Below are 56608 nucleotides of genomic sequence, written 5' to 3'. Positions count from 1 at the left end.
TGGCGGCGGCGCAAAGCTTCATCTCGGGTGCGATCTCGAAAACCATCAACATGCCCAACGATGCCACCATCGAGGATTGCCAGAAGGCTTATGAGCTGTCTTGGTCCCTCGGTGTGAAGGCCAATGCGCTTTACCGTGATGGCTCGAAACTCAGCCAGCCCCTGGCATCCGCGCTTGTCGAAGATGACGAGGAGGCCCAAGAGGTTCTGGAAACCGGATCGGCGCAGGAAAAAGCCGCCGTTCTGGCCGAGAAGATCGTCGAGAAGGTCGTCGTCAAGGAAGTGGTGAAATCGCACCGCGAGAAAATGCCGGAACGCCGCAAGGGCTATACCCAGAAGGCCATCGTGGGCGGGCACAAGGTGTACCTGCGGACGGGCGAGTACGAAGATGGCAACCTCGGCGAGATCTTCATCGACATGCACAAGGAAGGCGCGGGCTTCCGGGCGATGATGAACAACTTCGCCATCGCGGTGTCGGTTGGCCTGCAATACGGGGTGCCGCTTGAGGAGTTCGTCGATGCCTTCACCTTCACCAAGTTCGAACCGGCAGGCATGGTGCAGGGCAACGACTCGATCAAGAATGCCACGTCGATCCTTGATTATATCTTCCGTGAACTGGCGGTGAGCTACCTGGACCGGACCGATCTGGCCCATGTGAAGCCAGAAGGCGCGTCTTTCGACGATCTGGGCCGCGGCGAGGAAGAAGGCGTGAGCAACATCAAGGAGATGTCGGGCGAAGCGGCCTCGAAATCTCTCGAAGTGCTCAAGCAGATCAGCTCAACCGGCTACCTGCGCAAGCGTCTGCCGAATGAACTGGTGGTCTTGCAGGGCGGTCAATCGGAAGTGGCCCTGACCGGCACCGCCGATCCGGTGGGCGCGCTGCAAACCTTGGTGCCTGAAACGTCGGAGAGTGTGACCGCGGCTGTGGCGACTTCGACCACGACGACCACAACCAGTGGTGCGATGTCGATGGACGCCCGCACCAAGGCCAAGATGCAGGGCTATGAGGGCGAAGCCTGTGGCGATTGTGGCAACTACACGCTGGTGCGCAACGGCACCTGCATGAAGTGCAACACCTGCGGCGCGACAAGCGGGTGTAGCTGAGAACAGCGCCCTTTGGGGGGCTTAGGGGCAACGGGCCATATGGCCCGGCCCCGACGAGACAGGGTGGGGCGGAATATCAGTCCTTTCCCATCCTTACACGGGGCGGGTGCGCTCGCCCCTGACGACACTCAGGCCGCAGGCAGAAACCGGGCGGTATAAATAAGTGAGCTTGAGTGGCGAAACTTGACCGGGGGGCCCAGTGCCCCCCGTTTTTCTGTTGCGTATGAGGAGGGTTCTTGCCAGATACATGGCCATGACTCGGACACCGGCCATTAGCATTTGCATTCCAGCCTATGACATGGGCGGGGATGGCGCGCGGTTCTTGTCCGAGAGTTTTCAGCACCTCAAGGCACAAAGTTTCAAGGATTTCGAAGTGGTTGTTTCGGATCAATCCGAGACCCAGGCGGTGCAGGACGCATGTCATCAGTTTGCAGAAGATATGGACATCCGTTGGATCGATAACCGTTCGGGACGCCGTCAATCGTCCGCCAATGCTAATAATGCCATCCGTCAGGCGCGTGGCCGGGTGGTTAAGATCCTCTTTCAGGATGATTTTCTATGCCATGCTGATGCCTTGCAGGAGTTGGCGACAGCATTCGAAGCGCCAACATGCAAATGGGCATTGATGGGGTCGGGCGTGACGTATGACGGTGTCACGATCGAGGCGCCTATGGTACCCCGGTGGCACGATCAAATCCGATTTGGGCGCAATACCGTCTCAAGTCCTTCGGTTCTGGCGTTTGAAGCAGGTCACGATCTGTTCTTCGATGAAAATCTTATCTGGTTGATGGATGTGGACTTCTACCACGGTTGTTTCAAAACCCTTGGCAGCCCGGTGATCTTGCCGGGCACATTGGTCGCTAACCGTCTGCACCCCGGTCAAGTGAGTCAACGGGTCGGGCGGAGTCTGCGGCGTCGTGAACTGCGCAGGGTTATGGGAAAATATGGTACGCCCAATGGTTTGGCGGACGTACGAACATTTGCCTACCAGTATCTCAAGGCATTGGGTTAACCCTTGGATAACAGACGATGCAGAAGTGATCGTTTTTGTTTTGGAAGGGGGCGCATTGTAGGCTGCGATTTTCGCACATCTTCGCATTTGTATCCGAAGCGACGGAAGTCTTCGGCGTAGACTTTGGCAATGGTGTTGAGGACATCCGGTGTTAGCGGTGCTTGCGTGCGCTCGTAATCCGCCCCCCCCCTACTTTTATTTTCGTGGGGAATATCGCGTGGTCCACAGATAGTATCGGAGAGATTATCAAGATATTCCACGATAGGTTGCAGACCGTCCTCCATTCGGAATACCGAAGCATCTTGGGGTACAAGTTCACTCGCAGGCCTAGGGTGGTTGTCATATCGGTAGGGTGCCTTCTCACGGGTCGCTACCCAGTCGAGGAACCATGCGTTTATATCGGTGCCGTCGGGTACAGTAGCCTCACCCAAAAGCTGATAGTCGAAGGCGCTTCTCAGCCTTGAAACGGGATGTCGCACCACACTGAAGCTGGAGGCGATCCACTCAGACGGAATCAAGAGTTTGAGCGCTTCGAGATCGACGTGCTGCGGTGACGATTTTGTCCAGCGGTGCTCTGGTGGCGGTTTAAAATAGCGTGAATTTGCAAATGCGATTGGGCCGAAACGTCGCATAAGATAGGCCTCCACGGAAGCACCCGCACACTTGGGTACGTGCGCAAAGTAGTGGAGGGCGTCGTTAATTCTAAAAAAAGGCATAAACCATGAATAGACTGCTGATAAGGCGTGGTAAAGTCATCTAGCGCCTTCAAAAAAGCGCCGTTACCGGGGTGCCGGGTTCGAGCCCCATGTCGCGGCGGAGTTGGGCGCGGGCGCGGGCCAGCCGGGACATAACCGTGCCGAGTGGCAAGCCCGTTCGTGCGGCAAGTGCTGCGGGGCTGGTCTCGCCTGTAAGGACGAGCCGCATCAGGTGGGCTTGGTGCGGCGGTAGGTTTTCGATCATGGAGCAGGCTTCGGACAGCGCGAGGCTGGCGAAAGCATCCGGCGCCGTTGCCGTGCCTTCCATATCCACGTCATCAATGTCGTGCCGGTCACGCAGGCTTTGGCGCATTTGGTTGCGCAACGCCGCATGGGCGTAGCCTCGCAAGTTGTTGATATCGTCTCCGCGATTCAGGCGTAGCCAAAGCTTGAGGAGGACTTCTTGGGCAAGGTCTTGAGCCTCCTCCGGGGTATCGGCAATGCGGGCAGCCGCACGGTTCAGGACAGGTATCAGCGCGGTCAGGTCGTCCGGGGGGGTCGTCAGGTTGGAGTTTTGCATGGCGGGCCTCCTGCCCCCTGATAAAGGGCAGGGCCGTGGGGCAATTCAAATGGGCAGATTCCGCCGATCCTCTGGGGAAGGCATTTTTGGGCAGCCCCTCGCCGGTTGTGGGGATGCGCCTCGGCAAACCATCGCCCGTTGCGGTTCGCACCGGGACGCAAAGCGCCAAATCCCCGTCTTGGTTGGTAGGGTCCGGGGCAAGCCCGACCTTGAGCACCTCAATGTCCAAGGAGACAAACCATGTTGAAATTCGTAGCAATCCTTTTGGGGATGGGCGTGATCGCCAATTCCGCCATCGCCATGAGCGAGGGTACCGCCCAGATCGACACCAACGGCGACGGTGTCATGACCATCGACGAAGTGCAGGCCGTCTTCCCCGATGTCACAGCCGAGGCCTTTGCCGAGGCAGATGCCGATGATGACGGTGCCCTCACTGATGAGGAAATGGTCGCCGCGCAGGAGCAGGGCCTCATCCCAACCAGCACTGACGGCTGATTGCCGTTGGTCTCCCGGGCCGGGTTACTCCCCCAGATCGCCCCGGCCCGGGGGCTTTCATGCGCTGCCTGAACGTTGCAGCATCCCGAACAGGTCGCGCGGGTCGTCGGGGTCGGCCAGAAGGTCAAGGTCGATATACAGATCGGTGCCGCCGATATGGTCGCGGATATAGCGCAGGGCGCTGAAATCCTCGATCGCGAAGCCCACGGAATCAAACAGGGTGATTTGTCCGGCGCTTGTGCGGCCGGGTTTGGTGCCGTTGATCACCTCCCACATTTGGGTGACGGGGTGATCGTCGCTGAGCTGTTGGATTTCGCCTTCGATGCGGGTTTGCTCGGGGTATTCCACGAAGATCTCGGAGCGGTGCAGGACACCGGGGGCCAGTTCGGTCTTGCCCGGGCAGTCGCCGCCGATTGCGTTGATGTGCACGCCTGAACCGATCATGTTGTCGCTGAGGATGGTGGCGTATTGTTTGTCGGCGGTGCAGGTGGTGATGATTTGCGCGCCTTCCATGCTTTCTTCGGCACTGGTGCAGACATGAACATCCAGCCCTAAGCCTTTGAGATTATTTGCGGCTTTGCGCGTCGCCGCCGGGTCGATATCCCACAGGCGGACGGATTTGAGGCCGCAGATCGCTTTCATGGCGAGGCTTTGGAATTCCGACTGTGCGCCGTTGCCGATCATCGCCATGGTATCGGCCCCCTTGGGGGCGAGGTGTTTGGCGACCATGGCCGAGGTGGCGGCGGTGCGCAGGGCGGTGAGGACCGTCATCTCAGATAGAAGGACGGGGTAGCCATTGCCGACATCGGCCAGCAGGCCGAAGGCGGTGACGGTTTGCAGGCCTTCGCGGGTGTTCTTGGGGTGGCCGTTGACGTATTTGAAGCCGTAGACCTCGCCATCTGAGGTGGGCATCAGTTCGATCACCCCTTCAGCGGAGTGTGAGGCGATGCGCGGGGTTTTGTCGAACAACTCCCAGCGGCGGAAATCCGCTTCGATATAGTCCGACAGGCCGCGCAGCATCGGCTCGATCCCGATGTGATGCACGAGGTTCATCATGTTCTCGACCGAGACGAAAGGCACGAGGGCCTTATCGGAGGGGGGTGTTGCTGGCATCGTTTTGTCCTTTTTAACCAAAGGCTTGCGTGGGGCGGTCAAAGACGCGGCGACCAAGGGCAGAGGCGGCCAGATCGACCATGACCTGCGCGGTGCGGCCGCGTTCATCAAGGAATGGGTTGAGTTCGACGAGGTCGAGCGAAGTCATCAAACCGCTATCGCAGATCATCTCCATCACCAAGTGCGCCTCGCGCATGGTGGCCCCGCCGGGGACGGTCGTGCCGACGGCGGGGGCGAAGGAGGGGTCGAGGAAATCGACGTCCAAAGAGACATGCAGCATGCCGCCCGCGTCGGCGACGCGGTCGAGGAAGGCCGACAGGGGTTTGGCGATGCCGGATTCGTCGATCTGGCGCATGTCGTGGCTGCGGATGCGCGAATTTTGCAGGATTTCGCGTTCGGCGGGGTCGACGGAGCGCAGGCCGAGGATGCAGATATGATCCTCGGGGACCGGGTTTTGCACCTCGGGGAAGCCGGAAAAGCCTTTTTGGCCAGTGACATAGGCCAAGGGTGTGCCATGCAGGTTGCCCGAGGTGGTGCTGTGCGGTGTGTGGAAATCGCTATGGGCGTCCAGCCAGAGGACGAATTGCGGGCGGGATTGGCTGGCGGCGTGGTTGGCGACACCTGCGACCGAACCCAAGGAGAGGCTATGGTCGCCGCCGAGAAAGATGGGCAACCCCTTGGTCATTGAGTTTTCTGCTGAATTTATAAGGGCTTGCGTCCAACCGATGGTGGTGTCGGGGGCATGCAGGTGAGCCGGCAGGTCCATGGGAGTGGCGACAGAGGCCGGGGTGAGGTTGCCAAGGTCTTCGACCTCGTGACCGAGGGAGGTTAACGCATCGTCAAGGCCGGCGACGCGGTAGGCGTCGGGGCCCATGAGGCAGCCTTGGCGGGTTTTGCCGCTGTCCACGGGGGCACCGATCAGAAGGCAGGTTTGTGGGGTCATTTCGCGCTCGTTCAGATAAGGTTTGCCTAAGGATATTCCGAAACGGGGGCGCTTGAAGGGATCATATTGAACGAATCGGGATAGCATTGATCAAAATGCCATGCTAATCGTGCGAAATGGATGATATTGACAGACAGTTAATCTCCGCGCTGCGACATGACGCGCGGGCCTCGCTTTCGGATTTGGCGATCACCTTGGGGGTGTCACGGACCACGGTACGCGGACGAATCGAACGGTTGCAGCAGTCCGGTGAGATCGTGGGCTTCAGCGTCGTTTTGAAAGGCGATGCGGCGCGTGATCCGGTGCGGGGCCTTATGCTGATCGGGATCGAGGGGCGCGGGACGGATAGAATTATCCGCCAACTCAATGGGTTAAGCGCCGTGCGCAAGGTCCACACGACGAATGGCCGATGGGATGTCATCGTGGAGATCGGGGCGGAATCGCTTGAGGAATTCGACGAGGTTCTGGCGCGTATTCGGCGATTTGACGGCGTGGCGACCAGTGAAACCAACCTGCTTTTGAGTACGCGCAAGGCGGCGAACGGATAGTTTCGTACGAATCGTACGCTTACCCCGCTATTTTCGTACGAAAATCGGGGGGCTTTGCTTGGCAGTCGTACGAGTCGTACGAAAATAGCCGTCAGGCGCGGCGGGCGGCCATGATCCAGACCGCGGCGAGAGCCAGCGAGGCGAGCATGTTCCAGCTGGCCATCGAGAGGCCGAACATCTGCCAGGGGATCTCGTCGCAGCGGACGAGCGGGGCGGCCATGATCTGATCGAAGAGTTCGTCCGTGCTGAGGCCCGAGATGTCGCCCGAGGAGCAGGAGGAGGGGCCTTGCCACCAGCCTTGCTCAACCCCGGAGTGATAAGCGGCGATACCTGCGGTGGTGAGGGCGGCCAGAGCGCCGAGCCAAGGCAAGAGGGCGCCGCCCAACAGAAGGGCCAAGGCACCGATGCCGATGGCGGCATAATGCGGGTAACGTTGCCAATAGCACAATTTGCAGGGGGGCATTTCGCCAATGTACTGGAACCCCCAAGCGCCCAGCATCAGGGCGAGGGAGCCGCCAGCGGCGAGCAGGACAAGCGTACGGTAGGGTAACGTCATGGTCATAGGTGGCGAACAAGATAGAAGCCACCGAAGAGCAGCGCAACAAAGAGAATCGCCATCAACCCGAGGCGGCGTTCGATGAAATCGCGGATCGGCGCGCCGAATTTCCACAGGAGGGCGGCGACAATGAAAAAGCGCAAACCGCGCGCCAGAATGGAGGTGGCGATGAAGGTGCCAAGCGGCATGGCCGTCCAACCCGACATGATGGTGATGACCTTGTAGGGGAAGGGCGTGACCCCTGCCGTAAGGACGGCCCAGAACCCGAAGTCGTTGAACCGGGTGGAAAACTCGGCCATGGCATCGCCTTTGCCAAGGGCCTCAAGGATAGGTTGGCCGATCTGTTCGTAGGCCAGCGCGCCAATGGCATAGCCCAAAAGCCCACCTAGGACCGACGAGACGAGAGCGACCAGCGCAATCAGCCAGGCCCGGGACGGGCGGGCAAGGATCATCGGGATCATCAGCACATCGGGCGGGATCGGGAACACCGAGCTTTCGACGAAAGACACCGCGGCCAGAACCCAAAGCGCGCGCGGGTGGTCGGACATCGCGATTGTCCAATCGTAGAGGCGTCTTAGCATGAGGGCTGTCCCTGAAACACGGTTTTGGTCTCTGACCACGCGGGGGTGGGCGGGTCAAGTATTTTGCGGCTTAATATGGTGCTTCCCCTCTGGACGCGGGCGCGCGGCTTCGCTAGAGGTGTTGCCCGTGCCCAAGTGGCGGAACGGTAGACGCAGGGGATTCAAAATCCCCCGATGGCAACATCGTGTGAGTTCGAATCTCACCTTGGGCACCACTTACTCCTAGAATTAGATGATTTCCGCAGTCGCGCGCCGGCGTGGCCCAAGCGTTTTGGGCGCTACAGAGAATCGTAGAGCCAGCGTTGCCCGATTCGCCGGGGAATGGCATTGGCTTTGTTTCTTGATCTGGGCCTTTCGGAGAAAATGCCGAAAATTGAACACGAATTGTGCAGGGTGCGTTAACTAAGACCAAGATCAGCCTGCCATGTTTTGGCCTTTTTCGATTGTTTCACAATTGGATACAACCGACCGCTCGACCGTCGCATGAATCGGCGGTCGGTCAGGGAAAGTGATGCGGCGATAACGAATAAAAAAAGGAGGTGGCCGATCTCGTGCGGGATTTCCGATATGGAAACAATCACCAGAAATCCTGCCACAAATTGCGGTGCAAGTAAGGCAAGTTGACTGTGTCGCGCCCGGTTTTGAGCTTTTTTCTGCCAAAATTCCCCTTCGTGATCTTGCCGCGTCCGGTTACAAGAGTCCTGCCCAACTGGGGGGTATCGAAAAGGTCACGGGGGCGACCGACATGACGATCCTGCCTATCCTCGCCGGATAGCGCGGAGTGTTGTGGACCGGGTCGCGTAGGCTTTGGTGGGCCCGGTTACACATGAGGTAACCGCGGGTCGCCCCGTATCCTCAACACTTCGTAGACTTCCGGTTCAGGCAGATGGTTGTGGAATTTTTTCGCCGTTGAGTGGTCAGCGGCATCTCACGCTGCCGGTTCAGGATCGGCGCTAACAGGTCGAAGGGGTATTGTGATGCCTGATCTTATTCTGGACTGGGGGCTTTTTGGCTCCAACGGAACCGATTTGAATGATGGTGGCACCGTCGACACCGGGGGTGTCGAGGTCACGTTGGGATTCGTTGCTGAAGATGAAGACGCTTTCGCGCGGTACCTGGAGTTCGATCAGTATGTCGACACCGCCGGTGGTGAAACTTTCGATCCGATGTCGGCGCTCAAGCTGTTTGGCGCGGGTGGCGAAGGCGGTGTGGACAGCACGTCGACCACGACGATTGATTTCAGTGCCAGCGATGACGCGTACAGCGATGATGTGCAGGACGTTTCGTTCCGGATCAACGACCTGGACCTGGGACAAGGCGGCGCTGATTACACCGATATCGTGACTGTTCGTGCCTTTGATGCGGCGGGCAATCCGGTCGAGGTGACCCTGACGCCGGGTGGTGACATCCTGACAAGTGGCGATACGGCCACCGGCAATGATGTGGACAGCGCTTCTGTGACTGCGCCGACCGACCCCGATACCTCGCTTCTGGTGAATATTGCCGGGCCGGTGTCGCGGATCGAGATCGACTATGACAATGGCGGGACCGACTCGCAGACCGTCTGGGTGACCGATGTGCATTTCAGCACCATTGATGTAGGCGACGAGTTGGATGGGATCGTCTCGAATGGCGATGATGACGCCTTGATCGCCACCAACCCCGACAGCGACCCCGGGTACGTTTACAACGGTGACCCCGAGGGGGACCTGGTGGATTCGGGCGATGCGATCCTGCCCGGTGAGGCTCCGGACGATGACATCATCGAGGCCGGTGGCGGCAATGATACCATCGAGGCCGGTCTGGGCGACGATGAGGTCGACGCGGGCACCGGCGACGATATTGCTTTCGGTGAAGAGGGCGAGGACGAGATCGACGGTGGTGAGGGCGACGACACCCTTGATGGCGGTGCCGACAACGACACCCTGACCGGTGGCGACGGCAATGACAGCGCCGAGGGTGGCGATGGTGACGATGTGATCGACACCGGCAATGCCGATCCGCTGAATGATTACGAGACCTTCTCGAACGATCCGGTTCCGGGGGAGCCTTTTGCCTTTGAGACCGGGGCCGATCAGCTCAATGATCTGGACACGGTCTTTGGCGGCGCGGGTGACGATACCATCAGCACCGGTGACGATGCTGACTTTATCTCGGGCGATTCGGGCAATGACAGCATCGACGGCGGGATCGACGATGATACCATTCTGGGTGGCACCGGCGACGATTATATCGACGGCAGCCTGGGGTCCGACTCGATCGAGGGGGGCGATGGCAATGACACCATCGACGCGGGCATTGACGCCTTTTCGGATTACGAAGGCGATGACCCGAACCTGCCCGACCCGTTGTTGGTTGATCCGGCCACAGGCCTTCCTGCGCTGAGTGATCCGAACCCCGATGATGGCCGTGATTTCGTTGACGGTGGTGCGGGCGATGACCTGATTGCCACGGGCGACGATGCTGACACCATCCTGGGTGGGAGCGGTGACGACACCGTGAATGCGGGTATCGACGATGATGTCATCGAAGGCAACGGCGGTGATGACAGCCTGACGGGCAGCCATGGCTCGGATACCGTTGACGGTGGTGCGGGCAACGACACCATCTGGGGCGGCTTTGGCAACGATCCGATCGCGGGCATCGACGGCGAGGTTCCGGATGCCAGCGACCCGGTTCCGGAAAACGGCCGTGACCTGCTGCTTGGCGGTGGCGGCAATGATGTCATCTATGGGGAAGACGACGATGACACCATTGAGGGTGGCAGCGGCGACGATACGCTTGATGGCGGCGTCGACGACGACTTGCTGCTTGGCCAGGGCGGTGCGGACTCGATCCTTGGCGACGAAGGCAATGACACCATTGTCGGCGGCGCGGATGACGACACCATCGACGGCGGTACCGGCGAGGACTCGATCACCGGCGACCGTGGCGATGACGTGATCGACGCGGGCGATGGCGATGATTTCGTCAACGGCGGTATGGAAAATGACACGGTGATCGGTGGTCTGGGGAACGACTTCCTTCAGGGGGGGCTGGGCGATGACACGATCATTTCGGGGATCGACGGCGATACCGGCATTCCCGATGCCACTGACCCCGACCCCATGGATGACATGGACACCGTCGAAGGCGGTGCCGGCAATGACTCCATCTTCACTGGCGACGATGATGACGAGATTATCGCAGGTGGCGGCGATGACACGGTCGATGCGGGCATCGACGATGACTCGGTCCGTGGCAACGCAGGTGACGATTCGCTGATCGGCGGAGAGGGCAACGACAGCCTCTTCGGTGATCAGGGGGAAGACACGCTGGACGGTGGTCTTGGCAATGATGTCCTGAATGGGGGTGCTGACAACGATGTTGTCGATGGCGGCGCCGGGGATGATACCGTTCTTGGCGGTGGCCTAGGCGACGACACCCTGTTGGGTGGTGATGATCGTGATACCTTCACCGATGCCATGGCCGGCGACGTGGTCGATGGCGGCACTGGCGGCGATGACTTTGACACGCTGGACCTGACGGGCCTTGGGCCGCTTCGGGTGGTGGATGAAACCCTTGATGCTGATGGCGATTCAACCTCGGGTACGGTGGAGTTCCTCAATGGCGATGGAACGGTTTCGGGGTCGTTGAGCTTCACCGAGATTGAGGATGTGATCCCCTGTTTCACGCCGGGCACAGTGATTGCCACGCCGAAAGGCGAGCGTCTGGTGGAAGAGCTGCGCGAGGGCGACCGGGTGATCACCCGCGACAACGGCTTGCAGGAAATCCGCTGGGTCGGGCGCCGTGATCTGACCGGCCAGGAGCTGTGCCAAGCACCGAACCTCAAGCCGGTTCTGATCCGGGCCGGATCTTTGGGCCGTGGTTTGCCGGAGCGTGACATGATGGTCAGCCCGCAGCACCGCATGCTGATCAACAACGATCGCAGCGCGCTTTACTTCGATGAACGTGAGGTTCTGGCCGCGGCCAAGCACCTGACGGGCATGGAGGGCGTCGATACGGTCGAGGCCAGCGGCGTGAGCTACATCCACTTCATGTTCGACCAGCACGAGGTCGTCCTGTCGAACGGGGCCTGGACCGAAAGCTTCCAGCCCGGTGAGCAGGTCATGGATGGCATGGGCGAGGCGCAGCGCAACGAGATCTACGATCTCTTCCCTGAGCTGCGCGAGGCGGAAGGCCTGAAGGATTATCAGGCGGCACGCCGGTCGCTCAAGAAGCATGAAGCGAAGCTTCTGATCTCTTAACCCGCAAGGTTGCAGCGGGCCGGCGCACACCCCGTGTGCCGGTCACCAGAAATCGGGTTAGGGGGCTGTTCCGGTTTCGAGTAGGGCAGCCCCGGCAGGTGCCGGGGTTGCCTATTCGCGTGTCTGATTGGCGCGCCAAGCGGCCCAGTCTTCGGGCGTGTCCAGATCGGTGGTGGCACGCAGGCCGGGCAGGGGGCAGAGGCGCGGCGGGTCTTGCGCCAGCAGGGGCTTGGCCCCGTCATCGCCGCGAAGTATTTGCATCGCCTCGAAATGCTTGGCCGGGAAGATCACCGGATGGCCGGGTTTGCCGCTGTCATCGGTGGCGCGGATAATGCGGTTTGGGTCTTCTGAAAAAGCCGCGGCGATGGTTTCAAGATCCTCGGTGGTGAGGTCGGGCAAATCCGCCAGCACCACCATAAGGGCGGTTAGATTAAGGCTTTCGGCCCAAGCCGCGCCACTTCTTAGGGAGGCCGCGAGGCCTTCGGCGGCCCCGGGCACCTCACGGCGCGCAACCCCGTCTGGTATGACCTCGGCGCGCGCATCCCCGGGCCGCAGCGTGACAAGCACAGGCCAGCCAGTTGCAAGGGCACGCCTTGCCTGGCGGGCCAGAAGCGGTTGGCCGTCGACCTTTTCCAGCAACTTATCGCACCCCCGCATGCGAGAGGACGCGCCCGCCGCTGGAATGACAATGCCGATGCTGCGCATGGGGCCTCCGTTTGAATCAAGGGGCGCTGCCCCTCTTGGCCTGCGGCCAATTCACCCCGGGGTATTTTCAAAAAGAAGAAAGGGCCTTCATCTTTCCAAAAATACTCCCGCCGGAGGCGATCCGCCAGTGGCCAGAGGTGCTGGCCTATGTTCTGGGCGGATTATCCCCGCATGCGTGCGCCATCCGCATCGAACAGCGGTTGGGTGATCAGGCGGGCCGGGCGCATATCGCCCAGGATTTCGATCTGCGCCTCCAGCCCTTCGGTGGCCTTGTCGCGGGGGATGAGGGCGAGGGCGATGGATTTGCCCGCGTGGTGCGAATAACCACCTGAAGTGCAGAAGCCTTGGACGGTGCCGTCGATCCATACCGGCTCATAAGCGTTGACGTCTGTATCGAGCGCGTCGACCTCGAACACCGCCAGTGTGCGGGCCGGGGGAGTGTCGCGTTCGGCCTCGGCCGATTTGCGCCCGATGAAATCGGCGTTTTTCTTGAAGGAAATGAAGCGGTCGAGGCCGGTTTCCGCAGGCGTGTAATCCGGCCCGAATTCGCGCAGCCATGCGCCGAAGAATTTATCCAGCCGAAGCGACATCATCGCGCGCATGCCGAAGGGTTTCATGCCGTGGTTTTGCCCTTCGGTCCAAAGCACATCCCACAGTGCGCGTTGGGCCATGGGATCGCAGTAAATCTCGTATCCCAGATCGCCGGTGAAGCTGACCCGTTGGATCAGGCAATCGACCATGCCGACGCAGGCGGGGCGCACATCCATGAAGCGCATGTCGCCGATATCGTCGCGGGTGCAGGCCATCAGAACCTCGCGCGCCTTGGGGCCTGCGATTTGGAAGCCATTGAGGCGGTCGGAGATGTTTTCGAGTTGCGCGCCCTCCGTGGCGTTCTGTTCGAACCAGCGCATGTGGTAGGCCTGCGCGCCGTAGGAGGCGGTGAGTTGGAAGGTCTGCTCATCAAGGCAGGAGACGGTGAAATCGCCGATGATGCGGCCTTGGGGGCTGAGCATCGGGGTGAGCGAGATGCGGCCCGGTTGGGGGATGCGGCCGGCCATGATGTGATCGAGCCATGCGCGGGCATTCGGCCCGGTGACGCGGTATTTGCCGAAGTTGTGCACCTCGTTGATGCCCACGGCCTCGCGCACCGCTTTGACCTCGCGCGCTGTGGCCTCCCACGCGTTGGAGCGGCGGAAGGAGGGGGTTTCGTAGCGGGGTTCATCGCCCTGGGCGAAGTAGTTGGGCACTTCCAGCCCGTATTGGTGGCCCCAGACCGCGCCCATTTGATCGAAGATATCGTACATGGGGGTCTGGCGGAAGGGGCGCGCGGCGGGGAGTTCTTCGTTGGGGTAGGAGACCGAGAAGCGTTTTTGGTAGTTCTCGATCACCTTGGGGCGGGTGTAGCCCGGGGTGATCCAATCGCCGTAGCGGGCCACATCCATGGCCGAGACATCGCGTTCGCATTCGCCGTGGATCATCCATTGTGCCAGCATCAGGCCGACGCCGCCGCCTTGGGAGAACCCGGCCATGACGCCGCAGGCCGACCAGTAGTTGCGCAGGCCCGGCACCGGGCCGACCAGTGGGTTGCCATCGGAGGCGAAGGTGAAGGGGCCGTGGATCACGGATTTCACGCCTGCGCGTTCGAGGGCGGGGAAGCGTTTGTAGGCGAAGGTGATGCTGTCTTCGATCTTGTCGAAATCATCGGGTAGCAGTTCATGGCCGAAGTTCCACGGAGTGCCATCCACCGCCCAGGGGCGGCAGGGTTGTTCGTAAAACCCGATGCAAAGCCCGCGCCCTTCTTGGCGCAGGTAGCTTTCGCCAGCGGGGTCCATGACGTGGGGGTGTTCGCCGCCTGCGTCGATTATCTCCGCGATTTCAGGGACTTCTTCGGTGACGATATATTGGTGTTCCATCGGGTGGAGGGGCATATAGACCCCGGCCATGGCCCCGACTTCGCGCGCCCAGAGGCCTGCGGCATTGACCAGATGTTCGGCGTGGATGGTGCCTTTGTCGGTGACGATATCCCATGTGCCGTCGGGCCTTTGGTTGGTCTCGTGGACGTGGCAGTGGGTTTCAATGGTGGCGCCGCCCATGCGGGCGGCCTTGGCGTAGGCGTGGGTGGTGCCGGAGGGGTCGAGGTGGCCATCGAGGGGATCATAAAGCGCGCCGAGGATGCCATCGGTGTTGGTGACGGGCGCGATTTTGGCGATCTCTTCGGGGCCGACGATCTCGGTCTCCAGCCCCATGTAGCGGTGCTTGGCGCGTTCGGCGAGGAGCATATCGAAGCGGTCGCGGTTGTCGGCCAGCGTCACGCCGCCGACGTGGTGCAGCCCGCAGGAGAGGCCGGTGATTTCCTCCAACTCCTTGTAAAGTTTGATGGTATAGCCCTGAAGCGCGGCCATGTTGGTATCGCCGTTGAGGGTATGAAAGCCGCCTGCCGCGTGCCATGTGGAGCCTGATGTCAGCTCGGAGCGTTCGATCAGCATGACATCGGACCAGCCGAGTTTGGTCAGGTGATAGAGCACGCTGCATCCGACGACACCGCCGCCGATGACGGCCACACGGGTGGTGGTTTTCATGGGAGACCCCTCCTTTGGCTTGTTTCAGACAGACTGTGAGTCTGAGGCTGTGGCGCTTGTCATTTTGCGACAGGTTTTGTCGGAGATGGGGGCTGGTGAACCGAGGGCGCGCTCATCAGCCCTTACGGGCTTCTTCGCGAGGAGCGAAAGCGATGAGCGACCCTGTGCAAGCGGGGGTCGTGACGCAAAGCGAAAAATTCTGCCGCAAACAAATTGACCACTTGTATCACCGCGACCAAGAATGTCGGGAACCGGCAATACAAGCCCCACAAGCGGCGTAAATGTGCCCTTTAGCAACAATCAAGGGACCAGTTATGAAAACCCATGCACAGGCTGTCGTGATCGGCGGGGGCGTTATCGGATGCTCGATTCTTTACCACCTCACCAAGCTGGGATGGAAAGACGTGGTCCTGCTGGAGCGTGACGAGCTGACGTCGGGCAGCACATGGCACGCGGCGGCGAATATTCACGGGCTGCATGACAGCGCCAATATCAGCCGCCTGCAACACTATACCATGAACCTTTACAAGGAGCTGGAAGCCGAGACCGGCCAAAGCTGCGGCGTGTTCCAGCCCGGCAGCCTTTACCTGGCCCAGACCGAAGCGCGCGAGCATCAGTTGAAGCTACAGGCCGCCAAGGCGCAGCTTTATGGTATGAATTTTGCCGAGATCAGCCGCGAGGAGGCCGAGGAAAAGCATCCGCTGGTGAATTTCGATGGCGTCCGCTGCATCATGTGGGAGCCCGATGGCGGCAATGTGGACCCTTCGGGTGTGACCAATGCCTATGCGGTTGGTGCGCGTCAGAAGGGGGCGGAGATCTACCGCTTTACCCCTGTGACGGCCACCACGCAGCAGCCCGATGGAAGCTGGATCGTGGAAACGCCCAAGGGCAATATCCAGACGCAGTGGGTGATCAACGCGGCAGGCCTTTGGGGCCGTGAGGTGGCCAAGCTGGCAGGCATCGAAGTGCCGCTGCAACCCACCGAGCACCAGTATTTCGTGACTGAGACCATTGCCGAGATCGACGGCATGGACCGGCGGCTTCCGTCGGTCGCGGACCGGGACGGGGAATATTACCTGCGCCAAGAGGGCAAGGGGTTGCTCATCGGGGCCTATGAGCGCGACATGCGCTTTTGGGCCGAGGAGGGAACGCCCTTGGATTTCGCCCATGACCTTTTTGCCGATGATCTGGACCGGATCATGGAAAACGTGATGCGCGCCATGGACCGGGTGCCGCTGGCCGCCGAGGCGGGGATCAAGCGGGTGATCAACGGGCCGATGATCTGGAGCCCCGATAGCAACGTGATCCTTGGCCCGGTGCCGGAGTTGAGAAACTATTTCATGTGCGGCGGGATCATCCCCGGGTTCAGCCAATCGGCCGGTATGGGCCTGATGGTGGCGCAGTGGATTATCGAAGGGGAAATGCAATATGACATGTTCCCCTGGGATATTGCGCGCTTTGGCCTTTGGGCCAATGACCGGGACTTTGTGAAAGCCAAGGTGGAGGATGTTTATGCCCACCGCTTTGCCATTCATTACCCCAACGAGGAGCGCGAGGCGGGCCGCCCGCTGCGCACCCGCCCGGTGTACCAGATGCAAAAGGAGATGGGCGCGGTCTTTGGCCTGAACTATGGCTGGGAGCATCCGCAGTGGTTTGCCGAGGAGCCGGGGACGAAGGACACCAACGGCTTTACCCGGCAAAACTGGTGGGGGCCTGTCGGCGAGGAATGCAAGATGCTGCGCGAGCGGGCCGGGATCATCGACATTTCGAACTTCGCCAAATACCGCGTGAAGGGGCCGGGGGCGGAAGCGTGGCTCAACTCGGTCTTTGCCAACAATATGCCGAAAAGCGTTGGGCGGTCCTGCCTGACGCCGCTGATTTCGGTGCGCGGGGGCATTGCGGGCGATGCCACGGTGACGCGGGTGGCCGAGGACGAGTTTTGGATCGTCAGTTCGGGCATGGCCGAGCGCTATCACAAGCGGTTCTTTGACATGGTGCCCTTGCCCGAGGGGACGACATTCGAGAGCCACACCGAGGCGATGTGCGGCTTCAACGTGGCCGGCCCGAAAAGCCGCGAGATGTTGCAGCGTTTGACCAATGCGTCACTGGCGACCGAGGATTTCCCTTTCATGCGGTCGCAGCAGATCGAATTGGCGGGCGTCAAATGCCTTGCTCTGCGGGTGAGCTTCACCGGCGATCTGGGCTGGGAGCTGCATTGCGCGACCGAAGATCAGGAGCGTTTGTATAGCGCGCTGTTGGAGGCCGGGAAAGATTTCGGTGCCGGGCCGGTGGGCGCGCGGGCGCTGATGTCGATGCGGGTCGAGAAGGGCTATGGTTCGTGGAGCCGGGAATATTCGCCCGAGTACTACCCGCATGAGGTGGGTTTTGCGCCGCTGTGCAAGATGGACAAAGAGTTCCTGAACAAGGCGGCGGCAGAGAAGGCCATGGCCGAGCCCGCGCGCGAAGAGCTGGTCTTGATCCATCTGGACGAGGCGGATGTCAGCGCCTCGAACGCGGATGCCACGGGCGGTGAGCCGATCCGCGATGCGGATGGTGTGCCGGTGGGCCGTGTCACCTCGGGGACCTATGGGTATACTGTGGGGATGAGCCTTGCGCTTGGCTATGTGAAGGCGGGGACGGTCAAACCGGGCGATGCGGTACAAGTCATGGTGCTGGGCCAGCCGCATAAGGGCCGCATCCTGCATGAGCCGCCGTTCGACCCCAAAGGCGAGAAGCTGCGGGCCTGAACCGACGGGGTGGAGTTTCGGACCCGCGCCCCGGCGGTCGGGGTGCGGGATTAGTCCACCTCATTCTCAGAGGCCGAGCATTTGGCGGATGTCATCGGGGGTCTTGCCCATCGTGCGGTAAGTGGCGATGGCGCGGGCGTCGTCACGTTTGGCAAGGCGGCGGCCCTCATGGTCGCGGATCAACCGGTGGTGATGGTAGATTGGCGTTGGCAATCCGAGGAGGCGTTGCAGAAGCACATGGATCTGCGTGGCGGTGAAGAGGTCTTGGCCGCGGATCACATGGGTAATGACTTGGTCGGCATCGTCGCAGACCACCGAGAGGTGGTAGGAGGCGCCCATGCCGGGGCGCGCGAGGGCCACGTCGCCGACGGTTTGCACCATGTCTTGGGGGGTGATGGTGCCGGTTTCGCCGTCGGGGCCTTGGCCTGTTTCCGTGAAACTCAGGGGGGCTTGGAGGCGGGCCAGCGCGCGGGCCGTGTCGAGGCGCAGGGGGCTGTCGGGCATGGGGCCTGTTGGCGGGCTTTGGGGGCGGCAGGTGCCGGGGTAAATCAGCCCGTCAGGGCCATGCAAGGGCGCGCCTTCCTGCGGGGCGGAGGCAGCGGCGCGGATATCAGCGCGACTACATGAGCAAGGGTAGAGAAGCCCTTGATCCCAAAGGGAATTGAGGGCATCGCGGTATCGCGGCAGGCGGTCGGATTGGCGTAAGGCGGGGGTGGGCCAGTCAAGGCCCAGCCAGTGCAGATCGTCGTAGATCTGTGCCTCCCATTCCGGGCGGGAGCGGGATTGGTCGAGGTCGTCGATGCGCAGGTGAAAGAGACCGCCCGCTGTTTGCGCCATGTCATAGGCCGTGAGGGCCGAGAAGGCGTGGCCAAGGTGCAAGGGGCCGGTGGGAGATGGGGCGAAGCGGGTTATGAAAGTCATTTGAATTCAGTGGCTTCGCCAGTGGTCTTCATGCGGTTTCGGGGGCTTTGACGTGACCCAGCCAATCGGTCCAAGCCGCTTTGGCGCGATCGGTATAGGCCTTGTATCGGTCTTTGCGGCCGCGACGCCCGCCCTTGAGGCCCTCGACCGGGCGGAAGAGGCCGAAATTGACGTTCATCGGCTGAAACGTCTTGGCCTCGGCCCCGCCGGTGATGTGGTGGATGAGCGCGCCCATGGCGGAATCCTGTGGCACAGGCGGGGGTGTTTGGCCCAAGATCTCGGCGGCGGCCATGCGGCCCGCGAGGAGGCCCATGGCGGCGGATTCGACGTAGCCTTCAACGCCGGTGATCTGGCCGGCAAAGCGGATATGGGGCCGCGAGTGCAGGCGCATTTGATCGTCCAGCAGCGTGGGTGAGTTGATGAAGGTGTTGCGGTGAATGCCACCAAGCCGTGCAAAGCTGGCATTCTCAAGTCCGGGAATCATTTTGAAAACAGAGGTTTGCGCGCCATACTTCATCTTGGTTTGGAAGCCCACGATGTTGAAGAGCGTGCCAAGCGCATTGTCGCGGCGCAGTTGCACCACGGCCCATGGTTTGACATCGGGCTGATGTGGGTTGGTCAGGCCCACGGGTTTCATCGGCCCGTGGCGCAGGGTTTCGCGGCCGCGTTCGGCCATGACCTCGATCGGCAGGCAGCCGTCGAAGTAGCCTGCGGTTTCGCCTTCGTGAAATTCGGTTTTCTCGGCGGCGAGCAGGGCGTCGATGAAGGCCTCGTATTGGTCGCGGTCCATGGGGCAGTTGAGGTAGGCGGTGCGCTCTTCCTCGGTGTCGCCCTTGTCGTAGCGCGATTGCATCCAGGCTTTCGACATATCAATGCTGTCGTAGTAGACGATGGGGGCAATGGCGTCGAAGAAGGCCAGGGCCTCTTTCCCGGTTTCCTTGGCAATCGCCTGTCCAAGCCCTTCGCTGGTCAGGGGGCCGGTGGCGATGATCCAATGGCCATCAGTGGGCAGATCAGAGATTTCGCCGTAGTCAATCGTGACATTGGGGTGATTGCGCAGGGTTTGGGTGACGTCCTGCGCAAAGGGATCACGATCCACGGCGAGCGCTCCGCCTGCGGGCAGGCGGTGCTTGTCGGCGGTGTGCATGATCAACCCGTTGGCGGCGCGCATTTCCCAATGCAGCAGGCCCACGGCGTTTTGTTCATCATCATCCGAGCGGAAGGAATTCGAGCAGACCATCTCGGCCAGATCGCCGGTGCGATGCGCGAAGGTTTCGACCTTGGGGCGCATTTCGTGGATGACCACGGGCACGCCCATGTTCGCGGCTTGCCATGCGGCCTCGGACCCGGCCATGCCGCCGCCGATGATGTGAAGTGTCTTATCCATACCGCGCGATGTAGGCGATTGGCGAGCGTTTGGAAAGGGTCAGGAGGGGCCGGTGGTGCCGTTATCGACGGGCAGGCCGGAAGGGACGTTTAGCGGCGCGCCAAGGCGGCCCTTGGTCGAGATCGGGTCGGTCAGGGCGTGCAGGAAGGCGATGAGGGCGTCGATTTCGGACGTGCTGAGTGGGTCAAGGTCAATCGAGATGGCTTGCGAGATGGCCAAGATCTCGTCGAAATCCTGCATCGCGGGGTCAAGCGGACCCTCAAGCCCGTGATCGGGCAGGGTGGCCTTTTCCAGCCCGAGGTATTCGGCGAGAGCGGTTTCGGGATCAAGGTGGTGGCGGATCATATCGCCCAGATCGGAGTATGCCCCGGTATGGCCATAGGGGGCGGTGAGGGCGACATTGCGCAAGGAGGGCGTGCGAAAGCGGTAGCGGTCCTGTGCTTCGCCCGTGATATAGCCGCGGCCGTGGTCGGCATGCCCCTTGGGGCCATGGCCCTTGCCGGGGCCGATTTGGGGGATGCCCAAAGCGTGAAATTGGTGATCGGTTTGAAAGGGGCCCGCGTGGCAATTGGCGCAGCCCGCCTTGCCGTAAAAAAGCGACATGCCGCGCAGTTGGTCATTCGTGAGGGCGCTGTCGTCGCCCATCAGGAAGGCGTCAAAGGGGCTGTCGGTGGCGCGGAACTCATAAGCGATGAAGGCGGCAATCGCGCGGGCAATATCGGTAATGTGGATCGGCTCCTCGGCACCGTTGAGCCATTCGAAACGGCGGCGGTAGTCGGGGATCTGCGCAATGCGGGCGGCGATGGCCTGCCACGCGCCGGATTGACCTGTGATCTGGCCTTTTGCCACCAGATCGGCCACCGGATTCTCGCCGGGTTGCCCGGCCATTTCCTCGGGGGCGACCATGGGCATGAGGGCCTGCGCCGCGAGAAGGGGCAGGGGCCGTTCGAGGTGTTGCCCCTCGGGCAGGCGGATGCCGAAGCGTTGGGTCGGGTCCAGCTCGACCCGGCCATCGTGAAAGAGCCTCGTGAACTCCTGTGCGCCAAGGTTGAACAGCGCGGGCGCGTTGCGAGGGACCAGCGCATCAGGTGGGTTTTCGGGATTGGCCCGACGGGATTTTCCAAGGCCCTCGCCGCCTTCGCCGATATTGAGCGATAGGCCATCGGCACTGGCGTGGTCGGGATGATGGCAAGTGGCACAGGAGATGTTGCGATTGCCCGAGAGAATGGGGTCAAAGAACAGATCCCGACCAAGCAGGACAGAGGTGGCCCCGGGCGTTGGGAAGTCCGCACGGGTCGCCGGCTCGGGCAGATCAGCGGCCAGAGAGAGGCTGGCCTGGAGGGACATTATCCCGACGGCGACCCATGTACGCATGATGACAAACAACTTTCACATCACGCCCCCTGGGCACCCGTTTACCGGGTAAAAAACGCGCGGAAAACGTCAAATGTGGAAAAAATGAGGCGCGGAAATGGAAACACTGCCCCATTTCACGCGGCGTCGTCGTTCAGGCGGGGCTATTGGTCCCACTGCGGCGGGCGCTTTTCGAGGAAGGCGGCGATGCCCTCTTCGGTGTCGCGGTAGAGCATGTTTTCCACCATGACTTGCCCGGTATGGGCATAGGCTTGATCGAGTCCCATTTCCAACTGGTCATAGAAGGCGCGTTTGCCGATGCGCACGGCTGCGCCCAGTTTGCTGGCCACGGTTTCGGCCAGTTGGTTGGTGGCCTCGTCCAGGTCGTCCTGTGGCACGGCGCGGTTGATGAGGCCAAGGGCAAGCGCGCGGTCGGTGTCGATGAATTCGCCCGTCGTCAGCATCTCGAAGGCCTGCTTGCGGGGGATATTGCGCGACAGGGCGACCATGGGCGTGGAGCAGAAAAGCCCGATGTTCACACCGTTGACGCCGAAACGTGTGCCTTCGGCGGCCACGGCCATGTCGCAGCTGGCGACCAGTTGACAGCCTGCGGCAGTGGCGATGCCGTGGGGTTGGGCGATCACCGGTTGCGGCAGGTTGCGAATGGCGGTCATCACCTTGGTGCAGCGCGCGAAAAGATCGGCAAAATAGGCTTTGCCGCCATCTTCGGCTTGCCGGCCTTGGGTCATTTCCTTGAGGTCATGCCCGGCGCAGAAGGCCTTTCCGGCTCCGGCGATGATGACGACGCGGATTTTTTCATCCGCGGCCAGCGCCTCGAACTCATCGGAGAGCGCGGCGAGCATGGCGTCAGAAAGCGCGTTGAGTTTTTCGGGGTGGTTCATGGTCAGGCGGGCGATGGCGCCTGTGTCTTCCCGCTCAAGGATCGGCATCTTGTAACTCCTTCTGGCTTGTGGCCATTCTTAACGCTGATCAGGCAGGGAGGAAAGCATGGGCTTGCAGATGACCATCGAGGAGTTGGAGGCCTTCATCGCGGAGGTTTTTCCGCAGGTGGGCGGGGATTTCGTCGTCGAAGACTTGGGCGAAATGCGTATTCGCGTCCGTTTGGTGACGGCGGAAAAGCACCTGCGCCCCGGTGGTACGGTTTCAGGCCCTTCGATGTTCGCACTTGCGGATGTGGCTGTATACATGGCCGTTTTGGCGATGATCGGACCGCAGGCCTTGGCAGTGACCACCAATTGCAGCATTGATTTCATGCGCAAGCCTGAGGCGGGCAAGGATTTGATTGCCGAGTGCCGGTTATTGAAGCTGGGCCGGGTCTTGGCGGTGGGTGAGGTCTTGATGGTCTCGGACGGGGGCGAGGCCCCGGTGGCGCGGGCCAGCCTGACCTATTCGATCCCGCCGCGATAGGGCATCAGAACCACAGGCGGGGCTCAGCGATTTCGAGGGAGTTGCCTGCCGGGTCACGGAAATACAGGGAATGCGCGCCATTGGGCCAATCGAACTCGACCTCGGTCGGATGGCCAGCCGCTTCAAGGCGTTGTTTCCATTGGGTGATTTCATCTCGTGATGCGGCAAAGCATAGATGGCCGGGCCCCTCAGCGCCATGGGCGGGCACGGGCAGGCGTGCGTTGCTGGGGCCTTCCCGCGTGGCCTTTGGGTTAAAGATCAGAAGGATACAGCTGCCAACGCGATAGAATATGTGCCGCCCGTCAACGCGGGTGACCTCAGGTAGCCCTAGAACGTGTCCGTAGAAGTGGTCGGCGGCGGTGAGGTCTTCGGTGTAAAGGGCTGCTTCGAGCAAGGCCGAGAGGTTTGGTGCGTCAGGTAAGGACATGGCCCAAGTGTAGTCCGTTGGGTTGGCCTGTCGCAACCTGTGGATATCTGTCATAAAGCGGTAACAGAGCTGCGATAGCAAATCGCTAGATGTGCTGCTTATCGTGAGGCTTGTCAGCCGGAATACGCGATATATAGTAGCCTTTAGGAAGGGGCGGCGTGTCCCGCCCCGGAGCTTTAGACAGAGGCTGAGCCGGGCGGGAGACAGTTTGACCATGGATGGGGATTTCAGAACAGAGTTTGTCAGGGAGCCAGCGGCGCTCAAACAGCATCCGGCACTGGTGCTGAATGCCGATTACAGGCCCTTGTCGTACTATCCTTTGTCGCTTTGGCCGTGGCAGGATGCGGTCAAGGCGGCTTACCTTGATCGTGTTGATATCGTTGCAGAATATGACGATATCGTCCGAAGCCCGAGCATGGTGATACGGATACCGAGCGTGGTTGTCCTGCGAGATTATGTCAAACCCCAAAAGCGCGTGGCCTTCACGCGCTTTAATCTTTTTTTAAGGGATGAATTCCAGTGCCAGTACTGTGGGGCGAAGGGGGATTTGACCTTTGACCACGTGGTGCCGCGGGCCAGTGGCGGAATCACCAGTTGGGAAAACGTGGTCGCGGCCTGTAGCCCCTGCAATTTACGCAAGGGTTCCAAGAGCTTGCGGGCTGCGAAGATGGCGCTGCAAAAGCCACCCCGTGCGCCGGGGGCCGAGCAATTGCGCAACTTGGGCCGCAAGTTCCCGCCCAATCACCTGCACGAAAGCTGGCTGGATTTCCTCTATTGGGACGCGGAATTGGAAGCCTGAGGCGATTTTCGTACGAGTCGTACGCCTGACCCCCGATTTTCGTACGAAAATCCGGGGGTCCTGGAAACCGATCGTACGAGTCGTACGAAAATCCGGCTTAAAGATCGAGTTTGCCTTGCGCTGTCCGGTCTTCCTCGCGGGCGGCTTTTTTGAAGGTGTCGTCGCGGCGGGCGGGCAGGCGCACGGCGCGGTCACGAAGGTTTAACGCCTCTTCGATAGTCACGATCTGGATACGCGGCACGGGGTCAAACCCGTCCATCTCGAACTGGCCCGCTGCCGCCGCTTCGGAGATCATGGTTTTCTTGGGCTCGGTCAAAGTGAGGAAAATACCGATGTCAGCTTTTTCGCGTTCGATCACGCCGCGCAGATCGCGGATCATGCCGACGCCGACGTTATCGCCGTGGAAAAGGTGATTGCCCATGAGCCTGCCCCTTGCCGTCCTTGTGCCCTTTGGTCCGGCCCTTGGTGGCCGGTTTTCGTTAAAGCGTTTCGCAAAAAACCTGAATCACAGGTTTTTGCGAAATGCAGTGCTTGGCTTAATCGTTGCACGCGGTCCGACTTTAGCTGTTTCTCAGGTTAAAGGCGGGACGCTTTAAGGTCGAGTTCAAGGCGGAATGGCGGGGGCTGTCCATGGGAGATGGAGGCGACACGGCCCGGTAGAATGACCCGGCCACGAAAAAGGCGCCGCTGCCGGGGGCAGGGCGCCTTTGGTGTGCTTGCGGGGCGCGGAAGTCTTACGACTTGGCTTCGGCGGGTTTGGCCGGGGCCTGCGCTGGCGCTTGTGATTGCGCGCCGCCGCCCGATTTCTGGCCGCCCTTGGCGTTGAGCGGGTCATCCTGCCGTTGCACGGAGCCTTCGAAGTGGGCCCCGGATTCGATGGCGATGGTCTTGTGGATGATGTCGCCTTCGACGCGGGCGGTGGAGGTGAGGCGGACCTTGAGGCCGCGCACCCGGCCCACGATACGGCCATTGACCACGACATCATCGGCGATCACCTCGCCCTTGATGGTGGCCCCTTCGCCAACGGTCAGAAGGTGGGCACGAATGTCGCCTTCGATGGTGCCTTCGACCTGAATATCGCCGGTGGTCTTGAGGTTGCCGGTGATGTGCAGATCGGAGGATAGTACCGACGCGGGCGGTTTCGCCTTGGGTGCGGAGGCCTTGAATTCGGTGCTGGAGGACGCGCTTTGCGGCGCATCTGCCTTGGATTCGGGCGCTGCGGGTTTGGCGGCGTCACCTGCCTTGGGCGCGGGTTCGTTGATTTTGCTTTTAGAAAACATCGTTAGCAGCCTTGATATAGATCATTGGGTTGACGGCTTTGCCGCCCACGCGGACCTCGTAGTGTAGATGGGTCCCGGTGGATCGTCCAGTATTGCCCATAGCGGAAATTTTCTGTCCGCGCGAGACCCTTTGTCCCTTCTTCACGAAGAGTTTCGAATTGTGGGCGTAGCGGGTTTCGATGCCGAACTCGTGCTGGATTTTGACCAGACGGCCATAGCCCGAGAGCCAGCCGGCGTGTGTCACGACGCCATCGGCGGTGGCATAGATGGGTGTTCCGTGCGGCGCGGCGAAGTCGGTGCCCTTGTGCATCCGGCCCCAGCGCATGCCAAAGCCCGAGGTATAGCGGAAGTTGCCCTTGAGGGGCAGGGCGAAGGGGGCTTTTTGCGCCGCGATCCGGTAGAGGTTGAGTTCATCGAGCCCGTTGAGGATGCGGTTGGCGCGTTCGGCATCGGGCGAGGGGTCTTCGCCGCGGGTGGAGAAGCTGAGCGGCATCAGCGGGCCGCCTTGGCCGGAATAGCCCCGGCGCACGGTTTTCAGAAGGTCGTCGGTGTTCATGCCTGCGGCGCGGAACATCTTGTCGAGCGGTTCGACCGAGATGGTCATCGCCTCTTCCAGCTGGCGGAAGATCTGGTCGTTCTGGTCCTGAATGAGTTTCAGGCGCGAGGCCATTTCATCGGCTTCCAGCAGGGCGGTCTGGGCGTCTTCGCGAATCTGGTCGCGTTCGCGGGCGGTGTCCTGCAGGGCGGCGGCCAGAACGTTGAGCGTTCCGTCAGAGGCCGTTTTGCCGTTGCCGGTGTGCGCGGCCCCGTTGGTGTCTTGCAGTGCGACGGTCAGTTCTTCGGCCTCGTCGCGGGCGGTATCGCGTTCGGTCATCGCGGTGCGCAGGGTGGATTGAATGACCTCGATCCCGGTTTCCAACTCGCGCAGGCGGGTTTCGGAGGCGAGGAGTTCGGATTGCATGACCGAGATTTGCTTGAGCGCCGAATTGAAACGCTCTTGTGCCGCTGCGGCCTCTTCGGCGCGCTTGTCGCGTTCGGACGACAGGGCGTTGAGGCGCATCTCGTAGGTGCGCTGGTCGCGCTTGGCCTGTTCACGGAAGTTGCCCGCGCCGATCGAGTCCATCACCAGGATGGCGGTGGCGATGATCGCCCAGGCGACGATCGCGGAGGCACCGGCGAAGGCAAGAAGCTGCGAGCCGGGGCGGAGCCGGATGAAGCGTGTGTCTGTATCGGAGCGCAGGAAGACCCGGCGCTCGGGGAAATAGCGCTCCAGCAGCGCATGAAATTTGATAGCAAGTCGCGTGCGCACGAAGAATCTCGTCCCTTGTGTCCCTTTTCCCAACGGCCGGCGCATTCGTTATAATTTCAATTGGTCACATTTAGTGACCGCGCCTTGGCCCTAGTGCTTAGCCAGTGCTTAACCTTTGAGCAAGTTTTTTGGGCCTGTGATTCGCCAATTTCGGCGAGATGTGGCGTGAACGGCAAAAAATCGCCGATCTACAAAGGCTTGACCTATGCTTTTGCAGGGTTTGCTGCGGCATATTGACAGGAGTCAGGTGGCCAGAGGCCAGTAGAAATCGGGCGGCAGGCCGGCCTCGGCGCGCTTTTCTTCGTTGAACGGGGGCTTGAGAGGCCCATGAAAGTAGCGTTTCACGAGCTCGTGAAAGACCTGCTTGGGGTCTTTTTCGTGACGTCCGCAAAGGAAGTGGAACCACTTCGAGCCATAGGCGACGTGACCGACTTCCTCGGCGTAAATGACCTTCAGGGCCTCGACGGTTTTGGCGTCGCCTGCCTTTTCGAAAATCTCGATCATGCCGGGGGTCACGTCCAGACCGCGGGCCTCAAGGACCATGGGCACCACGGCGAGGCGGCCCATGAAATCCTGAGCGGTATCTTCAGCCGCGCGCCACATGCCGGCGTGGGCGGGCAGGGCGCCGTAGTGGCTGCCATGTGCCTCCAAGCTGTCGCAGACGAGGTTGAAGTGCTTGGATTCCTCATCCGCCGATTTCACCCAGTCGTCGTAGAAGCCAATGGGCATGGGGGTGTCGGTGAAGCGCGCGATGATATCCCAGTGCAGGTCGACGGCGTTGAGCTCGATATGCGCCACGGCGTGCAGGATGGCGATGCGCCCCTGTGGGCTGCCGGGGCGGCGGCGGGGGACGTCGCGCGGATCCAGCAGTTCGGGCTTTTCGGGGCGGGCGGGGCGCAGGGGCGGGTCTGCCTGACCCAAGGGGATGCTTTCCCCGGCCTCGCGCGCCGCGAACCACGTGGCGGCGTGGCGGCGCGAGAGGGCGGTTTTTTCGCGGCCATCGGCGGTGGTGAGCACCTCCACCGCCATTTGTGCAAGCGTTTGGGTCATGCGGTGAGGTCTTTCAGGGCTTGCAGGACCTCCTCGGCGTGACCCGGCACTTTCACCTTGCGCCATTCGCGCGCGATGCGGCCCTCGCCGTCAATGAGGAAGGTGGAGCGTTCGATGCCCATGAAGGTTTTGCCGTACATCTTCTTTTCCTTGTAGACGCCATAGGCCTCGCAGACCTCATCTTCGGCGTCCGACAGAAGCGGGATGCCAAGGGAATGCTTGTCGCGGAATTTGTCGTGCTTGGCGACGGTATCCTTGGAAATCCCCATGACATGGGCGCCGAGGGCCTGAAATTCCCCGTGCATTTCGGTGAAGGCGATGGCCTCCTTGGTGCAGCCCGAGGTATCATCGCGCGGGTAAAAGAAGAGAACCACGGGCGCGGGGCGCAATGACGACAGCGTGACAGTGTCGCCGCCATCGCGCGGCAGGGTGAAATCGGGGGCCAATTGGGTGCTGTTGGTCATGGGATATCCTTGTTATGTGCGGTCCGCGGTTTCATATTAGGGCTGTCAAGGCCAGAAAAAAGGACAAGCCAGCAGGCGGGAGCAGGGCCTGTGCGGTCGGATCATATGAGCGAAACTGAGGACATCAAGCCACCACGCCGACGCGGGCGGCGGGTGATGCTTTGGGTGCTGGCGGCACTGGTGGCGCTGCTGGTGGCCTTTGGCGTTGCGGCCATGGCCTTGGTGGGCACGCAGGTCAGTGCGCCGGAATGGCTACGCACGCGGATCACCGACCGGATCAATGCCGACACGGGCGATTTGCAGCTTGCGCTTGGAGATATGTCGATCGTCGTTGAGGACGATTGGGTGCCGCGCCTGAGCCTGCGCGAGGTGGCGGTGCGCGATGCCAGCGGCCAGACGTTGGCGAATTTGACCGATGTGCAAGGGGCCTTTGCCTTGCAGCCCTTGATGCGTGGAGAGGTGCGGCCCGGGGTGATAAGCGTGTCGGGCGTGCAGGTCACGCTGCGGCGCAGTGTGGATGGCGGCTTGGGTGTGAGCCTTGGCGAGGCCGCCACCCCGGCGGTGGAAGAGGCGCCCAGCATGGCCGCCCTTTTGCAGCCGCTGGAAGACCTTTTGCGCGAACCGCATTTCGCGTCGCTGACACGGGTCGAGGCGCGCAACATGACCCTGCGCTACGAGGATGCGCGCGTGCAGCGGGCCTGGACCGTGGACGGTGGGCGGCTGACGCTGGAGCGTGACGGCGACGATTTGCAGGTCAGGGGAGATTTCGTGCTGCTGGGAGATCGCGCCTATGCCACGACGCTTGCGGTCAACTATGGGGGCACCATGGGCGATACGGAGGCGAGCTTCGGCGTTCGTTTCGAAGACATGCCGGCCCGCGACATCGCTGGGCAATCGCCTGCCCTGACATGGCTTGAGGCTTTGGACGCACCGATTTCCGGGGCGTTGCGTGCTTCGGTTGCCGAAGACGGGCGGCTTGGGCCGCTCAACGCCACCTTGCAGATTGGCGCGGGGGTGTTGCAGCCCACCGAGGCCACCAAGCCGCTGCCGTTTTCCAGTGCGCGCAGTTATTTCACCTATGATCCCGTCCGGCAGGTGATGCGATTTGACGAGGTCAGCGTCGAAAGCGACTGGGTGAGCGCAAGAGCCGAGGGGCAGGCCTATCTTGTGGGGATGGAGAGCGGCTGGCCCAATGAGCTTCTGGGGCAATTGCAGATCAGCCGGATCAGTGCCAACCCCGCCGGATTGTATCCCGCGCCGGTGGAACTGGAGCAGGTGGCCATGGACCTGCGGCTTGAGATGGAGCCGTTCCGCCTGAGCCTTGGGCAAATGAGCCTTGTGGATCAGGGGCAGCACCTTGTGCTGCGCGGTGAGGTAGAGGCCGAGCAAGACGGTTGGAACCTTGCCGTGGACGGCGAGATGGATGGGCTGACGCCTGCGCGCCTGTTGGAGCTTTGGCCGCAAAGCGTGAAGCCCAAGACGCGCGGCTGGATCGAGGAAAACGTGCGCGAGGCGCAGTTGCAGAACATTCAGCTTGCGGTGCGGTCCTTGCCGAAAAGTCGGCCCGATCTGTTCCTGGGATTCGATTACGAAGGGCTCAAGACCCGCTTCATCAAGGAGGTGCCGCCGATCGAGGCAGCCTCGGGACATGCCTCGCTTTATGATGATCGCTTCGTGATCATGGCGGACAGTGGTTTCGTTCAGGCGGCCGAGGGTGGGCGGATCGACATTTCCGGCACCAGTTTCGAAGTGCCGAACGTGTCGATCAAGCGCGGCCCGGCGCGTACGCGTCTGAACCTTGATAGTACAGTGACAGCCGCCTTGTCGCTTTTGAACGAAGAGCCGTTTCGCTTTTTGGACAAGGCCGGGCGACCCGTGGCCCTGGCCGATGGGCGGGCGGTGTTGGAGGGGCAGTTGGATTTCCTGCTCAAGCCCGGACTGAAACCCGACGAGGTGGCGTTTGACGTTGGCGGCACCCTGCGGGATGTGCGCAGCGAGGTCTTGGTGCCCGGGCGGGTCCTTGCGGCGACGCAGCTTGAGGTGCGCGCACAGAACAGTGGCTTGACCGTTGGTGGCGAAGGGCGGCTTGGCCGGGTGCCGGTGAATGGCACCTACAAGGCGGCGCTGGGCCCTGATGGGGGCGGCGAGGCGCGCGTGGAAGGCTGGGTGGAGCTTTCGGAGCGCTTTGCCGATGAGTTCAATATCGGCTTGCCGCCCGGAAGCCTGTCGGGGGCGGGGCAGGCCGATGTTGTGATTGATTTCGTGAAGGGGCAGCCGGGGCGTTTCGAACTGACTTCGGACCTTGCCGGTGTGGGGCTGAGCCTGCGGCAACTGGATTGGAGCCTGTCGCCGGGCGCGCAAGGCAGCTTGGAGGTTAGTGGTAGCTTGGGGACACCGCCGGACCTGAGCCGGGTGGCCTTGCAGGCGGCGGGCCTGACCGCCGAGGGGCGCGTTACCCTGCGGCCCGATGGCCAGTTGGAACGCGCGAGCTTTGACACGGTCCGGGTGGGCACATGGCTGAATGCGCCGGTGGATCTGATCGGGCGGGGGGCAGGCGTGGCCCCGGCGGTTCAGGTGCGGGGCGGGACGATTGATTTGCGTCAGACCTCGCTTACCGGTGACGGCAGCGGCGGGGGCGGACAGCGGCGCGAGGGCGGGCCTGTGGCGCTGTCATTGGACCGCTTGCAGATATCGGACGGCATCGCGCTGACCGAATTCCGCGCGGAATTGGACATGCGCCGTGGGGCGGATGGCAATTTCTTTGGCAAGGTGAATGGCGGTGCGCCCATTCGGGGACGCGTGGTGCCGCAGCGGGGGCGAAGCGCGTTCCGTATTCAATCGGACAACGCGGGTGGCGTTTTGGGGTCGGCGGGATTGCTCAAGCAGGCGCGCGATGGATCGCTTGATCTGGTGCTGGCCCCTGCGCAGGCGGCGGGGACCTATAATGGGCAACTGACGGCCGCCAACCTGCGCTTGAAGGATGCACCGGCGCTGGCGGCTCTGCTCAATGCAATGAGCGTGGTGGGATTGTTGGAGCAATTGGACGGTGAAGGCATCCATTTCAGCGAGGTGGATGCGCGTTTCCAGTTGTCGCCGGAGCGGGTGACACTGTACTCGGGCAGCGCTGTGGGCGCCTCGATGGGGATTTCCATGGATGGCTATTATTTCATGCAGAGCGGGCAGATGGATATGCAGGGGGTTATCTCGCCGTTTTACCTGATCAATGGGATTGGCGGGCTGTTCACCCGGCGCGGCGAGGGCCTTGTCGGGGTGAATTACGAATTGACCGGGCAGGCGGCGAACCCACGGGTCAGCGTGAACCCGCTGTCGGTGTTCACTCCCGGCATGTTCCGCGAGTTGTTCCGCCGTGCGCCGCCGCGGCAAAACGGTGGACAACAAGGCGCGCCGCAGCGAGAAGAGCGGCAATAGCAAGGTAGGATCCAAGGGGTCGGGCAGTGAAACTAAGCGATTTCGATTTCGATTTGCCGGAGCGGCTGATCGCCACGCGGCCGGCGCGGCCACGCACCTCGGCGCGGCTATTGGTGGCCAATGGGGGGCAGATTGTTGATTCGGTGGTGCGCGACTTGGGCCAATTCCTGCGCCCGGGCGATCGGCTTGTGTTGAACGACACGGCGGTGATTCCGGCCCGGCTGTCGGGTGTGCGGCGGCGTGAGGGCGCGCAGGGGCAAACCGAAGCCAGGATCGAGGTGACGCTGCTGGAACCGGGGCCGGAGGGCACTTGGTCGGCGATGGTGAAACCCCTCAAGAAGCTGGCCGAGGGGGAGGTTGTGCACTTCGGCGCCGAGTTGCAGGCCACCTGCGAGGCCAAGCGCGAGGGGCAGGCGATCTTGCGGTTCAACCTAGAAGGCGAGGATTTTGATGCGGCATTGGATGCCGCCGGGGCCATGCCCCTGCCGCCCTATATCGCGGCCCGCCGCGCGGCTGACGCGCAAGATCGCGAGGATTACCAAACCGTCTGGGCGCGGCATCCCGGGGCCGTGGCGGCGCCGACGGCCTCGCTGCACTTCGACGATGCGCTTCTGGCTGGCTTGCGCGATATGGGCGTAGGGTTCAGCCATGTGACCCTTCATGTGGGCGCCGGGACGTTTTTGCCGGTCAAGGTCGAGGACGTGACGACCCACAAGATGCATGCCGAATGGGGCCGGGTGAGCGAGGCGGCTGCGCGGCAGATCGCCGAGACCAAGGCCAATGGCGGGCGCGTGATCCCGGTGGGGACGACCGCACTGCGGCTGATCGAAAGCGCGGCCCGGGATACCGGCGAGATTGCCGCGTGGGAGGGGGACACCGATATATTCATTTACCCCGGGTTCGATTTTCGCGTCACCGATGCGCTGATGACCAATTTCCACCTGCCGAAATCCACGCTGATGATGCTGGTCAGTGCCTTGATGGGGCAGGACAGGGTGTGGCAGATTTACGATCATGCGGTCCGCGAGGAATACCGCTTTTTCAGTTACGGCGATGCCTCGCTCTTGATCCCGGACTGATGCAGACAGGGGAAAGGTGATGCAGGAAAAACATGCGGCATGGGTGTTGCGCGGGGTGATCTGGGTGCTGTTGCTTGTCAGTTTCATTCTGATCATGACGGGCAGCAACAACGCGGGGATGCTTTTGGCCGGGGTGAGCCTGATTTTCAATCTGGCCTTGCAGCGCGACTCTGTGCGCAAGCCCTTGATCGCGATGTTGACCGGCCAATCCAAGGAATGAGCCCGCGACGGGGGGGCAGCACCTAATTTGCTGAGCATGGCGGGCATGGGTGGTTGAACGCTACGTCAGCTTCTGGCAGCGATGAAAGCGACATTGGGTGAGTCGGGATTGGCCGGCCAACACGCCTTTGATGCTGCTACTCACGCGGCGAGGGTGACAGGAGACCGGTGATGATCAAGGTTCTGGCGAGTTCTTGGGCGCTTTTGCTCGGCATGATGCTCTTGCAGGTTGGCAATGGCCTGCAAGGCACGCTGTTGGGGGTACGCGGCCAGCTTGAAGGCTTTTCCACTTTCTCGATGTCGGTGGTCATGTCGGCCTATTTCGTCGGTTTCCTGTTCGGGTCACGCATGGCGCCGGAGATGATCCGGCGCGTTGGGCATGTTCGGGTCTTTGCGGCGCTGGGCTCGCTTATCTCGGCGGTTCTGATCCTTTACCCGGTGGCGACACACCCCATTGCGTGGATGGCGGGCCGGGTGTTGATCGGCTTTTGTTTTTCGGGTGTTTACGTGACGGCTGAAAGCTGGCTGAACAATGCCGCCACCAATGAAACACGGGGACAATCCCTGTCGCTATACATGATCGTGCAGATGGTGGGCATCGTCTCGGCACAGGGAATCATGGTTCTGGCGGACCCTTCGGGCTTTATCCTGTTCATCATCCCGTCGGTGCTGGTGTCGATTGCCTTTGCGCCGATTTTGCTGTCGATCAGCCCGACGCCTGCATATGGCACGACCAAGCCGATGAGCCTGATCCAGATCATGCGCATTTCGCCCTTGGGTTGCGTTGGCATGTTCCTGTTGGGGGGCGTGTTTTCGGCGCAGTTCGGTATGGCGCCGGTTTTCGGCGCCGAGGCGGGATTGAGCGTTGGGCAGATCTCGGCATTCGTATCGACCTTCTTTATCGGAACCCTGGTGCTGCAATATCCTATCGGCTGGTTGTCGGACCGGATGGACCGTCGGATATTGATCCTTGGCTGTGCGGTGATCGGCGGGCTTGGGGCCTTGGTGGGCTTTGCCCTGAGCGGGTATTTCGTGATGCTTCTGATTGCGGGCCTGATGATCGGCGGGGTGTCGAACCCGCTTTATGCGCTGCTGATCGCCTATACGAACGATTTTCTGGATTTTGACGACATGGCCGCGGCCTCGGGCGGGATGGTTTTCATCAACGGCCTTGGCGCGGTCACCGGGCCGCTTTTGACCGGGTGGATCATGGGCGTGATCGGGCCACGCGGGTTTTTCCTGTTCATCGCCGCCTTGCTGCTGGCGATGGCGGGCTATGCCGCCTACCGGATGACACAGCGGGCTGCGCCGTCGGTCGAGGATACCGAAAGCTATGCGCCGGTTGCCTTGGGGGCCACGCCGATGGCGGTGGAGTTCGCGCAGGAATACGCGATCGAGACGGCACAAGAAGAAGCAGCTTTGGAGGAGGAGGCCAATACACCGTCGTGATGGCGCTAACGTCACGCGGGATGTTGGAAGTGTAGCAATTCGTTACTGTTCTTTAACAATAACATGCAGTTAACCTTTAAGTAACAGTTTTGCTACGCGCATGGGCGAATGAGGAGAGACCTATGATCGCGCCTGAAGATGTACTGAGTTTCTGGTTGGACGAGATCGGCCCAAAGGGTTGGTACGATGTCTCGGAGGAATTGGATGCGACCATTCGCGAGCGGTTCATGGCCGCTTGGCAGAATGCGCAGGATGGGGCCTATAGCCTGTGGCTGACCTACCCCAGCGGCACCTTGGCCTATATCATCCTGATGGACCAGTTCCCGCGCAACATGTTCCGGGGCGAAGGGCGTGCCTTTTCCACGGATCGGCCCGCGCTGGCGGCGGCGAAGGCGGCGATCAACCGCAAATGGGACCTGCGGATTGACGAGCCCGCGCGACAGTTTTTCTACCTGCCGCTGATGCATTCGGAAAACCTTTGCGATCAGGAGCAATGCGTGCGCCTGATTTGTGAGCGGATGCCGGAGAGCGGCGAGAGCAACCTGCTTCATGCAAGGGCGCATCGCGAGGTGATCCGCCTGTTTGGGCGCTTTCCTTACCGAAATGCGGCGCTTGAGCGGCACTCGACAGGGGCGGAAACGGACTATGTTGCCAAGGGTGGATATGGAGAGACACTGCGGCAATTGCAGGAGGTCAAGGCGGCCTGAGCCACGTGTCTGGCTCCGACAGGATGATGCGCATCCACGCCCCTATGGTTTTCATTTCTTGCAGCGCCCCCGGAGTCGGGGGCGTTTTGCGTTTGAGTGCGTTTAAGAAAATCCTGCGTTATCCCAAGGGGTTGCATGGAGGGTATGGGGCAATTGGTGGCAGGCGCGCTTTGCTGCGTTGTTATGATTTGCCAGATAGTTTAATGTCAAACTAAATTTTTGGACGGAGGCCATGATGGCATCGAAGAGCTTTGACATGATCGTGATTGGTGCGGGGCCAGGGGGCTATGTGGCCGCCATCCGGGGCGCGCAACTGGGTCTGAGCGTGGCCGTGGTGGAGCGCGAACACATGGGCGGGATTTGCCTGAACTGGGGCTGTATCCCCACCAAGGCGATGCTGCGATCCTCGGAAGTGTTCCACCTGATGCACCGCGCCAAGGAGTTCGGCCTGAAGGCCGAGGGCGTGGATTACGATCTGGACGCGGTTGTCAAACGCTCGCGGTCTGTGGCCAAGCAGTTGAATTCCGGCGTTGGTCACTTGCTGAAGAAGAACAAGGTTACCGCCATCATGGGCGAGGCGACGATCCCGGCCAAGGGCAAGGTGAGCGTCAAGACCGAGAAGGGCACCGAGGAACTGGAGGCCAAGCATATCGTGCTGGCCACCGGTGCGCGGGCGCGTGAATTGCCGGGGCTGGAGGCCGATGGCGAACGGGTCTGGACCTACAAGCACGCGCTGGTGCCGCCGCATATGCCCAAGAAGCTACTGGTCATCGGGTCGGGTGCGATCGGGATCGAATTCGCCAGCTTCTATAATACCTTGGGGGCGGAAACGACCGTGGTCGAGGTGATGGACCGTATCCTGCCGGTGGAAGATGCCGAGATTTCCGGCATGGCCAAGAAGGCCTTTGAAAAGCAGAAAATGAAGATCATGGAAAAAGCCATGGTCAAGCAGTTGGACCGTGGCAAGGACAAGGTGACCGCCCATATCGAAGTGGGTGGCAAGGTGGAAAAGCACGACTTCGACAGCGTGATTTCGGCCGTGGGCATCGTGGGCAATACCGAAGGGCTGGGCCTTGAGGATTTGGGCGTCAAGGTGGACCGCAGCCATGTGGTGACCGACGAATTCTGTCGCACCGGTGTTGATGGCGTTTATGCCATCGGCGATGTGGCAGGCGCGCCGTGGTTGGCGCATAAGGCCAGCCATGAAGGTGTCATGGTCGCCGAGATGATCGCGGGTGGGCATCCGCACCCGGTGAAGCCCGAAAGCATTGCCGGTTGCACCTATTGCCATCCGCAGGTGGCCAGCGTGGGCCTGACCGAAGCGCAGGCGAAAGAGGCGGGGCACAAGATCAAGGTGGGCCGTTTCCCCTTCATCGGCAACGGCAAGGCGATTGCGCTTGGTGAGCCCGAGGGCATGATCAAGACGGTCTTTGACGAGAAGACCGGCGAACTTCTGGGCGCGCATATGATCGGGGCCGAGGTTACGGAATTGATTCAGGGCTATGTTGTCGGCCGCCAGTTGGAGACCACGGAAGAGGACCTGATGAGTGCCGTCTTCCCGCACCCGACGCTGAGCGAGATGATGCATGAAAGCGTGCTGGATGCCTTTGACCGGGTGATCCATATTTGAGCGCGGGTGATGGGGGCGCTGCCCCCGATGTTGAAAATCGTTGATTTTCAACACCTCCCCCGGGATATTTATAAACAGAAGAAGGGGTGGGTTGGTCCTGCCCCTTTTTGATGCGCGCTTGGAGGGCTTATGGGCAGTGTGAACCGGATTGTGATGCAGCGGACCTCAAGGCGGTGGCTGGAGGCATTGCCATTGTCGCAGATGGCGGCGGCGGAGATTTCCGGCAAGCACGGGCAGCGCTATGAGTTCAAAAGCTATGAGCGGTTCCGGTTTCCCAAGTATGACATTTGCGCGGGGCCTTTCGAGGATGCGGACGGGCAGCTGCGCAAGTTTGACATTATTCTGGCCAATCAGGTGTGGGAGCATCTGGACCGGCCTTATGCCGCGACGAAAAACGTGCGCAATATGCTGCGCAAGGGCGGGTATTTCTGGGTCGCGGTGCCGTTTTTCATCCCCTATCACGGCGCGCCGGTGGATTGTTCGCGCTGGTCGGCGCGGGGGTTGAAGAACCTGTTGATCGAAGCAGGCTTCGAGGCCGACAAGATCAAATCGCGCCAGTGGGGCAACCGGATGGCGGCGCTGCGCAATTTCGAGGAGCCCTGGCCGCCGGAGTATGACCGCGAGCGTGATGACCTTGAGAATGACCCGGATTTTCCGATCTGTGCCTGGGCCTTGGCGGAGAAATAGACGCGATTCATCATGTTCGCGCTATGTTCGCATTTTCGACTTGGACGACTCGGATGCATCGCCTATCTGTTAACCACCGTTGACGGGGGACCAGATGGCCGAGTTGAAGAACATCGAAGTGCGCGGGGCGCGGGAGCATAACCTCAAGGGGATCGACGTTGATATCCCGCGCAATGAATTGGTGGTGATCACCGGGCTGTCGGGCTCGGGCAAATCCTCGTTGGCGTTTGACACGATCTATGCCGAGGGGCAGCGGCGCTATGTCGAGAGCCTCAGTGCCTATGCGCGGCAGTTTCTGGACATGATGGAAAAGCCGGATGTGGACCACATCAGCGGCCTTTCCCCTGCGATTTCCATTGAGCAGAAGACTACCAGCAAGAACCCCCGGTCGACCGTTGGCACGGTGACCGAGATTTACGACTATATGCGGCTGCTTTTTGCCCGGGTCGGCACGCCCTATAGCCCGGCAACCGGCAAGCCCATCGAGGCCCAGCAGGTTCAGGATATGGTGGACCGGGTGATGGCGATGGAGGAGGGCACGCGGGCCTATCTGTTGGCCCCCATCGTGCGCGACCGCAAGGGCGAATACCGCAAGGAGATGCTGGAGCTGCGCAAGCAGGGGTTTCAGCGGGTCAAGGTGGACGGGGCCTTCCACGATCTGGACGAGCCGCCGGTGCTGGACAAAAAATACCGCCATGACATTGACGTGGTGGTGGACCGGATTGTTGTGAAAGAGGGGTTGGAAACCCGTCTGGCCGATAGTTTCCGTACCGCTTTGGATTTGGCCGATGGGATTGCCATTCTGGAAACCGCGCCGAAAGAGGGCGACCCGGAGCGGCATACGTTTTCGGAGAATTTCGCCTGTCCGGTGAGTGGTTTCACCATTCCAGAGATCGAGCCGCGCTTGTTTTCCTTCAACGCGCCTTTCGGGGCCTGCCCCGAATGTGATGGCTTGGGCGCGGAGTTGTTTTTTGATGAACAACTGGTGGTGCCGGATGCCACGCTGAAGGTGAGCGACGGGGCGATTGCGCCGTGGCGGAAGGGGAAAAGCCCCTATTTCCTGCAAACCATCGAGGCGATCGCCAAGCATTACGAATTTGACCGCAACGCGCGGTGGAAAGACCTGCCCAAGCATGTGCAGCAAGTGTTTTTGTATGGCTCGGGCGATGAGGAAATCCAGTTCCGTTATGATGAGGGCGGGCGGGTTTATCAAGTCAGCCGCAGCTTCGAGGGGGTCATTCCCAACATGGAGCGGCGCTATCGCGAGACCGATAGCAACTGGATTCGGGAAGAGTTTGAGCGCTATCAGAACAACCGGCCCTGCGGGGCCTGCGGCGGCTATCGCCTGCGTGAGGAGGCCTTGGCGGTGAAGATCGCGGGCCTGCACGTGGGGCAAGTGGTGCAGATGTCGATCCGGGAAGCCTATGAATGGTGCGCAGGCGTGCCCGAGGCCCTGACCAAGCAGAAGAATGAGATTGCCACGGCGATTTTGAAGGAAATCCGCGAGCGACTGGGGTTCTTGAACAACGTTGGGCTGGAATACCTGACCCTGAGCCGCAATGCCGGGACGCTGTCGGGCGGCGAAAGCCAGCGGATCAGGTTGGCGAGCCAGATTGGCAGCGGGTTGACCGGGGTTTTGTATGTGCTGGATGAGCCGTCGATTGGGTTGCACCAGCGGGATAACGGGCGGTTGCTGACCACGCTGCAAAACCTGCGCGATCAGGGCAATACGGTGATCGTGGTGGAGCATGACGAGGAGGCTATTCGCACCGCCGATTATGTCTTTGACATTGGTCCCGGGGCCGGGGTGCATGGGGGCCAAGTGGTGAGCCACGGCACGCCCGAGGCGGTGGCCAATGATGCCAATTCGGTGACCGGGCAGTATCTTTCCGGTGTGCGCGAGATTGCCGTTCCGGCGACGCGGCGGAAGGGCAACAAGAAGAAGCTGAGCGTGGTGAAGGCCACGGGCAATAACCTGAAAAACGTTACCGCCGACTTCCCGCTGGGCAAGTTTGTTTGTGTGACGGGGGTGTCGGGCGGCGGCAAATCCACCCTGACGATTGAAACCCTGTTCAAAACGGCCAGTATGCGCCTCAATGGGGCGCGGCAGACGCCTGCGCCTTGTGAAACGATCAAGGGGTTGGAGCATCTGGACAAGGTGATCGACATCGACCAGCGGCCGATCGGGCGCACGCCGCGATCAAACCCGGCGACCTATACCGGGGCCTTTACGCCGATCCGTGATTGGTTTGCCGGTTTGCCCGAGGCCAAGGCGCGGGGGTACAAGCCGGGCCGGTTTTCCTTCAACGTGAAGGGCGGGCGGTGCGAGGCCTGTCAGGGTGATGGGGTCATCAAGATCGAGATGCATTTCCTGCCTGATGTCTATGTCACCTGCGAGACATGTCAGGGCGCGCGGTACAATCGCGAAACACTGGAAATTCAGTGGAAAGGCAAGAGCATAGCCGACGTTCTTGATATGACGGTTGAAGACGCGCAGGAGTTTTTCAAGGCGGTGCCGAGCATCCGCGAGAAGATGGATGCGCTGTGCCGTGTGGGCCTTGGATATATCAAGGTGGGTCAGCAGGCGACGACGCTTTCGGGCGGTGAGGCGCAGCGGGTGAAGCTCTCGAAGGAATTGGCGAAACGTTCGACTGGGCGGACGCTATATATTCTGGATGAGCCGACGACGGGGCTGCATTTCGAGGATGTGAAGAAACTTCTGGAAGTGCTGCATGAGTTGGTGGAGGCGGGGAACACGGTCGTGGTGATCGAACATAACCTCGACGTGGTGAAAACCGCCGATCATATCATCGACATTGGCCCGGAAGGCGGCGATGGCGGTGGTGAGATCGTCGCCAACGGCACGCCTGAGGAGGTGGCCGAGGTGGGGCGGAGCCATACCGGGCGGTATCTCAAGGAGATGCTGAGCCCCAAGAAAGTCGCGGCGGAATAGGGGTTATCCGGGGTTCTTCACCTCGATGAGCCCGTATTTCAGGAAAAAGAGCCAAGCGCGTTCGACCGTCAGCGGATTGAGGTTGAGGGCTTGGGCCACGGCCTGTGCATCGGTGCCGGTGTCGCCTGCGGCTTGAATTGCGTCCAAGACCCGGTGAAGGGTGTCTGGCTTTTCGAACATCTGTCCGATTTTGACGTGCCGGCGGGCGGTCAGGATTTGGCTGAGTGCTGTGCCATTCCCGGTTGCCACTGCCCAACAGACGCCGGGATTGGCGATCTTGGTTGGATAGCTTTGAAACAGGTCGGTGGGCGCGGGGGCCATGGGCATGGGGCGCGGAGCCTGTTGCGTTGCCTTGGCATGGGCGCGGCGCATGGCGGATTGTTCGGACCAGAGGTCTTGCATCCGCGGGATGATATTGGCCCAGTCGTAGACGTCCAGCGCGCGTTTTTGCCCGGCCTTGCCCATGGCCTTGCGCTTGGTCTTGTCCTTTGCCAGCGTCACGATGGCCTCGGTCAGGGCGGGTAGGTTGATTTCGGTCATGGCCGAGAGGTTGTTGCCGTATTGCGCATAAGACAGGCCACCGTGGTGGTAGCGCCACGCTTCGGGTCGGGTATGGCGGGGGCCAACCGTTTGGGTGGGGATGCGGATGCCCACGTCTTCGGTCACCGTGTCGCGCATGCCGTCCCAGTCGGAGGTGATGACGGGCAGACCGGCGGCCATGGCCTCGATCGGGGCGAGGCCGAAGGTTTCCTGGATATTGTCGATGGGGAAGGTGAAGATATCCGCGCCCGAAAGGGTCTCGGACCGCGCCGTGGCATCGGCCCCGTCGAGGTGGGTGTAGCTGACCGAGGGCATGAGGGCCTTGGCGCTGTCCTCGAAGGCCTTTTGCGAGTAGTCATCGGCGTAGATGCCGCAAGCCAGAAAATGCAGGCGTTTGCCCTTGGGCAGTTGCGCCTGTGCGCGTTCCAAGGCGATGAACAGCGGGGCGGGGTCGAATTTTCCGTAGGGCAGGAGGCGCGAGAGGGTGGCGACGACGATGTCGTCGGCTTTCCAGTTCATACGCTTGCGCAGGCGCGCACGGGCCTTGGCGTCATGGGCGAAGTCATCGCAGTTGATACCCAAGGGGATCACGGGCATGAGGGGGCGTGGGGGGACTTGGCCAAAGCGTTGGCGCAGGTGTTCATCGGCCAGTTCGATGTTGCGCAGAGTGGCGGTATGCACGGCCTTGGAGGTGCAGATCACCGCATCCCAAGGCGCTTGCGGTGCGGCGCGCAGATCGTGAAAGCCCTGCATCACGGCTTGGGTCGCGGTGGTGTGGGTCACGCCGCAAATGGAATAGGCCGCCATGCCGAAATGCTGCCGCTTCCAACATTCGGCGGCGTAATTGGGCGCGGGAAAGTAGAGCGTTTCCACCGGGGCCATCTTGAGCGGTGCGCCAATCAGGGCGGCACGGTGCGGGATGTCGCGTGTGGTGGCGGATTTCAGGTGCTTCGCAAAGCCTTCGGCCCCCTTTGACCCATGCGAGAGCGAGACGAATTCAGCCACATCGGCGTGGCGAAAAAAGCCCTTGAGGAAGGAGGCCCCGGCGACGCGGCGGCCATTCATGCCTTTTGCGTCGGGGTCATAACCGTCGTCGGCGTACCAGATGGCAGCGTTGCGGGCGTGATCAGCCATGGCGGGTCATCCAGAGCCAAGGGGTGGGGCCAGCGCGCCATTCCCACAGGGCGATGGCGCGGTCCAGATCGCTGAGCCGGTCCATCCATGCGGGCAGGGTGCTGCTGTCGGTGGCGCGGCCAAGGCGGGTGATTTGGTGGGTCATTTCGAAGCGCTTTGCGATGCGGTCCGAGAGGCCGGGGATCATGCAATCGTGGCATTCCACAAGGATATCGGCATGGGCAAGGCCGGGGGCCGTGTTGAGGTCCAAAAGCGCGTCTTCGGCACCTTCGATATCGCAGATCACGAGGGTCTCTTGATCCTTGCAGATGTCGAAATCGGCGTGGTCCATCAGCCCGCCCACCTCAACCCGGTCGGCCACATCGTTGGCCTTGGCAAGGGCGGCGCAGCTTTCCTGTGCCTTGGGGTTTTCATCGCGGGCCATGATGCGGGTGTCGGCCATTCGGGTGGCAAGGCCCACTGCGTAGTAGCCTTCGGCGCTGCCCAGGTCGATGACAAGCGGGTAGGCGCGGGCGATGACCTCTTCGATCACGGGGGCAAGCGTGACCTCGTAACAGCCCAAGATACGGGCGATACGCGCGCCCTCGGTGGCGCGGGTGGCGTAGCGCATACCCTTGAAAGGGCCCGTTTGCACGGCATCGCCATCGGTTTGAAGAAGGGTGTTTTCCAGAAGGTGCGCGCGCCATTTGGCAAGGTGGCGCAGGGCGTTTTCCAATGCTTGTGGCGAGGGATCGCCCGCCAGCATTTTCTGGACATCCTGTGTGACGGCTTTGGTCAGCCGGGATGGGCCTTGTGCCATGTGTTTTTGCCTGCTCGGTTTGTTTTAACCCGTTTTAGGCAAGATACCCGGCGGTATGAGGCCCTCAAAGCGGCAATTTCGCGGCCTTGCGATTGTGCGCGAGGGTGCGGCGCGGGGGGCACATGGCCCCCCGGCGGAGCTATTTCTTCATTGGGCAGGTGTTGAGGCCCAGAATGGAGTAGAGCGGGCAACTGCTCATCAAGCCGGTGGCGAGCGGGATGATCCCGATCAGGTAAAGCCAGCTATAGGACCCTGAGGGGTTGAGTGCGAAGGCGACCAAAAGGGCCGCGCCCACGACGATGCGAAGGATACGGTCGAGATTGCCGACATTTTTCTTGAACATGTGAAACTCCTGTTCCCTGGAAAGCCCGCTGTGGGGCGTGGTGATGGGACAGAGTATTCAATGATTCTTCGCCCCGCGTCTGTGACGTGGTCACACAAGAACAGATAATCGTCGTTCAGGAGGCGTCTTTCGCCAATTCGGCCAGTGTTTTGGCGTCGTTGATATGCACAACCCCACGTTCCAGCCGCAAGATGCCGCGCCGGGCCAGCGCATCAAGGCGGCGCGAGACCACTTCACGCGCGGAGCCGATCATGGTGGCGATTTCGGCATGGGTGGCAGTGAGGCTGTTGCCTTCGGCGCGGTCCAGCAGGCAGCGGGCGAGGCGGGATTCCACGCGTTCAAAGGCCACGCGTTCCAGCAGGTGCATCATGGATTGCATGCGGGTGGCGAAGGCGCGGAAAACAAAGCCGCGAAAGGCGTCGGAATGATCCATCAGGTCGAGGAACATATCGCGCGGGATAAGGACGAGGCGGCAATCGGTCCGCGTGATCGCCTCGCCCGAGTAGTCCTCGCCGCCCATGAGGCCAAGGGTGGATTGGATGCAGCTTTGGCCGGGTTCAACGGCATAGAGCAGGATTTCACGGCCTGAGGGGCCGGTGAGAAAGACGTCAACGCGCCCCTTGAGGACCACGACAAAGCCCTTGACCGCATCGCCGGGGTGAAAGAGCGCGGTGCCCTTGGGGGCGTCGAAGGGGGTGAGTTGCGCAAGCCGATCCTTGGCCGCTGCTTCGAGCGGCGGCAGGGAAGTGGCTTGCGCGACCCATGTCATGCACTGTGGCCGCGTTTTTCAAACCGCGGCAGCATGGCCGAGAAATCGCGGCCTTTGCCGTCTTCGTCTTCGACGAATTGGGCGTAAAGGCGCATGGCCGCTTCGCCCAAGGGCGTGTCGGCATCAGCGGACTGCGCGGCCTCTTGCGCCAAGCGCAGGTCCTTGAGCATCAGGTCGGCGGCAAAGCCCGGTTGATAATCGTTGTCTGCGGGACTTTGCGGGCCAACGCCCGGCGCGGGGCAGTAGGTGTTCATCGACCAGCTTGAGCCGGAGGAGGTGGAGACCACATCGAACATCGCTTGCCGATCAAGGCCCAGCTTGTCGGCCAGCGCGAAAGCCTCGCAGGTGACGATCATGGTGGCGCCGAGGATCATGTTGTTGCAGATCTTGGCGGCCTGTCCGTTGCCGGAGGGGCCGCAGTGCACGGCTTTTTGGCCCATGATATCGAAGAGTTCCTTGGCCGTGGCAAAGCCCGCCTCGTCGCCGCCCACCATGAAGGTGAGCGTGCCGCCCTGTGCGCCGCCAACGCCGCCCGAGACGGGCGCATCAAGTGCGGAAAGTCCTGCCGATTGTGCCTGCTCAGCCACGGCGCGGGCGCTGTCCACGTCGACGGTGGAGCAATCGAGAAGCACCGAGCCAGCCTCCATCGCGGGGATCACCTCATCTGCGACTTTGCGCAGGATTTGGCCGTTGGGCAGCATGGTGATCACCACCTGCGCGCCAGTCGCGGCCTCGGCGGCACTTGCCGCGAGTGGCACACCTTCGATGCTGACCTCGGCCATGTCAAAGCCCGTCACCTCATGGCCCGCCTTGGCCAGATTGGCGGCCATCGGCCCGCCCATGTTGCCCAATCCGATGAACCCGATTTTCATGGCTTATCCTTCCTTGTCGAATGAAAGTGCGTCTTGCCCCAAGGGCATCAACATCTGAGTTGCGGCGAGCGAGGGCGGATCGTCAAGCCCGTGCTGCCATTTCGGCGCGCGGTCCTTGTCGATCACGGCGGCGCGGATGCCTTCGAGAAAATCGCCTTTTTCCATGGCGCGGAAGGTGAAGCGATATTCCAGATCGAGCGCGCGGCGGATATCGGCGGCGGGGCCGCGCAGGCGGTGAATCATTTCCACGGCACAGGCCATCGACAGGGGCGAGTTGCGCGACATGGCCTTGAGTGTGTCATCGGCAAAATCGCTGTCCTCAGTGCGCAGGGAGTTGAGGATGTCGATGAGGCCGTCACCGGCAAAATGGGCGTTGATACGCGCGTGCTTGCCTTCAAGCGGGCTGTCGGGCGGGGTTTGGGCGGCCTTGGCAATCGCCGTCACATCGCCGGAGCTTTCCAATTCGGCGATGAGGGCGGGCCAGTCTTCGCCCGGGATGTAACTATCTGCAAAACCGGCATAAATCGCGTCGCCCGCGGTCATCCGGGCCGCCGTTGTGCCAAGGTATTCCCCCACGCGCCCCGGCGCGCGGGCCAAGATGAGCGAGCCGCCCACATCCGGCACGAGACCGATGCCGACCTCGGGCATGGCGATCTGGCTCGTCTCACAGACGATGCGATGCGAGCCGTGGCAGGAAATGCCAACGCCGCCGCCCATGGTAAAGCCCTGCATGAAGGCGACATAGGGTTTGGGGTATTCGGCGATCTTGGCGTTGAGGCGGTATTCATCGCGCCAGAATTTTTGCCCAAAGGCGTAATCCCCGGCGCGGCCGGTCTCGTAAAGCTTTTGGATGTCGCCCCCGGCGCAGAAGGCTTTCTCGCCTTCCGCGTCGATCACCACCAGATCAACGGCGTCATCCGTCGCCCATGCATCCAGCGCCGCTTCGATGTCAAGCGCCATGTCGTAGCTGAGCGCGTTGAGGGCCTTGGGGCGCGTGAGGGTAATGCGCCCCGCGCGGCCCGTGATGCGGATGTCGATATCGCTCATTTGTGTTCTGCCAGCAGTTGGCGGGCGACGATCAGGCGCATGATCTCGTTGGTGCCTTCGAGGATCTCATGCACGCGCAGATCGCGGACCAGTTTTTCGATGCCGTAGTCGGCCAAGTAGCCATAGCCGCCATGCAATTGCAGGCATTGGTTGACGATTTTTGATCCTGCTTCGGTGACGAACTTCTTGGCCATGGCGCAGAACTTGGTGGCATCGGGGGCGCCTTGATCCAGCTTCCACGCCGCTTGGCGCAGGAAGGTGCGGGCGGCTTGCAGTTCAATCTCCATTTCCGCAAGGCGGAATTGCAGGGCTTGGAACTGGTCAATGGGTTTGCCGAAGGCTTTGCGTTCGGACATGTATTGGATGGTCATGTTGAGCGCTTGTTGTGCTGCGCCAAGGCTACAGGCGGAGATGTTCAAACGGCCGCCATCTAGGCCCGCCATCGCATATGTGAAGCCTTTACCCTCTTCGCCCAGCAAATTATCGGCGGAAATGTTGCAATTGTCGAATTGCACTTGGGCGGTGGGTTGGCTGCGCCAGCCCATCTTGTCCTCTAGCCCCCCAAAGCTAAGCCCTGGGGTGCCGTCTTCTACATAAACGGTGGAAATGCCCTTGGGGCCATCTTCGCCGGTGCGGACCATGACAACGTAGGCGTCGGAGTATCCGCCGCCCGAGATGAAGGCCTTGGTGCCGTTGAGCGTGTAACCTTCGTTGGTGCGTTCGGCGCGGGTTTTGAGTGCTGAGGCGTCCGAGCCTGACCCCGGTTCGGTCAGGCAGTAGGAGAGCACGGTTTCCATGGTCAGGGCCTTGGGCAGTACCCGCGCTTTCATCTCATCGCTGCCGAAGGTGTCGATCATCTTGGCGCACATGTTGTGGATCGAGAGAAACGCCGCGACCGAGGGGCAGGCCATCGAAAGCGCCTCGAAAATCAGGGTCGAGTCGAGCCGCGAGAGGCCCGAGCCGCCGGAGTCTTCGCTGACGTATATTCCGCCTAGGCCCAGTTCGGCGATCTGCGGCCAAAGCTCTTTCGGGATGGTGCCCTCGCGCTCCCATTTCTGGGCATGGGGGGCGATATTGTCCTGCCCGAAGGCGTGGGCCATGTCGAAAATGGCGGTTTGCTCTTCACTCAAGCCGAAATCCATCTGCGTCTCCTCCCGGCGGCATGTAATTGAACGCGTGTTTAATTAGCAATCATTGCAGCAATGTTGCAAGTGGCCGTGGTGAGAAGGGTAGCGGGGTTGCATGGGATGGAAAACCGCAAGATTGCGAGACTTGGGGCGGCGTCGACATCTTGCAAAGATTTCGGACCGTTTTCTTTGCAAGAAAACGCGGCTCAGCGGACCGCTTCGATCGGGCCTTCGGCGCGGCCGTGGATGAACTGATCGAGGTAGGGATCGCCCGAGTTGTCCATGTCGCCTACGGCGCCGGTCCATTGTATGACGCCATCGTGCAGCATCGCCACGTTGTCGGCAATCGCGCGCACGCTGGTCATGTCGTGGGTAATGGTCATGGCGGTGGCGCCCATTTCGACGACGATCTCGCGAATGAGGTCGTTGATCACGCCCGACATGATCGGGTCGAGCCCGGTGGTGGGTTCATCGAAAAAGATGATTTCGGGCTCGGCGGCGATGGCACGGGCGAGGCCGACGCGCTTTTGCATGCCGCCCGACAGTTCGGCGGGGAATTTATCGGCCTGTTCGGGAGTGAGGCCGACGCGGCGCAGCTTTTCGATGGCAATCTCGCGGGCCTCGTCCTTGGGGCGTTTGAGCGAGCCGCGCAGTAGGCGGAAGGCGACGTTTTGCCAGACGGGCAGCGAATCAAACAGCGCCCCGCCCTGGAAGAGCATGCCGAAGCGGGCGAGGAAGGCATCGCGGTCGCCCTTGGTGACGTCCTTGCCATCCAGCGTGATCTCACCGCTGTCAGGGTGGATCAGACCAAGGATGCATTTCAGCGCCACCGATTTGCCAGTGCCCGAGCCGCCGATAATGACCATGGAGGTACCGGTTTCGATCTTCAGGTTGACCCCTTGAAGAACCCGGTTGTTACCAAAGGCTTTGTGGACGTCTTTGAGCTCGATCATGGGTGAGGCTCCGCTTGGCAAGCCGCTGGGGCGCTGCCCCAGACCCCGGGATATTCAGGGCCAGAAGAAGGGCGGGGCTTTCGGGATATGGCGAGGGCCTGTGTCATGCCGAGAAGAAGAGTTCGGTGAGCAGGTAGTTGGAGGCGAGGATCAGCACGCTGGCGGCGACCACGGCGGCCTTGGTGGCGCGGCCCACGCCCTGCGCGCCGCGGCCTGAGTGCATGCCGAAATAGCACCCCATGAGCGCCACGATGAAGCCGAAGGCTGCGCCCTTGATCAGGCCCGAAACCACGTCCCATGCCTCAAGGAAATCAATTGTATTGTGCAGGTAGGTGCCCGCGCCGAAATCAAGCCGCCCGACGCCCACCAGAAAGCCGCCCATGATGCCGATCACGTCGCCCACGCCGACCAGAACCGGCACGGCCAGCGTGGCCGCCAGAACGCGCGGTAGGGTGAGGTATTTCATCGGGTTCGTGGAGAGGGTGGTCAGCGCGTCGATCTGTTCGGTCACTTTCATCGTGCCGATTTCGGCGGCGATGGAGGAAGCCACGCGCGCCGCCACCATGAGGCCGCCCAGCACCGGCCCAAGCTCACGCGTGAGGCCGATGGCGACGATGGAGGGCACCACGGTTTCGGCATTGAACCGCGACCCGCCCGCGTAGATTTGCAAGGCCAGCGCCCCGCCCGTGAAGAGCGCCGTCATGCCCACGACGGGAAGCGAGAGCCAGCCGATCTGGATCAGGGCATGGCCAAACTCGCGCGCATAGAAGGGCGGGCGGAACAGATGGCTGACGGTATCGGTGGCAAAAAGCGTCACGCGCCCGATCATGGCGAGCGCCGACAGCACATTGCGGCCAAGGGCGGCCAGTAGGTGCAAGATCCAGTTCATCCGCCAAGATACCTGCGGCTGTACCGGTCCCCCAAGGAGGTCAGGATTTCATAGCCGATGGTGCCGGCGTTATCGGCCAGCGTGTCGATGGTGTTATGCCGGCCCAGAAGTTCGAGCGATTTGGGGTCATGGCCAAGGTCGGTTACATCGACACCGATCAGGTCCATGGATATGCGGCCCACGACCGGGCATTTCACCCCCTCGGCCCAAAGATGCGTCTTGGGCCCCATCGCGCGAATGATGCCATCGGCATAGCCCGCGCTGATGGTTGCCACCCGCATCGGGCGGGTGGAGGTGAAGCTGTTGCCGTAGCCGACGGTTTCGCCGGGGATCAGGTCGCGGCATTGAATGACGGGGATGTCCAGCGTGACGACAGGCTGGGCATCGGCAAAGGGCAAGCCACCATAAAGACCGATGCCCGGACGCGCGAGATCGAAATGATACTCGGGGCCCATGAGGATGCCGCCGGTATTGGCAAAGGACAGCGGCACACCGGTCTCGGCGGTCATGGCCTGGAAAGCACCCAATTGATGGGCGTTCATCTCGTGTTCCGGCTCATCGGCGCAGGCAAGGTGCGACATGATCAAGGCCGGGCTCTGTTCCAAGGCCACATCGCGCATGGCGGCCCATTCGCCGGGCTCCATGCCAAGGCGGTTCATGCCGGAATCAAGCTGTACCCCGAAGGCATGGCCCGGCAGGGCCTCGACATGGCGGATCATCTGGTCGATGGAATTGATCATCGGGACCAGATCGCAATCGCCGATCATATCGGCATCGCCCGCCATATGGCCGGAAAAGACGTTGATGGTGGGGCCGGGGCCAAGTTCGGCGCGCAGGGCCGCGCCTTCCTCGGCCATGGCGACAAAGAATGTGCGCACCCCTTCGCGGGCCAAGGCGCGCGCCACCTTGGCGGCGCCAAGCCCGTAGGCATTGGCCTTGACGACGCCGGCGGTTTCGCCGGTCATCACGGCATCCAAAGCGCGCCAATTGGCGCGGATCGCGTCAAGGTCGATGGTCAGGGTCGCGGTGCTCATGGGAGTGGGTTTTGACAGGATGCACGAGGGGGTCAAGTGAAAAGGCGGCCCGCCGGGGCCTGCCCGTGCCTCAGAAGTCCTGATCGCCGCCTTGTTGCCACGGTTGAACGAGGTTGCCGAAGCGGGTGAACTGGCCTTCGAAGCTGAGCTCGACACTGCCGATCGGGCCGTGCCGTTGCTTGCCGATGATCACCTCGGCCTTGCCGTGCAGGCGCTCCATCCGTTCTTGCCACGCGGCCATTTCCTCCAGCCGGTCGTCGGAGGGTTTTTCGCGTTCGACGTAGTATTCCTCGCGGAAGACGAACATCACCACGTCGGCGTCCTGTTCGATCGAGCCGGATTCGCGCAGGTCCGAAAGCTGTGGGCGCTTGTCGTCGCGGCTTTCCACTTGGCGCGAGAGCTGCGACAGGGCGATCACCGGGATATCAAGTTCCTTGGCGATGGCCTTGAGGCCTTGGGTGATTTCGGAAATCTCGTTGACGCGGCTGTCCTTGGCGCTGGCGGCGCGGACAAGCTGAAGGTAGTCGACCATCAGCACGTCCAAGCCATGTGTCCGCTTCAGGCGGCGCGCCCGCGCGGCCAGTTGGCTGATCGGCAAGGCGGGGGTGTCGTCGATGTAAAGCGGGCAGGATTCCAAGGTTTTGGCGGCATCCACGAAGCGGCGGAACTCGGCCTCGGTCATGTCGCCACGGCGGATTTGTTCCGACGGCACTTCGGAGGCTTCCGACAGTACCCGGGCCGCCAGCTGCTCGGCGCTCATCTCAAGGCTGTAAAAGCCCACGACGCCACCTTCGATGGCACCCTCGGTGCCGTCGGGCAGGGCGCCGCGCTTGTATGCCTTGGCGATATTGAAGGCGATGTTCGTGGCCAGGGAGGTTTTGCCCATCGACGGCCGTCCGGCCAGAATAAGAAGGTCTGATTTGTGCAGTCCGCCCAGCTTGCGGTCCATGTCCGCCAGCCCGGTCGAAATCCCGGCCAGCCCGCCATCCCGCTGATAGGCGGCGTTGGCCACGTTCACCGCGTCGGTGACCGCACGCAGGAAACTCTGGAAACCCGATTCGGCCTGTCCCTGTTCGGAGAGCTTGTAGAGCTTCTGTTCGGCCTCGACAATTTGATCCTTGGGCTCGCTATCCACATCGGCCTGCAAGGCCTTGCCCGCGATATCATGGCCAAGGGCGATCAATTCGCGCCGTACGGCCATATCGTGAATCATCTGCGCGTAATCGCGCACGGCAAAAGCCGAGATCGCCGCACCGGCCAGCCGCGCCAGATAGGCCGGACCGCCCAGTTCCTTAAGGCCTTCGTCCTCTTCCAGAAAGGCCTTTAGGGTCACGGGCGAGGCAAGGTTGCCCTTGGCGATACGCGCAACGGCGGTTTCGTAGATGCGTTGGTGAACAGGGTCGTAGAAATGATGCGGCTGGATGATCGAGGCGACGCGGTCATAGACATCGTTATTGGTCAGAAGCGCGCCCAGAAGCTGCTGTTCGGCCTCGATGGAATGGGGCATGGTTTCGGCGTCCTGCACCTGCGCGCCGGTGGCATTGAAACTTGCAACTTCGTTCATTTTGTCCCCCCATTTTCCGCGATTGAATGGTCATACGGTGGCGCGTGGGATGCGCCAAGTAGAACAAACCTGTGGACGACCCTGTGGATAAGGTAACACACATGATCTGGTGGTTCACAGCCTGATTTTTGGCTCATGTTGCGGATTTCAGGCGGTGCAATTCACGTTGCGTGACCTCAAAGCCGCAATTTAACTTTTTCCGAGCTGATTTTGCGCGGCAGTTTCAGCTGCGCGCCGCCTGCCATGAGCGGGGATCGTTGAGGAACGATTCGACGCCATCGAGGGTGGCGGCGTCAAAGCTGCCTTGCGCGCGGGCCTCGGCCAGAACGTCCCACCATGTGCAGAGGTGATGCAGGGTGACGCCGTGATCGCCAAGGGTTTTCTCGGTCTCGGGGAAGATGCCGTAGTAGAAGATCACCGCCGTGTGGGCGCAGCTGGCGCCGGTGTCGCGGATGGCGTCCACAAAGCTGATTTTCGAGCCGCCATCGGTGGTCAGATCCTCGACCAAAAGCACGCGCTGCCCTTCGCTCATCGCGCCTTCGATCCGGGCGTTGCGACCGTAACCCTTGGGTTTCTTGCGCACGTAGGTCATGGGCAGGGCCATGCGTTCGGCCACAAGCGCGGCAAAGGGGATGCCCGCAGTTTCACCACCGGCAACGTTGTCGAAGGCCTCAAGCCCTGCGTTGCGCATCACGGTGACGGCCAGAAAATCCATCAGGGTCGCGCGGATGCGCGGGAAGCTGATGAGCTTGCGGCAGTCGATATAGGTGGGCGAGGGCAGGCCGGAGGCCAGGGTAAACGGCTCATCGGCGTTGAAATGCACCGCCTCGATTTCCAGCAGCATGCGCGCGGTGAGGCGGGCGATTTCATCTTGTGCGGGGTAGGCGGTGGGGATCATCGGGTTTGTCCTTTTGCGGCCGGCGAGCCAGAGATTTCATGCCTCCGGCGGGGATATTTTGGAACAGAAGAAGGGGCTTAGCTAACCTGCCAGTGCAGGGGGAAGCCCGGATCGAAGACGGTGACGGGGCCATCTTCGGTCATGATGTGGTCGGGGTAGGTGACAGCCTCGCCCTTGGTCAGCGTGATGGTGTCATCGCTTTCGGGCAGGCCATAGAAGGCCGGGCCGTGGCGCGAGGTGAACCCTTCGAGCTTATCGAGTGCGCCTTCCTCCTCGAACACATGCGCAAGAATGGACAGCGTGTTGGTGGCGGTGAAACAGCCCGCGCAGCCACAAGCGCTTTCCTTGTTGGCGTCGGTATGGGGGGCGCTGTCGGTGCCGAGGAAGAATCGTTTGTCGCCGCTGGTGGCGGCGGCGCGCAGGGCAAGGCGGTGCTCCTCGCGTTTGGCCACGGGCAGGCAGTAGTAATGCGGCTTGATCCCACCGACGAGGATATGGTTGCGATTGATCACCAGGTGATGGGTGGTGATCGTGGCACCAAGGTCGGTGTCGTTGGATTTGACATAGTCCACCCCGTCGCGGGTGGTGATATGTTCCATGATCACACGAAGGCCCGGCGTGGCCCGGCGGATGGGGTCAAGCACCCGGTCGATGAAGACGGCCTCGCGGTCGAAGATGTCGATCTCGGCGTCGGTCACTTCCCCATGCACGCAGAGCGGGCAGCCGATCTCGGCCATTTTTTCCAGCACGCCGCGCACCTTGTCGAAATCGCGCACGCCGCTGGCCGAATTGGTGGTGGCCCCGGCAGGATAGAGTTTGACGGCGGTTATCAGCCCCTCGCCATGGGCGGCGGCCAGATCCTGCGGGTCGGTATCTTCGGTGAGGTATAGCGTCATCAGCGGGGTGAAACCGCTGCCCTCGGGGCGGGCGGCGATGATCCGGTCGCGGTAGGCGCGGGCATCAGCGGCGGTGACCACCGGGGGCACGAGGTTGGGCATGATGATCGCGCGGGCAAAGTGCCGCGTGGTTTCGGGCAGGACGGCCCGCAGCATGGCCCCGTCACGCAGGTGAAGGTGCCAATCGTCGGGGCGTTTGAGAGTCAGGCTTTGTGTCATGGCCAAGGGCTTTACACAATCGCGCGGGTCCGCGCCAGATGCCCCGTTGCCTCAAATCACCCGAATTCGCGCTTGGGCATGTCGATGCCGCGCGCCTCGGCCTTGTCATAGGCGAAGCGCAGCGACTTGCGAAAGCGCGGCCCGGGAGAGTTTCGCAGCACCCATTGGGCCCAACGCGCATTGAGATAGAGCCGCTCATCGCGTTCCAGCCGCAGCAAGACCCGTTTGAGATAGGGCACATGCTTGCGGCGCGCACGGAACAGTTTGGACAGGTTGGCGTCATTGAGTTTGCCGGAACTCATTTGCGCGATGATCCTCAGGAGAAGCGACATGTCCATCAGGCTCTTTTCCATATTTGCGCCCAGATGGCGCATCCGGTATTTCGTCACGTTGGGCCGGGTGAACAAAGCGGCATGCATCGCATCAAGCCGAATGTCGGGATCATAAAGCACGAAGGCCGCTTCGGCGGCATCCAGCATATCGGGCGCATACCCATAGCGCTGCGCAAACGATGTGCGGCGCATATGCAGGAACCGGTCATCCCATTCGGCGACTCGCGGATCGAGCGTGGCCTGCGGTTGAACCGACAAGACGCGCGCGCCGGGGGAGGCGACCGAAAAGGCCGCAGCAGCATAGCCCGCCGCGCCTGCCCCGTAGAAAAGGACTTGATCGAAACCTTCGAAGAAGCCGTCATCAATCAGCCGATCGAAAAAGCCAAAGACCCGCGGATCGCGAAACCAAGTATCGCCGTCGCTGACCATGGCCATATGCGACCACCCGAGCGCCTTGGCCAAGTGCCAGCCCACCGGCTGACCGCTGCCCGAAAGGGACTGCACCTGATCCAGCGACTCGAAGGTGACCAGAAGGATCGGCTTGCCAGCCACGAAGGCGGCCAAGTGTTTGGCCCCCAGGTACTCGACGAATCCGTTTTCGAGAATCTGGTCATCGACCTTGTCGATCCACTCGGCCCAGTTCAGGCCGGATAACGGCGTGTCGAAGATGTTCGGGCTGTCCTGCATCCTGTAAAGGTCCTCAATGCATTCTCAACGCTTGGCGCGTTCTTTGCGTTGAGAGCTACGCGTCAACTTGGGCGAAATTTGGGAGAATCCAAGAGGTTTTAGGGTTGCGACAAAGGTCGCAGTGCGGGCCTTGCGCCCTTGACCCCGCGCAATCCCCCATGCAGTTCTTCTTCGGGCAAGGGAGGGATGCCATGACACTGCCGACAACGATTGACGAGGTGCAAGGCCTTTTGTCCGACGAGGGCTACGTCTGTGGCCGTGATCTGGGGACGGTGGTGTTCTTGTCGCTGACGCTGGGGCGGCCCTTGTTTCTGGAAGGCGAGGCCGGTGTCGGCAAGACCGAGATTGCCAAGTCCCTGTCGGCGGCCTTGGGTCGGCGGTTGATCCGGCTGCAATGCTACGAAGGGCTGGATTCGGCTTCGGCCGTTTATGAATGGAATTTCGCCGAACAGATGATCGCCATCCGGACCGCTGAGGCCGCGGGCGGCGTGGACCGCGGTCATCTCAAGGATGAGCTTTTTTCCGACGAGTACCTGATCGAACGCCCGCTTTTGCAGGCCATGCGCCCGCAGGCGGGTGGCGCGCCGGTCCTGTTGATCGACGAATTGGACCGCACAGATGAACCGTTTGAAGCCTTCCTATTGGAAGCATTGAGCGATTTTCAGGTGACCATCCCCGAGCTTGGCACCGTCAAGGCGCCGGAGCCGCCCATCGTGATCGTCACCTCGAACCGCACGCGGGAGGTACATGACGCCCTCAAGCGCCGCTGCCTCTATCATTGGGTGGATTACCCCAGTTTTGACCGTGAGATCGAGATCCTGCAATCCCGCGCGCCCGAGGCCGCCGAGAGCCTCAGCCGCGAGGTTGTCGCCTTCGTTCAACGATTGCGCACCGAGGATCTGTTCAAGAAACCCGGCGTGGCGGAAACCATCGACTGGGCCAAGTGCCTGTTGGCGCTGGATGTGATTTCGCTTTCCCCCGAAGTCATCGCCGACACGTTGGGCGCGATCCTCAAGTATCAGGACGATATCCAGCAGATCCAAGGCTCCGAGGCCAAGCGTATTCTGGACGAAGCCAAGGCCAGTCTGGAGCCGGCATGATGCTTCATCTTTCTCGAAATACTCCGGGGGTTTGGGGGCTGGCCCCCAAAGAGGGCTGATGGTTGAACTGCCTGATCTTGAGCTACCCGATAACCCCAAGCTCACCCATAACATCACCCATTTCGCCCGCGCCTTGCGCAAGGCGGGGTTGCCCATCGGCACGGGCCGGGTGATTGATGCCATCCGCGCGGTCGAGGCGGCGGGCTTCACCTCGAAGGCGGATTTTTTCTATACGCTGCGGGCCTGCTTTGTCTCCAAGCCCGAACATGCCGTGGTTTTCGCGCAGGTCTTTCGCCTTTATTGGCGCGACCCGCGGTATATGGAGCATATGATGGCCATGATGCTGCCCGCCATTCGCGGCGTGCAGGAGGAGCGCGTGGCCCAATCCGCCGAAAAGCGCGCGGCGGAGGCGCTGTTGGACGGGGTGGAGCCGGAGATCCCCGAATTCGCCGATCAGCCCGAGGAAGAATCTGTCATCGAGATCGACGCCTCGGCCACCATGTCCACCGAGGAACGCCTGCGCACCCTTGATTTCGAACAGATGTCGACCGAGGAGGTGGCACAGGCCAAGCGGATGCTGGCGCGGTTGCGCCTGCCGGTGAAACCCTTTGCCTCGCGCCGGGGGATGGCCGATGCGCGTGGGGCGCGTTTGGATGCCCGTGCCACCCTGCGCGCGGCTTTGCGGCGGGGGGGTGAGATGCGGCGCATTCATCGGCAAAAGCCGCGCCCGCGTTGGCCCAATCTGGTGGTGATCTGCGATATCTCTGGCTCTATGAGCCAATACAGCCGCATGGTGCTGCATTTCTTGCATGCGGTTGCCAATGAGAAGGGCGCGGGTTGGGCCAAGGTGCACGCCTTCACCTTTGGCACGCGGTTGACCAATATCACCCGCCATCTGGCGACTCGCGACGTAGACACCGCGCTGGCCGC

Annotated in this window: 51 protein-coding genes and 1 tRNA gene (1 of these 52 cut by a window edge); 20 read left to right on the top strand and 32 right to left on the bottom strand. The window is 61.5% G+C overall.

Annotated features, from left to right (window positions below):
- Together QZ498_RS06810 and QZ498_RS06805 are read left to right on the top strand one after the other, a co-directional pair.
- A protein-coding gene (locus QZ498_RS06810) for a vitamin B12-dependent ribonucleotide reductase (protein ID WP_294621059.1) crosses the window boundary here: on the top strand, positions 1-1103 show its 3' portion. The gene continues 2578 nt to the left of window position 1, outside the view; only the last 1103 of its 3681 coding nucleotides appear in the window; its start codon lies off the left edge, out of view; its stop codon occupies positions 1101-1103.
- Positions 1104-1356: 253 nt separating this feature from the next.
- The gene (locus tag QZ498_RS06805) at positions 1357-2115 is read left to right on the top strand and encodes a glycosyltransferase family A protein (RefSeq protein WP_294621057.1); all 759 of its coding nucleotides are present in this window, start codon (positions 1357-1359) and stop codon (positions 2113-2115) included.
- Here QZ498_RS06805 and QZ498_RS06800 read toward each other — a convergent pair.
- Positions 2112-2831 (bottom strand): sulfotransferase family 2 domain-containing protein, encoded by a 720-nt coding sequence (locus QZ498_RS06800; RefSeq protein ID WP_294621056.1) that lies wholly within the window; start codon positions 2829-2831, stop codon positions 2112-2114. The genes QZ498_RS06805 and QZ498_RS06800 overlap by 4 nt on opposite strands.
- 49 nt (positions 2832-2880) lie before the next feature.
- Entirely contained in the window at positions 2881-3390 is a 510-nt protein-coding gene (locus tag QZ498_RS06795; protein WP_294621055.1) for a sigma-70 family RNA polymerase sigma factor, read from the bottom strand.
- A 240-nt stretch (positions 3391-3630) separates the two neighbouring features.
- Between QZ498_RS06795 and QZ498_RS06790 the strand changes: the two genes are divergently transcribed.
- A complete protein-coding gene (locus tag QZ498_RS06790; RefSeq protein WP_294621054.1) occupies positions 3631-3885 on the top strand; it encodes an EF-hand domain-containing protein in 255 nt (84 codons plus the stop codon).
- A 57-nt stretch (positions 3886-3942) separates the two neighbouring features.
- On the opposite strand, the gene QZ498_RS06785 is transcribed toward QZ498_RS06790, so the two are convergent.
- Together QZ498_RS06785 and rocF are read right to left on the bottom strand one after the other, a co-directional pair.
- Positions 3943-4998 (bottom strand): ornithine cyclodeaminase, encoded by a 1056-nt coding sequence (locus tag QZ498_RS06785; RefSeq protein ID WP_294621053.1) that lies wholly within the window; start codon positions 4996-4998, stop codon positions 3943-3945.
- Between the two features lie 13 nt (positions 4999-5011).
- Positions 5012-5941, bottom strand: a complete 930-nt coding sequence (gene rocF / locus QZ498_RS06780) for an arginase (RefSeq protein ID WP_294621052.1) — start codon at positions 5939-5941, stop codon at positions 5012-5014.
- A gap of 116 nt (positions 5942-6057) precedes the next feature.
- Between rocF and QZ498_RS06775 the strand changes: the two genes are divergently transcribed.
- A complete protein-coding gene (locus QZ498_RS06775; RefSeq protein WP_294621050.1) occupies positions 6058-6489 on the top strand; it encodes an Lrp/AsnC family transcriptional regulator in 432 nt (143 codons plus the stop codon).
- A gap of 91 nt (positions 6490-6580) precedes the next feature.
- Here the strand turns inward: QZ498_RS06775 and QZ498_RS06770 are convergent, their stop codons facing one another.
- Both QZ498_RS06770 and QZ498_RS06765 read right to left on the bottom strand, forming a co-directional pair.
- Positions 6581-7045, bottom strand: a complete 465-nt coding sequence (locus QZ498_RS06770) for a disulfide bond formation protein B (RefSeq protein ID WP_294621096.1) — start codon at positions 7043-7045, stop codon at positions 6581-6583.
- Between the two features lie 2 nt (positions 7046-7047).
- Positions 7048-7626, bottom strand: a complete 579-nt coding sequence (locus QZ498_RS06765; protein ID WP_294621049.1) for a YqaA family protein — start codon at positions 7624-7626, stop codon at positions 7048-7050.
- Positions 7627-7755: 129 nt separating this feature from the next.
- Here QZ498_RS06765 and QZ498_RS06760 point away from each other — a divergent pair.
- Both QZ498_RS06760 and QZ498_RS06755 read left to right on the top strand, forming a co-directional pair.
- Positions 7756-7841: transfer RNA gene (locus QZ498_RS06760), tRNA-Leu, on the top strand.
- Positions 7842-8603: 762 nt separating this feature from the next.
- The gene (locus tag QZ498_RS06755; protein ID WP_294621048.1) at positions 8604-11873 is read left to right on the top strand and encodes a Hint domain-containing protein; all 3270 of its coding nucleotides are present in this window, start codon (positions 8604-8606) and stop codon (positions 11871-11873) included.
- Positions 11874-11984: 111 nt separating this feature from the next.
- On the opposite strand, the gene QZ498_RS06750 is transcribed toward QZ498_RS06755, so the two are convergent.
- Together QZ498_RS06750 and QZ498_RS06745 are read right to left on the bottom strand one after the other, a co-directional pair.
- Complete coding sequence (locus QZ498_RS06750) at positions 11985-12578, bottom strand: nucleotidyltransferase family protein (protein ID WP_294621047.1); 594 nt, start codon at positions 12576-12578, stop codon at positions 11985-11987.
- A gap of 161 nt (positions 12579-12739) precedes the next feature.
- Entirely contained in the window at positions 12740-15157 is a 2418-nt protein-coding gene (locus QZ498_RS06745; RefSeq protein WP_294621046.1) for an FAD-dependent oxidoreductase, read from the bottom strand.
- A gap of 314 nt (positions 15158-15471) precedes the next feature.
- Here QZ498_RS06745 and QZ498_RS06740 point away from each other — a divergent pair, with 314 nt between their 5' ends.
- Positions 15472-17904 (top strand): FAD-dependent oxidoreductase, encoded by a 2433-nt coding sequence (locus QZ498_RS06740; protein WP_294621045.1) that lies wholly within the window; start codon positions 15472-15474, stop codon positions 17902-17904.
- 66 nt (positions 17905-17970) lie between these two features.
- On the opposite strand, the gene gluQRS is transcribed toward QZ498_RS06740, so the two are convergent.
- From gluQRS to QZ498_RS06720, 4 genes are all read right to left on the bottom strand, one after another.
- A complete protein-coding gene (gene gluQRS / locus QZ498_RS06735) occupies positions 17971-18825 on the bottom strand; it encodes a tRNA glutamyl-Q(34) synthetase GluQRS (RefSeq protein WP_294621043.1) in 855 nt (284 codons plus the stop codon).
- Between the two features lie 28 nt (positions 18826-18853).
- Positions 18854-20212 carry a methylenetetrahydrofolate--tRNA-(uracil(54)-C(5))-methyltransferase (FADH(2)-oxidizing) TrmFO gene (trmFO, locus tag QZ498_RS06730; RefSeq protein WP_294621042.1) on the bottom strand — a complete coding sequence of 453 codons (1359 nt, stop codon included), beginning with the start codon at positions 20210-20212 and terminating at the stop codon, positions 18854-18856.
- Positions 20213-20251: 39 nt separating this feature from the next.
- Positions 20252-21559, bottom strand: a complete 1308-nt coding sequence (locus QZ498_RS06725; protein ID WP_294621041.1) for a cytochrome c peroxidase — start codon at positions 21557-21559, stop codon at positions 20252-20254.
- A gap of 170 nt (positions 21560-21729) precedes the next feature.
- Positions 21730-22515: an enoyl-CoA hydratase gene (locus QZ498_RS06720; protein WP_294621040.1), complete on the bottom strand. Its 786-nt coding sequence runs from the start codon at positions 22513-22515 to the stop codon at positions 21730-21732.
- 58 nt (positions 22516-22573) lie between these two features.
- Here QZ498_RS06720 and QZ498_RS06715 point away from each other — a divergent pair, with 58 nt between their 5' ends.
- Positions 22574-22993, top strand: coding sequence for a PaaI family thioesterase (locus QZ498_RS06715; RefSeq protein ID WP_294621039.1), 420 nt, complete (start codon positions 22574-22576; stop codon positions 22991-22993).
- A 4-nt stretch (positions 22994-22997) separates the two neighbouring features.
- On the opposite strand, the gene QZ498_RS06710 is transcribed toward QZ498_RS06715, so the two are convergent.
- Entirely contained in the window at positions 22998-23474 is a 477-nt protein-coding gene (locus QZ498_RS06710) for a VOC family protein (protein ID WP_294621038.1), read from the bottom strand.
- Between the two features lie 160 nt (positions 23475-23634).
- Here QZ498_RS06710 and QZ498_RS06705 point away from each other — a divergent pair, with 160 nt between their 5' ends.
- Entirely contained in the window at positions 23635-24219 is a 585-nt protein-coding gene (locus QZ498_RS06705; RefSeq protein ID WP_294621037.1) for an HNH endonuclease, read from the top strand.
- A gap of 97 nt (positions 24220-24316) precedes the next feature.
- On the opposite strand, the gene QZ498_RS06700 is transcribed toward QZ498_RS06705, so the two are convergent.
- Entirely contained in the window at positions 24317-24640 is a 324-nt protein-coding gene (locus QZ498_RS06700) for a hypothetical protein (RefSeq protein WP_294621035.1), read from the bottom strand.
- Between QZ498_RS06700 and QZ498_RS06695 the strand changes: the two genes are divergently transcribed.
- Complete coding sequence (locus QZ498_RS06695; RefSeq protein WP_294621034.1) at positions 24639-24815, top strand: hypothetical protein; 177 nt, start codon at positions 24639-24641, stop codon at positions 24813-24815. The genes QZ498_RS06700 and QZ498_RS06695 overlap by 2 nt on opposite strands.
- Before the next feature lie 138 nt (positions 24816-24953).
- On the opposite strand, the gene QZ498_RS06690 is transcribed toward QZ498_RS06695, so the two are convergent.
- The 4 genes from QZ498_RS06690 to QZ498_RS06675 form a co-directional block, all read right to left on the bottom strand.
- Positions 24954-25499: a polymer-forming cytoskeletal protein gene (locus tag QZ498_RS06690; protein WP_294621033.1), complete on the bottom strand. Its 546-nt coding sequence runs from the start codon at positions 25497-25499 to the stop codon at positions 24954-24956.
- Positions 25489-26808 carry a M23 family metallopeptidase gene (locus QZ498_RS06685; RefSeq protein WP_294621032.1) on the bottom strand — a complete coding sequence of 440 codons (1320 nt, stop codon included), beginning with the start codon at positions 26806-26808 and terminating at the stop codon, positions 25489-25491. Before QZ498_RS06685 ends, QZ498_RS06690 begins: the two co-directional genes overlap by 11 nt.
- Before the next feature lie 243 nt (positions 26809-27051).
- The gene (locus QZ498_RS06680; RefSeq protein WP_294621031.1) at positions 27052-27858 is read right to left on the bottom strand and encodes a ferritin-like domain-containing protein; all 807 of its coding nucleotides are present in this window, start codon (positions 27856-27858) and stop codon (positions 27052-27054) included.
- Positions 27855-28322 (bottom strand): peroxiredoxin, encoded by a 468-nt coding sequence (locus tag QZ498_RS06675; protein ID WP_294621029.1) that lies wholly within the window; start codon positions 28320-28322, stop codon positions 27855-27857. The genes QZ498_RS06680 and QZ498_RS06675 overlap by 4 nt, the downstream gene beginning before the upstream one ends.
- A gap of 105 nt (positions 28323-28427) precedes the next feature.
- Between QZ498_RS06675 and QZ498_RS06670 the strand changes: the two genes are divergently transcribed.
- From QZ498_RS06670 to uvrA, 8 genes are all read left to right on the top strand, one after another.
- Positions 28428-31751 (top strand): AsmA-like C-terminal region-containing protein, encoded by a 3324-nt coding sequence (locus QZ498_RS06670; protein WP_294621027.1) that lies wholly within the window; start codon positions 28428-28430, stop codon positions 31749-31751.
- 26 nt (positions 31752-31777) lie between these two features.
- On the top strand, positions 31778-32830 hold the full coding sequence (gene queA / locus QZ498_RS06665) for a tRNA preQ1(34) S-adenosylmethionine ribosyltransferase-isomerase QueA (protein WP_294621024.1): 1053 nt from the start codon (positions 31778-31780) through the stop codon (positions 32828-32830).
- A gap of 19 nt (positions 32831-32849) precedes the next feature.
- Complete coding sequence (locus QZ498_RS06660; protein ID WP_294621018.1) at positions 32850-33050, top strand: hypothetical protein; 201 nt, start codon at positions 32850-32852, stop codon at positions 33048-33050.
- Positions 33051-33220: 170 nt separating this feature from the next.
- Complete coding sequence (locus QZ498_RS06655) at positions 33221-34498, top strand: MFS transporter (RefSeq protein WP_294621011.1); 1278 nt, start codon at positions 33221-33223, stop codon at positions 34496-34498.
- 122 nt (positions 34499-34620) lie between these two features.
- Positions 34621-35205 (top strand): DUF924 family protein, encoded by a 585-nt coding sequence (locus QZ498_RS06650; RefSeq protein WP_294621006.1) that lies wholly within the window; start codon positions 34621-34623, stop codon positions 35203-35205.
- Positions 35206-35440: 235 nt separating this feature from the next.
- Entirely contained in the window at positions 35441-36835 is a 1395-nt protein-coding gene (gene lpdA, locus QZ498_RS06645) for a dihydrolipoyl dehydrogenase (RefSeq protein ID WP_294621095.1), read from the top strand.
- A 129-nt stretch (positions 36836-36964) separates the two neighbouring features.
- The gene (locus QZ498_RS06640) at positions 36965-37522 is read left to right on the top strand and encodes a methyltransferase (RefSeq protein WP_294621004.1); all 558 of its coding nucleotides are present in this window, start codon (positions 36965-36967) and stop codon (positions 37520-37522) included.
- Between the two features lie 94 nt (positions 37523-37616).
- Positions 37617-40475, top strand: a complete 2859-nt coding sequence (uvrA, locus tag QZ498_RS06635) for an excinuclease ABC subunit UvrA (RefSeq protein WP_294621002.1) — start codon at positions 37617-37619, stop codon at positions 40473-40475.
- Between the two features lie 3 nt (positions 40476-40478).
- Here uvrA and QZ498_RS06630 read toward each other — a convergent pair whose 3' ends face one another.
- From QZ498_RS06630 to QZ498_RS06565, 14 genes are all read right to left on the bottom strand, one after another.
- The gene (locus QZ498_RS06630; RefSeq protein WP_294621001.1) at positions 40479-42149 is read right to left on the bottom strand and encodes a glycosyltransferase family 4 protein; all 1671 of its coding nucleotides are present in this window, start codon (positions 42147-42149) and stop codon (positions 40479-40481) included.
- Complete coding sequence (locus QZ498_RS06625) at positions 42142-42948, bottom strand: hypothetical protein (RefSeq protein WP_294620999.1); 807 nt, start codon at positions 42946-42948, stop codon at positions 42142-42144. Before QZ498_RS06625 ends, QZ498_RS06630 begins: the two co-directional genes overlap by 8 nt.
- Before the next feature lie 139 nt (positions 42949-43087).
- Positions 43088-43291 carry a DUF2892 domain-containing protein gene (locus QZ498_RS06620; RefSeq protein WP_294620998.1) on the bottom strand — a complete coding sequence of 68 codons (204 nt, stop codon included), beginning with the start codon at positions 43289-43291 and terminating at the stop codon, positions 43088-43090.
- Between the two features lie 115 nt (positions 43292-43406).
- Positions 43407-44060: a Crp/Fnr family transcriptional regulator gene (locus tag QZ498_RS06615; protein WP_294620996.1), complete on the bottom strand. Its 654-nt coding sequence runs from the start codon at positions 44058-44060 to the stop codon at positions 43407-43409.
- Positions 44057-44932 (bottom strand): 3-hydroxyisobutyrate dehydrogenase, encoded by an 876-nt coding sequence (gene mmsB, locus QZ498_RS06610; protein ID WP_294620995.1) that lies wholly within the window; start codon positions 44930-44932, stop codon positions 44057-44059. Before mmsB ends, QZ498_RS06615 begins: the two co-directional genes overlap by 4 nt.
- Positions 44933-44935: 3 nt before the next feature.
- Positions 44936-45979 (bottom strand): enoyl-CoA hydratase/isomerase family protein, encoded by a 1044-nt coding sequence (locus tag QZ498_RS06605; RefSeq protein ID WP_294620994.1) that lies wholly within the window; start codon positions 45977-45979, stop codon positions 44936-44938.
- Positions 45976-47121: an acyl-CoA dehydrogenase family protein gene (locus tag QZ498_RS06600; RefSeq protein ID WP_294620993.1), complete on the bottom strand. Its 1146-nt coding sequence runs from the start codon at positions 47119-47121 to the stop codon at positions 45976-45978. The genes QZ498_RS06605 and QZ498_RS06600 overlap by 4 nt, the downstream gene beginning before the upstream one ends.
- Positions 47122-47312: 191 nt before the next feature.
- Complete coding sequence (locus tag QZ498_RS06595) at positions 47313-48059, bottom strand: ABC transporter ATP-binding protein (protein WP_294620991.1); 747 nt, start codon at positions 48057-48059, stop codon at positions 47313-47315.
- A gap of 103 nt (positions 48060-48162) precedes the next feature.
- On the bottom strand, positions 48163-48948 hold the full coding sequence (locus QZ498_RS06590) for an ABC transporter permease (protein ID WP_294620989.1): 786 nt from the start codon (positions 48946-48948) through the stop codon (positions 48163-48165).
- Positions 48945-49982 carry an alanine racemase gene (gene alr / locus QZ498_RS06585; RefSeq protein WP_294620987.1) on the bottom strand — a complete coding sequence of 346 codons (1038 nt, stop codon included), beginning with the start codon at positions 49980-49982 and terminating at the stop codon, positions 48945-48947. The genes QZ498_RS06590 and alr overlap by 4 nt, the downstream gene beginning before the upstream one ends.
- Positions 49983-50052: 70 nt before the next feature.
- Positions 50053-51546: a replicative DNA helicase gene (locus QZ498_RS06580; protein ID WP_294620985.1), complete on the bottom strand. Its 1494-nt coding sequence runs from the start codon at positions 51544-51546 to the stop codon at positions 50053-50055.
- A gap of 223 nt (positions 51547-51769) precedes the next feature.
- Positions 51770-52444, bottom strand: coding sequence for an orotate phosphoribosyltransferase (locus QZ498_RS06575; RefSeq protein WP_294620983.1), 675 nt, complete (start codon positions 52442-52444; stop codon positions 51770-51772).
- Positions 52445-52521: 77 nt separating this feature from the next.
- Positions 52522-53559 (bottom strand): dihydroorotase, encoded by a 1038-nt coding sequence (gene pyrC, locus QZ498_RS06570; RefSeq protein WP_294620981.1) that lies wholly within the window; start codon positions 53557-53559, stop codon positions 52522-52524.
- Between the two features lie 56 nt (positions 53560-53615).
- Positions 53616-54578 (bottom strand): phosphoadenosine phosphosulfate reductase, encoded by a 963-nt coding sequence (locus tag QZ498_RS06565; protein ID WP_294620980.1) that lies wholly within the window; start codon positions 54576-54578, stop codon positions 53616-53618.
- A 191-nt stretch (positions 54579-54769) separates the two neighbouring features.
- Here QZ498_RS06565 and QZ498_RS06560 point away from each other — a divergent pair, with 191 nt between their 5' ends.
- Together QZ498_RS06560 and QZ498_RS06555 are read left to right on the top strand one after the other, a co-directional pair.
- A complete protein-coding gene (locus QZ498_RS06560) occupies positions 54770-55678 on the top strand; it encodes a MoxR family ATPase (RefSeq protein ID WP_294620979.1) in 909 nt (302 codons plus the stop codon).
- A 58-nt stretch (positions 55679-55736) separates the two neighbouring features.
- Positions 55737-56608: VWA domain-containing protein (locus tag QZ498_RS06555; protein ID WP_294620977.1), on the top strand; the 872-nt coding region annotated here is incomplete at its 3' end.

This window comes from uncultured Roseovarius sp. (assembly GCF_913057115.1).
Taxonomy (GTDB): domain Bacteria; phylum Pseudomonadota; class Alphaproteobacteria; order Rhodobacterales; family Rhodobacteraceae; genus Roseovarius.
Note: the sequence above shows the minus strand (reverse complement) of the source record. Positions and strands in the feature narration are given on the sequence as shown.

What these genes read in the sequence shown, in the direction of transcription:
- uvrA (WP_294621002.1), top strand. Translation starts at nt 37,617, where the DNA reads ATGGCCGAGTTGAAGAACATCGAAGTGCGCGGGGCGCGGGAGCATAAC.
- pyrC (WP_294620981.1), bottom strand. Translation starts at nt 53,559, where the DNA reads ATGACACAAAGCCTGACTCTCAAACGCCCCGACGATTGGCACCTTCAC.
- trmFO (WP_294621042.1), bottom strand. Translation starts at nt 20,212, where the DNA reads ATGGATAAGACACTTCACATCATCGGCGGCGGCATGGCCGGGTCCGAG.
- gluQRS (WP_294621043.1), bottom strand. Translation starts at nt 18,825, where the DNA reads ATGACTTTCATAACCCGCTTCGCCCCATCTCCCACCGGCCCCTTGCAC.
- QZ498_RS06620 (WP_294620998.1), bottom strand. Translation starts at nt 43,291, where the DNA reads ATGTTCAAGAAAAATGTCGGCAATCTCGACCGTATCCTTCGCATCGTC.
- QZ498_RS06790 (WP_294621054.1), top strand. Translation starts at nt 3,631, where the DNA reads ATGTTGAAATTCGTAGCAATCCTTTTGGGGATGGGCGTGATCGCCAAT.
- QZ498_RS06590 (WP_294620989.1), bottom strand. Translation starts at nt 48,948, where the DNA reads ATGAACTGGATCTTGCACCTACTGGCCGCCCTTGGCCGCAATGTGCTG.
- QZ498_RS06725 (WP_294621041.1), bottom strand. Translation starts at nt 21,559, where the DNA reads ATGTCCCTCCAGGCCAGCCTCTCTCTGGCCGCTGATCTGCCCGAGCCG.
- QZ498_RS06710 (WP_294621038.1), bottom strand. Translation starts at nt 23,474, where the DNA reads ATGACAGATATCCACAGGTTGCGACAGGCCAACCCAACGGACTACACT.
- QZ498_RS06800 (WP_294621056.1), bottom strand. Translation starts at nt 2,831, where the DNA reads ATGCCTTTTTTTAGAATTAACGACGCCCTCCACTACTTTGCGCACGTA.
- QZ498_RS06670 (WP_294621027.1), top strand. Translation starts at nt 28,428, where the DNA reads ATGAGCGAAACTGAGGACATCAAGCCACCACGCCGACGCGGGCGGCGG.
- QZ498_RS06755 (WP_294621048.1), top strand. Translation starts at nt 8,604, where the DNA reads ATGCCTGATCTTATTCTGGACTGGGGGCTTTTTGGCTCCAACGGAACC.
- QZ498_RS06770 (WP_294621096.1), bottom strand. Translation starts at nt 7,045, where the DNA reads ATGACGTTACCCTACCGTACGCTTGTCCTGCTCGCCGCTGGCGGCTCC.
- QZ498_RS06775 (WP_294621050.1), top strand. Translation starts at nt 6,058, where the DNA reads ATGGATGATATTGACAGACAGTTAATCTCCGCGCTGCGACATGACGCG.
- QZ498_RS06600 (WP_294620993.1), bottom strand. Translation starts at nt 47,121, where the DNA reads ATGGATTTCGGCTTGAGTGAAGAGCAAACCGCCATTTTCGACATGGCC.
- QZ498_RS06630 (WP_294621001.1), bottom strand. Translation starts at nt 42,149, where the DNA reads ATGGCTGATCACGCCCGCAACGCTGCCATCTGGTACGCCGACGACGGT.
- QZ498_RS06595 (WP_294620991.1), bottom strand. Translation starts at nt 48,059, where the DNA reads ATGATCGAGCTCAAAGACGTCCACAAAGCCTTTGGTAACAACCGGGTT.
- QZ498_RS06720 (WP_294621040.1), bottom strand. Translation starts at nt 22,515, where the DNA reads ATGCCGATCCTTGAGCGGGAAGACACAGGCGCCATCGCCCGCCTGACC.
- QZ498_RS06740 (WP_294621045.1), top strand. Translation starts at nt 15,472, where the DNA reads ATGAAAACCCATGCACAGGCTGTCGTGATCGGCGGGGGCGTTATCGGA.
- QZ498_RS06690 (WP_294621033.1), bottom strand. Translation starts at nt 25,499, where the DNA reads ATGTTTTCTAAAAGCAAAATCAACGAACCCGCGCCCAAGGCAGGTGAC.
- QZ498_RS06560 (WP_294620979.1), top strand. Translation starts at nt 54,770, where the DNA reads ATGACACTGCCGACAACGATTGACGAGGTGCAAGGCCTTTTGTCCGAC.
- QZ498_RS06660 (WP_294621018.1), top strand. Translation starts at nt 32,850, where the DNA reads ATGCAGGAAAAACATGCGGCATGGGTGTTGCGCGGGGTGATCTGGGTG.
- QZ498_RS06715 (WP_294621039.1), top strand. Translation starts at nt 22,574, where the DNA reads ATGGGCTTGCAGATGACCATCGAGGAGTTGGAGGCCTTCATCGCGGAG.
- QZ498_RS06705 (WP_294621037.1), top strand. Translation starts at nt 23,635, where the DNA reads ATGGATGGGGATTTCAGAACAGAGTTTGTCAGGGAGCCAGCGGCGCTC.
- rocF (WP_294621052.1), bottom strand. Translation starts at nt 5,941, where the DNA reads ATGACCCCACAAACCTGCCTTCTGATCGGTGCCCCCGTGGACAGCGGC.
- QZ498_RS06575 (WP_294620983.1), bottom strand. Translation starts at nt 52,444, where the DNA reads ATGATCCCCACCGCCTACCCCGCACAAGATGAAATCGCCCGCCTCACC.
- QZ498_RS06805 (WP_294621057.1), top strand. Translation starts at nt 1,357, where the DNA reads ATGACTCGGACACCGGCCATTAGCATTTGCATTCCAGCCTATGACATG.
- QZ498_RS06700 (WP_294621035.1), bottom strand. Translation starts at nt 24,640, where the DNA reads ATGGGCAATCACCTTTTCCACGGCGATAACGTCGGCGTCGGCATGATC.
- QZ498_RS06615 (WP_294620996.1), bottom strand. Translation starts at nt 44,060, where the DNA reads ATGACATGGGTCGCGCAAGCCACTTCCCTGCCGCCGCTCGAAGCAGCG.
- QZ498_RS06625 (WP_294620999.1), bottom strand. Translation starts at nt 42,948, where the DNA reads ATGGCACAAGGCCCATCCCGGCTGACCAAAGCCGTCACACAGGATGTC.
- QZ498_RS06675 (WP_294621029.1), bottom strand. Translation starts at nt 28,322, where the DNA reads ATGACCAACAGCACCCAATTGGCCCCCGATTTCACCCTGCCGCGCGAT.
- QZ498_RS06695 (WP_294621034.1), top strand. Translation starts at nt 24,639, where the DNA reads ATGAGCCTGCCCCTTGCCGTCCTTGTGCCCTTTGGTCCGGCCCTTGGT.
- QZ498_RS06580 (WP_294620985.1), bottom strand. Translation starts at nt 51,546, where the DNA reads ATGAACGAAGTTGCAAGTTTCAATGCCACCGGCGCGCAGGTGCAGGAC.
- QZ498_RS06750 (WP_294621047.1), bottom strand. Translation starts at nt 12,578, where the DNA reads ATGCGCAGCATCGGCATTGTCATTCCAGCGGCGGGCGCGTCCTCTCGC.
- lpdA (WP_294621095.1), top strand. Translation starts at nt 35,441, where the DNA reads ATGGCATCGAAGAGCTTTGACATGATCGTGATTGGTGCGGGGCCAGGG.
- QZ498_RS06795 (WP_294621055.1), bottom strand. Translation starts at nt 3,390, where the DNA reads ATGCAAAACTCCAACCTGACGACCCCCCCGGACGACCTGACCGCGCTG.
- QZ498_RS06745 (WP_294621046.1), bottom strand. Translation starts at nt 15,157, where the DNA reads ATGAAAACCACCACCCGTGTGGCCGTCATCGGCGGCGGTGTCGTCGGA.
- QZ498_RS06605 (WP_294620994.1), bottom strand. Translation starts at nt 45,979, where the DNA reads ATGAGCGATATCGACATCCGCATCACGGGCCGCGCGGGGCGCATTACC.
- QZ498_RS06640 (WP_294621004.1), top strand. Translation starts at nt 36,965, where the DNA reads ATGGGCAGTGTGAACCGGATTGTGATGCAGCGGACCTCAAGGCGGTGG.
- QZ498_RS06565 (WP_294620980.1), bottom strand. Translation starts at nt 54,578, where the DNA reads ATGCAGGACAGCCCGAACATCTTCGACACGCCGTTATCCGGCCTGAAC.
- QZ498_RS06650 (WP_294621006.1), top strand. Translation starts at nt 34,621, where the DNA reads ATGATCGCGCCTGAAGATGTACTGAGTTTCTGGTTGGACGAGATCGGC.
- QZ498_RS06765 (WP_294621049.1), bottom strand. Translation starts at nt 7,626, where the DNA reads ATGCTAAGACGCCTCTACGATTGGACAATCGCGATGTCCGACCACCCG.
- alr (WP_294620987.1), bottom strand. Translation starts at nt 49,982, where the DNA reads ATGAGCACCGCGACCCTGACCATCGACCTTGACGCGATCCGCGCCAAT.
- QZ498_RS06785 (WP_294621053.1), bottom strand. Translation starts at nt 4,998, where the DNA reads ATGCCAGCAACACCCCCCTCCGATAAGGCCCTCGTGCCTTTCGTCTCG.
- QZ498_RS06680 (WP_294621031.1), bottom strand. Translation starts at nt 27,858, where the DNA reads ATGACCCAAACGCTTGCACAAATGGCGGTGGAGGTGCTCACCACCGCC.
- QZ498_RS06655 (WP_294621011.1), top strand. Translation starts at nt 33,221, where the DNA reads ATGATCAAGGTTCTGGCGAGTTCTTGGGCGCTTTTGCTCGGCATGATG.
- mmsB (WP_294620995.1), bottom strand. Translation starts at nt 44,932, where the DNA reads ATGAAAATCGGGTTCATCGGATTGGGCAACATGGGCGGGCCGATGGCC.